Annotated in this window: 53 protein-coding genes and 1 tRNA gene (2 of these 54 cut by a window edge); 21 read left to right on the top strand and 33 right to left on the bottom strand. The window is 70.8% G+C overall.

What is annotated here, in order from left to right; translation table 11 throughout:
• Together ACZ3I4_RS03970 and ACZ3I4_RS03965 are read right to left on the bottom strand one after the other, a co-directional pair.
• Positions 1–1,559, bottom strand: the 5' portion of a protein-coding gene (locus ACZ3I4_RS03970; RefSeq protein ID WP_465380317.1) for an acetoacetate--CoA ligase. Its footprint begins 376 nt before the window's first position; only the first 1,559 of its 1,935 coding nucleotides appear in the window; the start codon lies at positions 1,557–1,559; its stop codon lies beyond the left edge, outside the window.
• 16 nt (positions 1,560–1,575) lie between these two features.
• Positions 1,576–2,076 (bottom strand): acyl-CoA thioesterase, encoded by a 501-nt coding sequence (locus ACZ3I4_RS03965; protein WP_465380316.1) that lies wholly within the window; start codon positions 2,074–2,076, stop codon positions 1,576–1,578.
• 84 nt (positions 2,077–2,160) lie between these two features.
• On the opposite strand from ACZ3I4_RS03965, the gene ACZ3I4_RS03960 reads away from it, so the two are divergent.
• Both ACZ3I4_RS03960 and lexA read left to right on the top strand, forming a co-directional pair.
• Positions 2,161–6,021, top strand: a complete 3,861-nt coding sequence (locus ACZ3I4_RS03960) for a hypothetical protein (RefSeq protein ID WP_465380315.1) — start codon at positions 2,161–2,163, stop codon at positions 6,019–6,021.
• A 90-nt stretch (positions 6,022–6,111) separates the two neighbouring features.
• Positions 6,112–6,720 carry a transcriptional repressor LexA gene (gene lexA, locus ACZ3I4_RS03955; RefSeq protein ID WP_465380314.1) on the top strand — a complete coding sequence of 203 codons (609 nt, stop codon included), beginning with the start codon at positions 6,112–6,114 and terminating at the stop codon, positions 6,718–6,720.
• Between the two features lie 211 nt (positions 6,721–6,931).
• On the opposite strand, the gene ACZ3I4_RS03950 is transcribed toward lexA, so the two are convergent.
• The 6 genes from ACZ3I4_RS03950 to ACZ3I4_RS03925 form a co-directional block, all read right to left on the bottom strand.
• Positions 6,932–7,315 (bottom strand): hypothetical protein, encoded by a 384-nt coding sequence (locus ACZ3I4_RS03950; protein WP_465380313.1) that lies wholly within the window; start codon positions 7,313–7,315, stop codon positions 6,932–6,934.
• A gap of 344 nt (positions 7,316–7,659) precedes the next feature.
• A complete protein-coding gene (locus ACZ3I4_RS03945; protein ID WP_465380312.1) occupies positions 7,660–8,334 on the bottom strand; it encodes a hypothetical protein in 675 nt (224 codons plus the stop codon).
• Positions 8,331–9,146, bottom strand: coding sequence for an ATP-binding cassette domain-containing protein (locus ACZ3I4_RS03940; protein WP_465380311.1), 816 nt, complete (start codon positions 9,144–9,146; stop codon positions 8,331–8,333). The genes ACZ3I4_RS03945 and ACZ3I4_RS03940 overlap by 4 nt, the downstream gene beginning before the upstream one ends.
• Positions 9,139–9,468: a PadR family transcriptional regulator gene (locus ACZ3I4_RS03935; protein WP_465380310.1), complete on the bottom strand. Its 330-nt coding sequence runs from the start codon at positions 9,466–9,468 to the stop codon at positions 9,139–9,141. Before ACZ3I4_RS03935 ends, ACZ3I4_RS03940 begins: the two co-directional genes overlap by 8 nt.
• Positions 9,469–9,551: 83 nt before the next feature.
• Positions 9,552–10,109 (bottom strand): Uma2 family endonuclease, encoded by a 558-nt coding sequence (locus ACZ3I4_RS03930; RefSeq protein ID WP_465380309.1) that lies wholly within the window; start codon positions 10,107–10,109, stop codon positions 9,552–9,554.
• An 84-nt stretch (positions 10,110–10,193) separates the two neighbouring features.
• Entirely contained in the window at positions 10,194–11,348 is a 1,155-nt protein-coding gene (locus ACZ3I4_RS03925) for an acyl-CoA dehydrogenase family protein (RefSeq protein WP_465380308.1), read from the bottom strand.
• Positions 11,349–11,439: 91 nt separating this feature from the next.
• Here ACZ3I4_RS03925 and ACZ3I4_RS03920 point away from each other — a divergent pair, with 91 nt between their 5' ends.
• The 3 genes from ACZ3I4_RS03920 to ACZ3I4_RS03910 all read left to right on the top strand — a co-directional run bounded on the left by ACZ3I4_RS03920 (position 11,440) and on the right by ACZ3I4_RS03910 (position 18,677).
• Positions 11,440–12,798, top strand: coding sequence for a UDP-glucose dehydrogenase family protein (locus tag ACZ3I4_RS03920; protein ID WP_465380307.1), 1,359 nt, complete (start codon positions 11,440–11,442; stop codon positions 12,796–12,798).
• Positions 12,799–12,917: 119 nt separating this feature from the next.
• Positions 12,918–18,059, top strand: a complete 5,142-nt coding sequence (locus tag ACZ3I4_RS03915; RefSeq protein ID WP_465380306.1) for an SCO7613 C-terminal domain-containing membrane protein — start codon at positions 12,918–12,920, stop codon at positions 18,057–18,059.
• 3 nt (positions 18,060–18,062) lie between these two features.
• Complete coding sequence (locus tag ACZ3I4_RS03910; protein ID WP_465380305.1) at positions 18,063–18,677, top strand: histidine phosphatase family protein; 615 nt, start codon at positions 18,063–18,065, stop codon at positions 18,675–18,677.
• Here the strand turns inward: ACZ3I4_RS03910 and ACZ3I4_RS03905 are convergent.
• The 7 genes from ACZ3I4_RS03905 to ACZ3I4_RS03875 form a co-directional block, all read right to left on the bottom strand.
• The gene (locus ACZ3I4_RS03905) at positions 18,674–19,147 is read right to left on the bottom strand and encodes a GNAT family N-acetyltransferase (protein ID WP_465380304.1); all 474 of its coding nucleotides are present in this window, start codon (positions 19,145–19,147) and stop codon (positions 18,674–18,676) included. The two genes, ACZ3I4_RS03910 and ACZ3I4_RS03905, sit on opposite strands and share 4 nt — an antisense overlap.
• Before the next feature lie 104 nt (positions 19,148–19,251).
• On the bottom strand, positions 19,252–19,593 hold the full coding sequence (locus ACZ3I4_RS03900; protein ID WP_465380303.1) for a SitI3 family protein: 342 nt from the start codon (positions 19,591–19,593) through the stop codon (positions 19,252–19,254).
• Between the two features lie 25 nt (positions 19,594–19,618).
• Complete coding sequence (locus tag ACZ3I4_RS03895) at positions 19,619–20,146, bottom strand: CdiA C-terminal domain-containing protein (protein WP_465380302.1); 528 nt, start codon at positions 20,144–20,146, stop codon at positions 19,619–19,621.
• 164 nt (positions 20,147–20,310) lie between these two features.
• The gene (locus tag ACZ3I4_RS03890) at positions 20,311–20,733 is read right to left on the bottom strand and encodes a glutaredoxin domain-containing protein (protein WP_465380301.1); all 423 of its coding nucleotides are present in this window, start codon (positions 20,731–20,733) and stop codon (positions 20,311–20,313) included.
• A gap of 9 nt (positions 20,734–20,742) precedes the next feature.
• Positions 20,743–21,240, bottom strand: coding sequence for a 5-(carboxyamino)imidazole ribonucleotide mutase (gene purE / locus ACZ3I4_RS03885; RefSeq protein WP_465380300.1), 498 nt, complete (start codon positions 21,238–21,240; stop codon positions 20,743–20,745).
• Entirely contained in the window at positions 21,241–22,383 is a 1,143-nt protein-coding gene (locus ACZ3I4_RS03880) for a 5-(carboxyamino)imidazole ribonucleotide synthase (RefSeq protein WP_465380299.1), read from the bottom strand.
• A 28-nt stretch (positions 22,384–22,411) separates the two neighbouring features.
• Positions 22,412–24,397: a thioredoxin domain-containing protein gene (locus ACZ3I4_RS03875; protein ID WP_465380298.1), complete on the bottom strand. Its 1,986-nt coding sequence runs from the start codon at positions 24,395–24,397 to the stop codon at positions 22,412–22,414.
• A 105-nt stretch (positions 24,398–24,502) separates the two neighbouring features.
• Here ACZ3I4_RS03875 and ACZ3I4_RS03870 point away from each other — a divergent pair, with 105 nt between their 5' ends.
• Positions 24,503–25,687, top strand: a complete 1,185-nt coding sequence (locus tag ACZ3I4_RS03870; protein WP_465380297.1) for a TolB family protein — start codon at positions 24,503–24,505, stop codon at positions 25,685–25,687.
• On the opposite strand, the gene ACZ3I4_RS03865 is transcribed toward ACZ3I4_RS03870, so the two are convergent.
• The 3 genes from ACZ3I4_RS03865 to mca all read right to left on the bottom strand — a co-directional run bounded on the left by ACZ3I4_RS03865 (position 25,688) and on the right by mca (position 29,775).
• The gene (locus ACZ3I4_RS03865; protein ID WP_465380296.1) at positions 25,688–28,231 is read right to left on the bottom strand and encodes an EAL domain-containing protein; all 2,544 of its coding nucleotides are present in this window, start codon (positions 28,229–28,231) and stop codon (positions 25,688–25,690) included. It abuts the gene before it with no gap.
• 249 nt (positions 28,232–28,480) lie between these two features.
• Entirely contained in the window at positions 28,481–28,834 is a 354-nt protein-coding gene (locus ACZ3I4_RS03860; RefSeq protein ID WP_465380295.1) for a hypothetical protein, read from the bottom strand.
• 59 nt (positions 28,835–28,893) lie between these two features.
• Positions 28,894–29,775 carry a mycothiol conjugate amidase Mca gene (mca, locus tag ACZ3I4_RS03855; protein WP_465380294.1) on the bottom strand — a complete coding sequence of 294 codons (882 nt, stop codon included), beginning with the start codon at positions 29,773–29,775 and terminating at the stop codon, positions 28,894–28,896.
• 111 nt (positions 29,776–29,886) lie between these two features.
• Here mca and ACZ3I4_RS03850 point away from each other — a divergent pair, with 111 nt between their 5' ends.
• Complete coding sequence (locus tag ACZ3I4_RS03850) at positions 29,887–30,306, top strand: DUF4307 domain-containing protein (RefSeq protein ID WP_465380293.1); 420 nt, start codon at positions 29,887–29,889, stop codon at positions 30,304–30,306.
• Positions 30,307–30,468: 162 nt separating this feature from the next.
• Entirely contained in the window at positions 30,469–30,963 is a 495-nt protein-coding gene (greA, locus tag ACZ3I4_RS03845) for a transcription elongation factor GreA (protein WP_465380292.1), read from the top strand.
• A gap of 54 nt (positions 30,964–31,017) precedes the next feature.
• On the opposite strand, the gene ilvA is transcribed toward greA, so the two are convergent.
• From ilvA to ACZ3I4_RS03830, 3 genes are read right to left on the bottom strand one after another with little or no spacing between them, the layout of a single operon-like run.
• Positions 31,018–32,265 carry a threonine ammonia-lyase gene (gene ilvA / locus ACZ3I4_RS03840; RefSeq protein ID WP_465380291.1) on the bottom strand — a complete coding sequence of 416 codons (1,248 nt, stop codon included), beginning with the start codon at positions 32,263–32,265 and terminating at the stop codon, positions 31,018–31,020.
• A gap of 48 nt (positions 32,266–32,313) precedes the next feature.
• Positions 32,314–33,672 (bottom strand): amidase, encoded by a 1,359-nt coding sequence (locus ACZ3I4_RS03835; RefSeq protein WP_465380290.1) that lies wholly within the window; start codon positions 33,670–33,672, stop codon positions 32,314–32,316.
• Between the two features lie 15 nt (positions 33,673–33,687).
• Positions 33,688–34,839: a cystathionine gamma-synthase gene (locus ACZ3I4_RS03830; RefSeq protein ID WP_465380289.1), complete on the bottom strand. Its 1,152-nt coding sequence runs from the start codon at positions 34,837–34,839 to the stop codon at positions 33,688–33,690.
• 24 nt (positions 34,840–34,863) lie between these two features.
• Here ACZ3I4_RS03830 and ACZ3I4_RS03825 point away from each other — a divergent pair, with 24 nt between their 5' ends.
• From ACZ3I4_RS03825 to ACZ3I4_RS03815, 3 genes are all read left to right on the top strand, one after another.
• On the top strand, positions 34,864–35,277 hold the full coding sequence (locus ACZ3I4_RS03825) for an HIT family protein (RefSeq protein ID WP_465380288.1): 414 nt from the start codon (positions 34,864–34,866) through the stop codon (positions 35,275–35,277).
• Positions 35,278–35,324: 47 nt separating this feature from the next.
• The gene (gene msrA / locus ACZ3I4_RS03820) at positions 35,325–35,984 is read left to right on the top strand and encodes a peptide-methionine (S)-S-oxide reductase MsrA (RefSeq protein WP_465380459.1); all 660 of its coding nucleotides are present in this window, start codon (positions 35,325–35,327) and stop codon (positions 35,982–35,984) included.
• A 125-nt stretch (positions 35,985–36,109) separates the two neighbouring features.
• Positions 36,110–36,439 carry a hypothetical protein gene (locus ACZ3I4_RS03815; RefSeq protein ID WP_465380287.1) on the top strand — a complete coding sequence of 110 codons (330 nt, stop codon included), beginning with the start codon at positions 36,110–36,112 and terminating at the stop codon, positions 36,437–36,439.
• On the opposite strand, the gene ACZ3I4_RS03810 is transcribed toward ACZ3I4_RS03815, so the two are convergent.
• Entirely contained in the window at positions 36,436–36,609 is a 174-nt protein-coding gene (locus ACZ3I4_RS03810; RefSeq protein WP_465380286.1) for a hypothetical protein, read from the bottom strand. The two genes, ACZ3I4_RS03815 and ACZ3I4_RS03810, sit on opposite strands and share 4 nt — an antisense overlap.
• A gap of 118 nt (positions 36,610–36,727) precedes the next feature.
• Between ACZ3I4_RS03810 and ACZ3I4_RS03805 the strand changes: the two genes are divergently transcribed.
• The 4 genes from ACZ3I4_RS03805 (at position 36,728) to ACZ3I4_RS03790 (ending at position 40,900) form a co-directional block, all read left to right on the top strand.
• The gene (locus tag ACZ3I4_RS03805; RefSeq protein ID WP_465380285.1) at positions 36,728–38,140 is read left to right on the top strand and encodes a CYTH and CHAD domain-containing protein; all 1,413 of its coding nucleotides are present in this window, start codon (positions 36,728–36,730) and stop codon (positions 38,138–38,140) included.
• Positions 38,141–38,195: 55 nt separating this feature from the next.
• Positions 38,196–39,173, top strand: coding sequence for a polyphosphate kinase 2 (ppk2, locus tag ACZ3I4_RS03800; protein WP_465380284.1), 978 nt, complete (start codon positions 38,196–38,198; stop codon positions 39,171–39,173).
• 306 nt (positions 39,174–39,479) lie between these two features.
• Complete coding sequence (locus tag ACZ3I4_RS03795; RefSeq protein ID WP_465380283.1) at positions 39,480–40,391, top strand: ribonuclease Z; 912 nt, start codon at positions 39,480–39,482, stop codon at positions 40,389–40,391.
• Complete coding sequence (locus ACZ3I4_RS03790) at positions 40,391–40,900, top strand: GNAT family N-acetyltransferase (protein ID WP_465380282.1); 510 nt, start codon at positions 40,391–40,393, stop codon at positions 40,898–40,900. Before ACZ3I4_RS03795 ends, ACZ3I4_RS03790 begins: the two co-directional genes overlap by 1 nt.
• A gap of 316 nt (positions 40,901–41,216) precedes the next feature.
• Here ACZ3I4_RS03790 and ACZ3I4_RS03785 read toward each other — a convergent pair whose 3' ends face one another.
• Entirely contained in the window at positions 41,217–41,513 is a 297-nt protein-coding gene (locus ACZ3I4_RS03785) for a hypothetical protein (RefSeq protein WP_465380281.1), read from the bottom strand.
• Between the two features lie 226 nt (positions 41,514–41,739).
• On the opposite strand from ACZ3I4_RS03785, the gene ACZ3I4_RS03780 reads away from it, so the two are divergent.
• Together ACZ3I4_RS03780 and ACZ3I4_RS03775 are read left to right on the top strand one after the other, a co-directional pair.
• Positions 41,740–42,684, top strand: coding sequence for a S1C family serine protease (locus ACZ3I4_RS03780; RefSeq protein ID WP_465380280.1), 945 nt, complete (start codon positions 41,740–41,742; stop codon positions 42,682–42,684).
• A 38-nt stretch (positions 42,685–42,722) separates the two neighbouring features.
• A complete protein-coding gene (locus tag ACZ3I4_RS03775) occupies positions 42,723–43,028 on the top strand; it encodes a DUF1330 domain-containing protein (RefSeq protein ID WP_465380279.1) in 306 nt (101 codons plus the stop codon).
• 134 nt (positions 43,029–43,162) lie between these two features.
• On the opposite strand, the gene ACZ3I4_RS03770 is transcribed toward ACZ3I4_RS03775, so the two are convergent.
• The gene (locus tag ACZ3I4_RS03770; protein ID WP_465380278.1) at positions 43,163–45,346 is read right to left on the bottom strand and encodes a TPM domain-containing protein; all 2,184 of its coding nucleotides are present in this window, start codon (positions 45,344–45,346) and stop codon (positions 43,163–43,165) included.
• Between the two features lie 36 nt (positions 45,347–45,382).
• Positions 45,383–45,964 (bottom strand): dihydrofolate reductase family protein, encoded by a 582-nt coding sequence (locus ACZ3I4_RS03765; RefSeq protein ID WP_465380277.1) that lies wholly within the window; start codon positions 45,962–45,964, stop codon positions 45,383–45,385.
• Between the two features lie 46 nt (positions 45,965–46,010).
• On the opposite strand from ACZ3I4_RS03765, the gene ACZ3I4_RS03760 reads away from it, so the two are divergent.
• A complete protein-coding gene (locus ACZ3I4_RS03760; protein ID WP_465380276.1) occupies positions 46,011–46,571 on the top strand; it encodes a TetR/AcrR family transcriptional regulator in 561 nt (186 codons plus the stop codon).
• A gap of 94 nt (positions 46,572–46,665) precedes the next feature.
• Here the strand turns inward: ACZ3I4_RS03760 and ACZ3I4_RS03755 are convergent, their stop codons facing one another.
• Complete coding sequence (locus ACZ3I4_RS03755) at positions 46,666–48,024, bottom strand: cystathionine beta-synthase (protein WP_465380275.1); 1,359 nt, start codon at positions 48,022–48,024, stop codon at positions 46,666–46,668.
• Positions 48,025–48,028: 4 nt separating this feature from the next.
• Positions 48,029–48,373, bottom strand: a complete 345-nt coding sequence (locus ACZ3I4_RS03750; RefSeq protein ID WP_465380274.1) for a YkvA family protein — start codon at positions 48,371–48,373, stop codon at positions 48,029–48,031.
• Between the two features lie 131 nt (positions 48,374–48,504).
• On the opposite strand from ACZ3I4_RS03750, the gene ACZ3I4_RS03745 reads away from it, so the two are divergent.
• The 3 genes from ACZ3I4_RS03745 (at position 48,505) to ACZ3I4_RS03735 (ending at position 51,740) form a co-directional block, all read left to right on the top strand.
• Positions 48,505–49,578 (top strand): SGNH/GDSL hydrolase family protein, encoded by a 1,074-nt coding sequence (locus ACZ3I4_RS03745; RefSeq protein ID WP_465380273.1) that lies wholly within the window; start codon positions 48,505–48,507, stop codon positions 49,576–49,578.
• An 18-nt stretch (positions 49,579–49,596) separates the two neighbouring features.
• Complete coding sequence (locus ACZ3I4_RS03740; RefSeq protein WP_465380272.1) at positions 49,597–50,388, top strand: SGNH/GDSL hydrolase family protein; 792 nt, start codon at positions 49,597–49,599, stop codon at positions 50,386–50,388.
• Between the two features lie 107 nt (positions 50,389–50,495).
• The gene (locus ACZ3I4_RS03735) at positions 50,496–51,740 is read left to right on the top strand and encodes an acetyl-CoA C-acetyltransferase (RefSeq protein WP_465380271.1); all 1,245 of its coding nucleotides are present in this window, start codon (positions 50,496–50,498) and stop codon (positions 51,738–51,740) included.
• Positions 51,741–51,802: 62 nt separating this feature from the next.
• On the opposite strand, the gene ACZ3I4_RS03730 is transcribed toward ACZ3I4_RS03735, so the two are convergent.
• From ACZ3I4_RS03730 to ACZ3I4_RS03705, 6 genes are all read right to left on the bottom strand, one after another.
• On the bottom strand, positions 51,803–52,099 hold the full coding sequence (locus ACZ3I4_RS03730) for a hypothetical protein (RefSeq protein WP_465380270.1): 297 nt from the start codon (positions 52,097–52,099) through the stop codon (positions 51,803–51,805).
• A gap of 87 nt (positions 52,100–52,186) precedes the next feature.
• Entirely contained in the window at positions 52,187–53,014 is an 828-nt protein-coding gene (locus ACZ3I4_RS03725) for a Bax inhibitor-1/YccA family protein (protein WP_465380269.1), read from the bottom strand.
• Between the two features lie 130 nt (positions 53,015–53,144).
• A tRNA-Leu gene (locus ACZ3I4_RS03720) sits at positions 53,145–53,228 on the bottom strand.
• 75 nt (positions 53,229–53,303) lie between these two features.
• Entirely contained in the window at positions 53,304–54,662 is a 1,359-nt protein-coding gene (locus tag ACZ3I4_RS03715) for an NAD(P)/FAD-dependent oxidoreductase (RefSeq protein WP_465380268.1), read from the bottom strand.
• A 100-nt stretch (positions 54,663–54,762) separates the two neighbouring features.
• Positions 54,763–55,326 (bottom strand): hypothetical protein, encoded by a 564-nt coding sequence (locus tag ACZ3I4_RS03710; RefSeq protein ID WP_465380267.1) that lies wholly within the window; start codon positions 55,324–55,326, stop codon positions 54,763–54,765.
• Positions 55,326–55,752: the end of a DUF58 domain-containing protein gene (locus ACZ3I4_RS03705; RefSeq protein ID WP_465380458.1), read on the bottom strand. 890 nt of this gene lie beyond the right edge of the window; only the last 427 of its 1,317 coding nucleotides appear in the window; its start codon lies beyond the right edge, outside the window; it ends in the stop codon at positions 55,326–55,328. Before ACZ3I4_RS03705 ends, ACZ3I4_RS03710 begins: the two co-directional genes overlap by 1 nt.

The following is a 55,752-nucleotide window of genomic DNA, read 5'->3' as shown; positions in this document are numbered from 1 at the left end:
CCCAGCCGGACGCCGCCGCGGTTGAGAGTGGCATCGGAGCGCCCGGTGATCACGCAGGAGCCGTCGGCGCCGATGGTGATCCAGTCGCCGTGCCGCCAGACGCCCGGGAAATAGTCGAAATAGGCCTCCCGGTAGCGCTGGCCGTCCGGGTCGTTCCAGAAGCCGACCGGCATGCTCGGCATCGGGGCCGTGATCACCAGTTCACCGAGCTCGTCGATCACCGGCCGGCCGCCGGGGTCGTACGCCTCGACGCTCGCTCCCAGCGCCCGGCAGGCGATCTTGCCCTCGACCACCGGCAGCAGCGGGACGGAACCCACGAAACCGGTGCAGACGTCGGTGCCGCCGGACAGCGACTGGAGCTGCAAGCGACTGCCCACCGCCTCGTAGACCCAGTCGAAACCCTCGGGCGGCAGCGGCGCGCCGGTCGAGCCGATGCCCTTGAGCCGCCGCTTCTGCGGGGTGAGCCCGGCCTTGCGGCAGGCCATCAGGAACGGCGCCGAGGTGCCGAAATACGTGATGCCGGCCTCGTCGACCAGATCCCACAGCACCGACATGTCCGGGAAGCCGGGATTGCCGTCGAACAGCACGATCGCCGCGCCCACGGCCGGCCCGCTGACCAGGAAGTTCCACATCATCCAGCCGGTCGTGGTGAACCAGAAGAAGCGGTCACCCGGGCCGAGGTCGTGGTGCAGGGCCAGCATCTTGAGGTGCTCGAGCAGGATGCCGCCGTGCCCGTGGACGATCGGTTTCGGCAGTCCCGTGGTGCCCGAGCTGTAGAGCACGTAGAGGGGATGGTCGAAGGCGAGTTCCTCGTACGCCATGGGCTCGTCGCCCTGGAGGTCACCGAACGTGTCTTTGGCCGCGTCGAGGTAACCGATGGTCACCACGTGCTCGAGCGACGGAAGGGCGGCCCGGATGGCTTCGACCTCGCCGGTGCGGTCGATCGGCTTGTCGCCGTAGCGGTAGCCGTCGACCGCGACCAGGATCTTGGGCTCGATCTGTTGCCAGCGGTCGATCACACTGCGTACGCCGAACTCGGGGGCGCACGAGGAGAAGATCGCGCCGAGGCTGGCGGTGGCGAGCATCAGGACGTACGTCTCGGGGATGTTGGGGGCGTACGCGGCAACCCGGTCGCCTTTCCGGACTCCCCTGGCCCGCAAGCCCGCCCGTACGGTCCGGACCTTGTCCCGCAATTCGCTTTTCGTGAGCTTGATGGCGTCGCGCGTCTGCGAATAGGCCAGAACGACCGGGTCGTCCTCGGCCAGCCCGGGCATGCGCAGGACGTGCTCGGCGTAGTTCAGCGTCGCACCGGGGAACCACTTCGCGCCCGGCATCCCGGTGTCGGGCAACACTCCCGAGGGCGGGGCGTGCGAAATCACCTCGAAGTAGTCCCAGATCGACTGCCAGAACGCCGGAAGATCATCGACGGACCACTGCCACAGGGCCGCGTAGTCGGCGAACACCAGGCCGCGCTCGCGCTGCAGCCACGACATGAAATGCCCGATCCGGGTTGTCTCGCGAACATCGGCCGGCGGCTGCCACAACACTGCGCCCGTCATGCGATCACCTTAACGTTCATTCAGTCTCTCGTGCCTTCTGGATGGCGGTCCGCCGGGCCAGGCGGTGCTCCCTCCGGATCAGAGCCTCGCGGAACCGGCGCTCGTCGTCCACGTTCTCGGGCAACACCGGAGGCACGTTTCTTGGGTGGCCGGCCACATCCACGGCCACGAACACCAGATATGCCGTCGCCACGGTGAGCGGCTCGTTGGCCACCACGTCCCAGCGCTCGGCGGCCAGCTTGACGCCGACCTCCATCGAGCTGGTGCCCGTCCAATTCACTTGCGCGTACGCGTGGACGAGATCGCCGACCCGCACCGGCTCCAGAAACACGATCTCGTCGATCGCGGCCGTGACCGCCGTGCCGCCGCTGTGCCGGGCCGCCGCCGCGCCGGCCACGTCATCGACGAACTTCATCAGCACGCCGCCGTGCACGGTGCCGTACAGGTTGACGTCGACCGCGGTCATGATGCGGCTCAGCGTGACCCTGGAATGGCTGGTGGGACGGCCCTCATTCATGCGGCGTAGGTTACGGCGTCCTTCCGTGCGGTTGCCCCTCGACGGTACGGTTCGTCGGGCAGCCAGTGTTCGGGGAGAGAAAGCGTGCGCCACTTCAGGTCGATCTTGTATGCCCTCGTACTGGCACCGGCGGTGTGGGTTCTCGCCGGGGTCGGTTTCACCCACGACCTGACCACCCGCGGACGCGACGACTTCGCGGTCGAATCGGCCACCGGGCTGCTGCTCCTGCTGCTCGCCGGGGCGGCGTACGGAATCCTGCTCCTCGCCCCCATCTCACCGGCCGGGCCACTGGCGGGCGGGCTGATCTATCTGGGCATTTCGGTCTGGGCTCTGGTGTCGCCGGGCGGCTATGCCGGGGCGTGGCCGACCGAGGTGGCCCAGGAGGGCTTCGACGTCAGCCGGCCCGGCTACGGCCTGGCGGCGATGCTGGCGGTGCCGCTCATGTGCACTGCCTTGAGCGCGCGCCGCTGGAACCGCTACGAGCCGGTGGTTCTGCCGCTGATCGGGACGGTGGGGCGGGCTCGGGTTGTTGCTTCGCCGCCCTCGGCTCCGGGAATGTTGCCTGCCTATACGCCGGCGGGCGACTCCGACCCGACCACGGTGATGCGCCTGCCGGTCATGGGCGGCGGCGATTCGACGACGGCTGTCATCGGTTCGCCCGCGGGCCAGCTGCCCGGTTCCGTTCCTGCCCCTGGTTCCGGGCCTGTTCCTGCCGCGGCTTCCGGTTTCGCCTCTGCGTCAGGTCTCGCCTCGGCCTCGGGTCCTGCGTCGGCCTCCGGTCTTACGTCCGACTCCGGTCTTACGTCCGACTCCGGTCTTGCGTCTGCTTCGGGTCTCGCGCCTGCTCCCGGTTCGGCGTCCGCCTCCGTGTTGACGTCTGCTGATGACTCGCCCACGGTTGGCAGCGTCACGTCCGCGCCCGCCGATCCCGATGCGACTTCGGTGCTGCCTTCGTACGAAGCCACTGCAACGGATACGCCGGTGCAGTCAGCCGCCGCGGACGAAGAGGCGGCTGACCACATACGGATTTCTGTCGATTCCGACTCCACCCCTGTGTCGTCCTCCGACTCCACCCCTATGTCGTCCTCCAGCAAGACCCGTCCGGCGGCTTCCGACTCCACCCCTGTGCCGTCCTCCAGCAAAACCGGTCCGGCGGCTTCCGACTCCACCTTTGCGTCGGCCTCCAGCGAAACCGGTCCGGCGACGTCCGCTTCGGCACCGGCTTCGGCTTCGGCCACGACGGAGTCACCGATGTCTGCGCTCGCCGGCCCGCTGCGCGAGGTAGCGGCGGTGGCTCCGGAAGACGAGGCCACCATTGCCTGGTCGACGCTCCGGGACGAGCGCCGCACAACAGTGATCGTCTCCTCCGACGAGGCGGCCACGGTGGCAGCCCTCTGCGACGGCCAAGCCTCGACTAGACGAGCCACCGTTACGCCGCCGCCCGCGGAGCCCGAAACCGCGCTCGCCGAGTCGCCGACTTCCACCGCCGATGGACAGCAGGTCCCAGCAGCAACGACCGAAGACGACTCCCCCACGTCCGAGGGTGCCGCTGGTGCCACCGTCCAGCGGGCCAGTTCCACCCAGGTCGCGGACGAGGCTGAGGCGACCCCCGCGGACGAGCCGACAACCGTCCCGTCGGCCATCGACATTCCGGCGGAAGCCGAAAAGGCGCAAATCACCGAGGTCCGAAACACCGACACGGTACCGGACGATCCGACCGCCGACATCGCAAGCGGCACGGACAAAACCACCGACATCGCAGCCGGCACAGACCAAGCGACCGGCCTTGAAACGATCGCCGACAGCGCGAGCGGCAGCGACGAAGCGACGGCCGGTCTGGCGACGACCGCTGACATTGCAGCCGGCACGCAGGAAACGGCCGGTGGCGAGGCGACCGGCGACCTTGCGAGCAGCACGGACGAAGCTTCGGACAGCTCGGTAGCGATCGCCTATAAAACAGCCGACTCAGATGCGACCGCGGGCATTGCAAGCGGCACGGATGAAGCTGCACCCCGCCTCGACACGACCGCCGACATCACAACCGGCACAGACGAAGCAACCGGCCTCCACGCAACCGCCGACAATGCAAACGGCGCCGACGAAGCTGCGAACGGCTCGGTGACGACAGCCGACATCAACGCCGACACGGACGAAGCAGCCGACTCCGACGCGACCTCCGACGTTTGGGGCAGCGAGAACGACGAAGCCACGACCGTCTTGTCACCGATTGGTCGCCCGGCGAATGAGGAATTCACGGCTAGCTTCCCAGTCGCCGAGGTGGGGCATCCCGGGGTCGCTGAAGCGCACGACGGGGCAACGGCCGGCGACCTCGCGGGCGAGAGCAATGAGACGACGGCCGGCTTCCAGGCCGTTGCCGATGTTCGGACGGCAACCGATGTTTCCGCCGGTCATCTGGCAGCCGACACGGACGAAGCTGCGGACGGCCTCGACGCTCGGGGCGACGAGGATGACGAAGCCACGACCGTACTGTCACCGGTTGGCCGCCCGGCCGAAGAAGACGCGATGGACGGCGACCGAGCCGTACCGGTCGAGGTCCTGGAATCGGGAATCGCGGACATCTCGACAGTGGACGATGTCTCGGAGGACAACGGCGACGAGACGGCCGCTGGAATCCGGCCGGTTGACGGCGTTGCGTTGGCGGAGGCGACTGATGCCTCCAGCGTCGACGTCAAGGCCGGTTCTGAGCGAGCGATTGACAGTGGTTCCGGCAGCGAGAACGACGTAGCGGTCGACGCGGATGCGACTGTTTCCGCGAAGGTAGATGCGGTTCGGCCGGAGGCGGACGGCGAAGACGTTCGGGCCGGGGAATCTAATGCTGAACGGCACCTCGACGCGGCGACCGATGACGTCGTGGCAGCGAAAAGCGGCGGGGACGGCGCCTATGTGTATGTGACGGGTAAGGCCAAGCCGGCCCCCCACTCGCGGGCTGTTCCGCCGGACTTCGAGGAGACTCGGTCGTTCGAGGCTCCCGATCCGGAGCGGACCCGGGCCATCAATCTGGGTGAGCTCACCACGAAGCTTCAGGTGACGCCCGCGGCGGGGGAAGAGCAACCGGGGAACGTCAATGAGCCGGTCAAGGCGCGCGCGTCGGTGGCGGCGCCGGATCCTGATCTGAGCGGGACCGAGATCACCCGGTCGCTGAGTGCGCCCGATCCGGATCGGACGCACACGATTCGGGTGGCGGGCCCGGAGAATGCGCGGCCGGTCAGCGCGTCGGATTCCGAGACGACTCACGCCATCACCGTCATCACGTCGGAGGATGCTCAGACCGCATCCGGTATCGACGACGGCGAGATCACCCGGTCGCTCAGTGCGCCGGACCCGGATCGTACGCAGACAATCAAGGCGCTTGCGGAGAACACGCGGTCGCTGGAAACGGTTCACCGGGACAGCGACGAGGTGGGCCACGAGCTCGACCCGGACCGTACGGAAGCAATCGTGAATTTGGCACCAGGTGAAGGGCTGCGACTGATGCCGCCCGTCGCGCCGGCGGAGATTGCCTGGCATCCGGGGCTCGCGCACGACGGTCGCGCGGGCGACACCGGTGACGCCGGCGGGGACGAGACGCAGGTCATCAGGCTCGATCCGGACCGTACGCAGATCATCCGGCCCGGATCGGTGGAGCCGCCCGGCGAACGCACCGAGTTCATTCGGCTGCCGAGTGCGGGTCCGAGCGGCGCGATTCCCGACCCGATACCGACGGTTACCAATCCGGCGGTTGCTGCGGTCGAGCTGGCGCCGGTTTCGGTCGTCGAGGCCGAGCAGCCCAATTTCGCCGAGGATCCGACGAGCCGGATCGTTCCGTCGGACGGGAACGGGCGCGACGCGGAGAAGCGTGAGATGACCGTGATGAACATGGAGCGGCCGCCGGAGGACGACCCGGAGATTCCGCAGCAGCGCCAGCCGAGTTCCTCCGAGAGCTGACGACCCGTGACGCAGCGCTATCTGGGAAAGTTACGGGTTGTCACTCGATCGAGTCGTACAGATGATCGAAGAATGTAGTATCATCACCGCATGTCCACGGACGACGTGCCTCTGAGCAAGCGGCAACGGCAGATCCTTTCGATGATCCGAGAGTGGATCGACCAGCACGGTTATCCCCCGACCATCCGAGAGATCGGCGCCGCTGTCGGGCTCGACTCGCCGTCGTCGGTGGCCCATCAGCTCAAGGTGCTCGACGATCGCGGCTTCATCCGGCGTGGCGCTCGGGGTTCGCGCGCGATCGACGTGCGCACTCCCGGCGAGCAGGCCAATGTGCCCGTCCCGGTGATCGGCACGATTGCGGCCGGCGCGCCGATCCTGGCCGACGAAAACGTGGACGAGGAACTCAACCTGCCGCTGAGCCTGGTCGGCCACGGCACGTTGTTCGCCCTCAAGGTCAAGGGCGACTCGATGATCGACGCCGCAATCTGCGACGGCGACACGGTGGTCGTCCGCCAGCAGCAGGTGGCCGACAACGGTGACATCGTGGCCGCCATGATCGACGGCGAGGCCACGGTCAAGGTCCTGCGGCGCAACGGCCGACACATCGAACTGGTCCCCCGAAACCCGGCCTACGACGTCATCCCCGGCGACAACGCCACCATCCTCGGCCGCGTTGTGACCGTCCTGCGACGGCTCTGACTTCATTCCCGAGCAAGACCCGCCCCGGCCAAGACATGACCGGCCGGCGGGGCACGACGCGCAAGTCCGAGCTCGATCAGGAAAGAGCTCGGACCGCATCGGTGGAGATGCGGCCCGAGCCCCGGGGTGGTTCAGTGCCGCCGGGGCGAGAGCGTGGACGGAACCCTCGCGCCTGCGACCTCGGCGGGCCGGACTACACGGCCCGGGTCAATCAGCGGTGGCCGCGCGGGCCGTGACCGCCGTGGCCGCGGCCGTGACCCCACGGGCCGTGGCCGTGGCCGCCGCCGCGGAAGTCGCGCTCGACCTCGAGGGCCCACAGGCCACGCTTGAAGCCGAAGCGGACGCGGTCACAGTCGTAGTCGTCCCAGCGGTTGGTGATCTCGCCGATCCGGCCGGCCCGCTCGCAGGCGCGCAGCGTGCGGAAGTAGCCGACGACGCGGTCGCGGCCCCAGCCCTTCTCGGCCTTGGTGGTGGTCGACGGCTTGGCGGCCGGCGCCGTGGTGCTGTCGGCGGCCATCGCGGGACCGGCGGCCATGGTGGCCCCGGCCACCAGACCCATCGCCATCATCGTGAACGTGCGGGTTGCCTTGTTCATCTCAACCTCCAAGTTGGCTACTGCCTTCTGCCACAGATCGTGGCATATGGGACTCATCGGTCTTGAACAGGCGAATACGTACTTTCGGACGATCTTGGCTGACCGTTTGTGTGGGCCGTCACACTAGGCGCGAAACGGCAGCGCTCGGCATCTCGCGTCTGGGCCGGCGAAGAGCTTCGGCACCCGTGGGGCGACGCGCAACGACGGGCGGGCTCGGGTCCTCAAAGGACAGGACACGCCGCCGCCCGCAGGGCATGTCGTTGTCGGTGCGGCGCGGGGACTTCGCGGCACGCACCCCGGTGAGTGACGCGCCGTCGGATGCGACCTTGGGCAGCAGCCGGAACTCAGGGTTCGGGATAGCGGACCAGGCGCAGGCGCCAGTGGAAGATGGCCAGGGTGGCCAGGACGCAGATCAGCCACGTGATGCCGGCGTGCGTCAGGCCGCGCCAGACCAGGTCGATGGGGCCGCCGTCGACCGCGTAGTTGCCGACCTCGCGCGCCGACCAGAAGGGCATCAGCTTGGCGATCAGGCCGGTGGGGTCGGCCAGCATCTGGACCGAGCTGATGCTCAGCAGGGCCAGTGCGCCATCCAATTCGCGAGGCAGCACGGCCCCGATCAGGCTTCCGACCGGGGCCGCTACGACCGCGGACAGCAGCATCATGAGGCCGGCGGCCCAGAGGTGCGGAAGGTTCTGGTCGGCGGCGACCAACGTCCAGTAGCCGAGCGCGAGCAGGATGCCGGCGGCGGTCATGGCCAGCAAGCGGCCCGCGATGATGCCGGTCACCGAGGCGCCGGTCAGGCGCAGGCGCGGGTCGACGCCGCGGGAGGCGTTCACCACGAAGAGGGTCAGGGTTGAGATCGCCCACCCGATGCCCAGGGTCAGCGCGCGGGTGGACTGGCCGGAGAGGTCGCGCCGGACCAGGTAGAACCAGAACGGCAGGGTGATCACGAGCAGGAGCGCGGCGCGGCGCCGGGTCACTTCGAGGGCCGACAGGCGGGCCACGACCAGGGTTGTCATGCGGTTGCTCCCAGGTCGAGGACGTGGTCGACGTTCTGCAGGTCGTGCAGCAGGTGAGTGACGACCACGACTGCCCGTCCGGCGTCGCGCCACGCCAGGACCTGCTGCCAGAAGTCCACATAGGTGCCCTGGTCGAAGCCCTGGTAGGGCTCGTCGAGCAGCAACAGGTCGGGCGCGTGCAGCTCGCCGAGGACGAGGTTGAGTTTCTGGCGGGTGCCGCCGGACATCCGCTGGGCCGGCTGCTTCCGGTTCGGCCGCCAGGCGAGGCGGGTGGCCAGGTGCACGCCGGTGGACCGGGCCCGTCCGGGCACCATGCCGGCCGCCGCTCCGAACAGCGTGAAGTGTTCCTCGGCGGTCAGCCATCCCGCGGTTCCGCCGTCCTGCGGCACGAACCCGACCCGCCGCGTGCGTTTGACAGTTCCGCCGCTGGGCCGGGTCAGCCCGGCGCAGATGCGCAGCAGGGTCGACTTGCCGCAGCCGTTGGCGCCGACGATCGCGGCGACTTCTCCCCCGCGTACGGTCAAATTGACGCCTTGGAAAACCGTCTGGCGCCGGTACCGCTTGGCCACCCCGTCCAGGCTCAACATGACCGGTCCGGGGGCATATCGCGTACGGGATGGGACCGCGGCCGCCGTGTTGAGCTCGGCCACCAGGTGCCGGGCGTAGAGGTGGGCCGGCCCGAAGACGTCGGCGGGCGGGGCCGCACTCTCGGCCGCCTGCTGGGTGGTCTCGTCGGCGAGGCGGCGGGCGCGGGCCGGTTGCAGGCCGAGGCGCAGCAGTTCGGCCTCGAAGGTCGTGGGCCAGTCACTCATGCGGCACTCCGCTGAGCAGGCTGTCGACGCCGTCGCGGAACGTTCGCCAGTCGCCGGCCTGACCGGCGAGCACGTCCAGGCCGGCCTCGGTGATCGCGTAGTACTTGCGGCGCGGGCCGGTCTCCGACGGCCCCCAGCTGGGGACGGCCAGGCCCTGTTCCTCGAGGCGGAGCAGGGCCGGATAGAGCGTGCCACCGGGCACGTCGGCGACTCCGGCCGCGGCGAGGCGCTGAGACAGACCGTAGCCGTAGTCGGCGCGTTCCCGCAGCATCGCGAGCAGGCACAGGTCGAGGAAGCCGTGCAGCCACGGCCGAGGCGTCATGGCTAGTCAGGCTAACTGGTTAGTAGGCAGTCTGACTAGCTTTCCAAGGACTGCGTATGGGCCGAATGGGACCCGGCCGTTCGTCAGTTGCCGAGGTGCTCGGCCGGGCCGGTTCGCAGGAGCCAGGCCAGCGGCATCTTCGCCGCCACCTCGTAGCTGTTGTCCGAGCCGAGGAGATGCATGGCCACTGTCTGCGCCGGATCACTGTCGACGATCCAATAGCGTGGGATGCCGGCCGCGGCGTATTCCTGAACCTTGATGGCCTTGTCCACCGGCGCCGATCCGGGCGAGACGATCTCGACGACGAGCAGGAGATCACTGAGGTCGGCCCAGACGCTGCTGGGTACGGCTCGTGCCCACAGCGTCAGATCGGGAATCCGTCCGCCGATGCCGCCCGCCCCAGGAATCCGCAGACCCACCGCCTGCAGGATCTGTTCGGGCGCCCACCCCGCCATCGCCAACCAGACGTGCAGGCGGCTGGCGATCGCCGCGTGCTCGGTGCCTGGTGGCGGCATGACGAACAAGGCTCCTTCGGGACTCAGCTCGTAACGGTGGCCGTGCTGATCGGCAGCATTCATCGCCGCCAGGTCGTCCAGCGTGACGACGGGCGGGAAGTTCCTGCCGATGACCTCGGCGCTCATGCCGCTCATCCTAAGCCGAGGAACGCCCCGGCCAGCTCGGCCGAGGCGTTCCTGTGGATAACTGCAAACCCTGTGGATAACGGGTCAGTCCTTGAGGAGCTGGCGGGCCATGACGACGCGCTGGACCTGGTTGGTGCCCTCGTAGATCTGGGTGATTTTGGCGTCGCGCATCATGCGCTCGACCGGGTAGTCGCGGGTGTAGCCGTAGCCGCCCAGCAGCTGGACCGCGTCGGTGGTGATTTCCATGGCGGCGTCGGAGGCGAAGCACTTGGCGGCCGCGCCGAAGTAGGTCAGGTCGGCGTCGCCGCGCTCGCTCTTGCCGGCGGCCACGTAGGTCAGCTGGCGGGCGGCCTCGAGCTTCATGCCCATGTCGGCCAGCATGAACTGCACGCCCTGGAAGTCGGCCACCGGCTTGCCGAACTGCTTGCGCTCCTTCACGTAGTTCTTCGCGAAGTCGAGCGCGCCCTGGGCGATGCCGAGGGCCTGGGCGGCGATGGTCACGCGGGTGTGGTCGAGGGTCTTCATCGCGGTCGCGAAGCCGGTGCCCTCCTCGCCGATCATGCGGTCGGCCGGGATGCGTACGTTGTCGAAGTAGACCTCGCGGGTGGGTGAGCCCTTGATGCCCAGCTTCTTTTCGGGCGCGCCGAAGCTGACACCCTCGTCCGACTTCTCCACGACGAAGGCCGAGATGCCCTTCGAGCGCTTCGACGGGTCGGTGACCGCGAAGACCGTGTAGTACTCGGACACGCCGGCGTTGGTGATCCACCGCTTCACGCCGTTGAGGACGTAGAAGTCGCCGTCGCGTACGGCCCGGGTGGTCATCGACGCCGCGTCCGAGCCGGCCTCGGGCTCGGAGAGGCAGTAGGAGAACATCGCCTCGCCCGAGGCCACCTTGGGCAGATAGCGCTGCTTGAGGTCTTCCGACGCGGCGATCAGGAGCGGCATCGTGCCCAGCTTGTTGACCGCGGGGATCAGCGACGACGACCCGCAGGCCCGCGCCACCTCCTCGATCACGATCGCCGTGGCCAGGGCGTCCGCGCCGGCCCCGCCGTATTCGGCCGGGATGTGCGGGGCGTGGAAGTCACTCGCGCGCAGGGCATCGTACGAGGCCTTGGGGAACTCGCCGGTCTCGTCGGCCTCGGCCGCGTTCGGCGCCACCCGCGCGTCACACACCTCGCGCACCGCGGCACGGATGGTCTCGTGGTCCTCCGGCAGCTGGTAGACGTCGAACTCGCTCATGGCCAAGGCCCCTTCGATCGAAGCTGTGTGCCGCTATGTTACTGGCGCGTAGCGTACGCCCACCAGAGGCGGCTTCGTTAGGCAAGACGTGATGCGCATGTCATTCCTGGGCACCGGCTATCTCGGCGCCACCTATGCGGCCTGTTTCGCCGAGCTCGGGTACGAGGTCCTCGGCTACGACGTCGACGAGGCGAAGATATCCAAGCTGGCCGCCGGGCAGGCCCCGTTCCACGAGCCCGGCCTCGACGATCTGCTGCGCCGCAACCTGGCCGCGGGCCGGCTGCGCTTCGTCACCTCGATGGCCGAGGTGGCCGAGTTCGCCGACGTGCACTTCATCTGCGTGGGGACCCCGCAGCGCCCGGACGGGATGGGCGCGGACTTGACCTATGTCGAAAGCGTTGTAACCACGCTGGCGCCGCTGCTGACGCGTCGCGCGCTGATCGTCGGCAAGTCGACCGTTCCGGTGGGCACCGCCGCCTGGGTGGAGCAGCTCGTGGCCAGGCACGCCGACCCCGGCCTGGGTGTCGAAGTCGCCTGGTCACCCGAGTTCCTGCAGGAAGGACACGCCGTCGAGGACGTGCTGCGCCCCAGCCGGATCGTCGCCGGGGTGCGCTCGGAGTGGGCCCGCGACCGGCTGCACGCCGCCCACAAGGGCGTGTTCGACCTGGCCGCGACCGAGGACCGGGACGTGCCCGCGGTCATCACCGACTTCGCGACCGCCGAGCTGGTCAAGGTGGCCGCGAACGCGTTCCTGGCCACCAAGATCAGCTTTATCAACGCGATGGCCGAGGTCTGCGAGGTGGCCGGGGCCGACGTGACGCTGCTGGCCCGGGCGATCGGCTACGACCCGCGGATCGGCCACCGCTTCCTGCAGGCCGGGCTGGGCTTCGGCGGCGGCTGCCTGCCCAAGGACATCCGCGCGTTCCAGGCCCGCGCGCAGGAGCTGGGCGCGGGCGAGGCCCTGCGCTTCCTGCACGAGGTCGATCTGATCAACACGCGGCGGCGGGCCCGGGCGCTCACGCTGGCCGCGGAGTTGCTCGGCCGGGAGGTCGGTCCGGCCGGCCCGGACCTTTCCGGCACCCGGGTCGCGGTGCTGGGCGCGACGTTCAAGCCCAATTCCGACGACGTACGGGATGCTCCCAGCCTGGCTGTCGCGGCCGCGCTGGCCAACGCCGGCGCCGAGGTCCGGGTGTACGACCCGCAGGGCATGCCGAACGCCTATGCCGCCCAGCCCGCTCTCGCGTACGCGGAAACTCTGTCTGTCGCCGTGACGGACGTCTCCCTCGTGATCGTGGCGGCCGAGTGGGCCGAGTTCCGCAACGCCGACCCCGCTCTGCTCGGGGAGCTGGTCGCCGAGCGCCGGGTCATCGACGGGCGGAACTGCCTGGACCCGGCCCAATGGGCCCACGCGGGCTGGACCTATCGGGGCATGGGACGGCCGCCCGCCTGAGGGCCGATGTCGCCGTCTGCGCGTTTTCTATAGATGTCGACCGCCGTGAGCCTGTTCTAATGAATGTCGTACCGGCATGCTTCAGTTGGACGGGTGCCCGGGCAGGTCGAGGAGGTTCCGTGGCGCAGGCTGGACAGCCCGACGGCTACGACGATGAGCTGGCCCGCATCGAAGCCTCGATCGCGGATCTCAAGATCCGTGACATGGCCGCGGCCAAGGAGCGCACGCAGATCGCCGCCAAGATCCAGGCGGCCCAGTTCCAGCGTGACATTCTGTCCCACGCCAACCAGCAGAAAAAGGCCGCCAAGACCGGCAAGTCCCGGCGCGTACGCCGCCGCGGGCCGGAGGAGTTCCCGCCGCCGCCCCCGCCGACCGGTGCCCCCGACGACGAACCCCCACCGCCCCCGCGTACGGCCCGCGCGTCCGGCCCGCGTCCCGACTGGGCGCCGCCCGGCTCGCCGCACACCGGTCCGCCCGGGGTCGCCACCGACGGCGTGACCATGCTGGTCGACGACCCGCCGCCGACCGAGCGGGTCGCCCCGCCGCCGCGCCGCTCGGCCGGGTTCACGGGCGCCGAGCACCACCCGCCCGAGGCGTCCTCGCAGTCTGTGCAAAATATTCTTCTCGCCCTGGGCGCGCTGCTCATCGGCGTGGCCGCGGTGGTCTTCGCCGGTGTGGCGGTCAGCAACCCGTTCGCCCGGGCCTTCATCCTCGCCCTGTGCACCGCGATCGCCCTCGCCGTCGCCCCCGGCATCGCCAAGCGCGGCCTGAGCTCGACCGGTGAGACGGTCGCCTGGGTCGGTTTCATCCTGCTGCCGCTGACCCTGTTCGCCCTGCACGGCAGCTCGATGACCGGCGGCGCGCGGGTGCCCGTCCCGCTCTATCTGGGCATCACGTTCGCCCTCACGGCCGTCGCCGCCTTCGCGTACGCGGGGTTCACCCGGCTCGCCGCGCCCCGATACGCCACCGTCGTGGCCGTCCAGCCGGTGCCGCTGTTGCTGGCCGACCCGATGATCCAGAGCCCGGCCGGGTGGGGCATGGCCCTGACCGTGGTCGCCGTGCTCGACCTGCTGCTGCTGACCACGGTGATCCGCAAGGGCCGGCTGCTGCCGCGCTGGCCGTGGGGCCGCCCGGGGCCGGCCGACCGGCGGGCTCAGGATCCGGCGCCGCTGACCGAGGACCCGCCGGAGCGCCCCGAGTCCGCGCGCGAGGAACCCGATCTGATCATCGCGGGCCTGGCCGGCTCGCGCCGCCGCAACTGGCTGCGCTCGCGGATCTTCCCGGGCCCGCGCCCGGGTGACGCGCCGCCCGCCGGTTCGGTGCCGCTGGCCCCGCCCGCCACCCCGCCGTCGGCCGACTGGCTGCGCGAGCTGACGTTCGCCCTGCTCTGCGTGGCCAGCGCGGGCGCCCTGCTCTATTCGTCGGTGGCGCTGCTGCAGGCCCAGGTGCTGCCGGACGCGCTGCGCTCCGGCCTGGTGCTGGTGCTGGCCGCGCTCACCGGCGCCGCGGCGGCCTATCTGCTCGACAACCAGGTCGCCCGCAACATCGCCGGCGGTGTGCTGGCGCTGGCCGTGATCGGCGCGACCGCCCGCATCGCCGACGTGGTCTCGCCGCACTGGACGCTGGCCGTCGCGGCGGCCGCCATCGCGGTCACCGGCGCCGTGGTCACGATGATCCCGGCCGAGGTGCGCCGCGGTCCGCAGATCGCCTCGGCGTTCGCGCTCGGGATCATCGGCCTGATCCTGGTGGTCGACTGCCTGCGGGCCGCGCTGGCGCCGCTGCAGGCCGCCCGCCCGGTCTGGCAGGCCGAGACGGCCGGTTATGCGCAGCGCATGTCCGAGGCCGCGGGCGATCTGGGCTGGCTGCTGGCCTTCAGCGCGCTGCTGGTCACCATCGCCGCCGCCCTGGCCCTGCCCCCGGCCGTGCGGCACGAGGGCGCGGTCGCCGGCATCGCCCTCACCGCCCTGGCCCTGCCCGCCTCGCTCGGCCTGAACTGGTCGGAGGCGCCGTGGCCGCTGGTCATCGCCTCCGTCGGCCTGGGCGCGGCCGGGCTGGCCGCGACCACCCGGCGGATCGCGATCGTGCACGTCGCCGCGGCCGGGGTGGTGGGCCTGTTCGGGGCCGGGGCCGCCCTGGGCGCGGCCTGGCTGACCGCGGCCGTGCTGACCGCGCTGGCCGGCGCGGGCGTGATGATCGCCGTGGCCGCTCGCCAGATCCCGATCCGGCTCTACGCCTGGCTGGTCGGCGACTGGGCGTCCGGCGCGGCCGCGCTGGCCCTGCCCGGCGCCGTGGTCAGCGCCGCCCTGGCCGTCGCCGACCGCGGTGACGGCCCGCCCCCGACCGAGGCGGTCACGGTTCCGGCCCTGGCCGTCGGCTTCCTGGCCGTGGCGGCCACGCTCAGCTACGCCGCCGTGTTCCAGGTGGCCCGGCGCGACATCAGCCTCCCGCTGACCGTGGGCACCGGCCTGGGCGCGATCTCCCTGGCCCTGGCCGCCCTGCTGGCACCGGGCGCGAGCGCGCCCGACGTCTGGGTCGGCGCTCTCCTGCTGGTCGCGGCAGGTCTGCTGTTCTTCTCCAAGTCGATCGACAACGGCCGCCGCAGCGACCGGCTGCTCGACGGGCCCGACATCGCCGCCGCGGCCGCCACCGTGGCGATCTGCGGCGCGCTGGCCCGGGTCTTCGCGCTCGCCTTCCCCCAGGCCCCGCTGGCCGTGGCCGGGGTGGTCGTGCTGATCGTGGCGCTCGGCGTGGCCCTGCTCCCCGAGGACTGGGCGCGCGGCCCCAACCGCGGGCTCGCCGTGGCCGGCGTGGTGGTCGGCGCGATCGCGGGCTATCTGGCGCTGGCCGGGGCCGTCCGCATGCTGTCCGTCCCGGCCGAGCTCTGGGACGCCGACCTGACCAATGTCCCTAGCCCCGGCCCGGGCGCCTGGCAGGCCCCGTTCGCCCTGGTCGCGATCGCGATCGCCGCCGCCCTGGCCGCGCCCCGCCCGTGGTCGCACCTGTTCTCCGCGATCGCCGGGGCGCTGGCCGCGATCGGCGCCCCGTTCGCCCTCGGCCTGCCCTGGTGGTCGCCGCTGCTGATCGGCGGGGCGGTCGGCGTGGCGTACGCGATGGCTGCCGTCGCCACCGTCGACCCGATCGCCGCCCTGTGCCGTGCCGGGGCCGCCGCCGTGGTGCTGCTGCACGCCGTCGTCGCGTCGCTCGCCCGGCCCTGGTCGACCGCCCTGGCGCTGCTGGTGGTCGTGCTGGTCGGCGCGCTCACCGCCGTCATGGCCCGCACCCGGGTCGCCGTCATCGAGGATCCACCGCCGGGCACACCGCTGCCCCCGCCGGGCCGGTTCTGGTCGCCGTCCACGATCTCCGAGGCCGACCTGGCCCGCGACGACACCGGCATGCCCCGCCACCGGGCCCAGATCGGCGGCGCCGCCACCGGGGCGATCATGCTGGCGCTGCCCGGCGTCCTGGCGTCGGTCGCCGCCGACCAGTCGCACAGCGCGCTGATCGTGCTCACCGCCGCGCTCGCCGGGTCCAGCCTCAGCCTGGCCATGCTCGCGCTGGCCGGCCGGTACATTCCGCAGTTCCTGCCGTGGGCCACGGTCGGCCTGGTGCTCGGGGCGACGATCACCGCCTTCGCCTCGATCCCGACCCCGCACCCCACGGCCCTCTACGCGGCGGCCGCGGCCCTGCTCGGAGTCATGGCCGAACTGCTGCGCGGCTCGATCCCCGCGCCCGGTCTCACGCTGGCCCGCGAGGGCGCGTTCTCGGCCGGCAGCTACCGCGCCAGCCGCTGGACGTCGGCCCGCCCGCTCGGGCTGACCGGCCGCTGGCTGGTCGACCCGGCCACCAGCGCGATCGTGCTGGCCCTGGTGCCGACCATCCTGGCCATCTTCTCGATCGCCCCCGCGCTGCGGGCGGCCCTGCTCGACCCGCTGGGCCAGGTCCAGCACATCTGGGACGGCCCGATCCCGGCGCTGTCCGCGCCCTCGTCGGGTTACGTCGACGGCACCAGCGTCCTGGCCATCGTGCTGCTCACCGGGGCGGCCGCGCTCGCCGCCATCGGCTTCGGCGGCCGAGCGTCCGAGGCCGTACCGGTGATCATGCCGGGCGTGGCCATCACCATCCTGATCACCCCGATCGCCCTGCACGCGGAGTACCCGACGGCCACCTCCGCGGCCCTCGTGGTCTTCACGATCGCGATGCTCGGCCTGGCGCTCACCCCGCCCCCGGCCGGCCGGCGTTCCTCGCTGCTGGGCACGGTCCGCACGATCGTCTTCGTGATCGGCCTGCTCGCCGGCAACGCGGGCCTGGCCGGCAGCCTCGCCCAGCAACGTCTCACGCTGCTCACGCTGGGCTGCGCGATCTTCGTGGGCCTGGCCGCCGCGCTGGCCGGTCGCAGCCGCTTCGCCCGTGTCCTGGGCTGGATCTTCGCCGCCGTGATGGGCCAGTTCTTCGTGCTCACCGCCGCGATCGCGGCCGGGGTGGAGCGCCCGTGGGCCGCGTTCGGCGTGCTGGCCGTCGGCGCCGCCCTGCTGATCCTCGAGGCCACCGTGCCCCGGCTCGGCCTCCCGCAGTACCGCACCGAGGCCACGACGATCGAGTGGAGCGGTTACGCGTCCGCGCTGATCGCCGGGGTCATGGCCTTCGACTCCCCGGCCCACCTGGCCGCCATGCTGGCCGCGTGGGGCGCCGTGCTCGGTCTGGCCGCCGCCCGCGTCGGACGGCCGCCCAACCAGCGCCGGGCCCTGTTCTGGACGGCGGTCGGCTTCGAAGTCGTCGGCTGGTGGCTGTTCATCGCGCTGGCCGACGTGGCGCTCCCCGAGGCCTACACGCTGCCCTTCGCCGCCCTGGCGCTGCTGGTCGGCGTGGTCGAGTCCCGCGACCGCCCCGAGCTGAGCAGCTGGGTGGCGTACGGCCCGGCCCTGCTGGCGGCGTTCGTCCCGACGATCGGCATCGTGCTGGCCGGCGACGGCGGCGAACTACGCGAGGTGCTGCTCCTGCTGGCCGCGGTGGCGACGCTGATCGTCGGTTCCCGCACCCGTCAGCAAGCCCCGGTCGTCGTGGGCGCCCTGGCCACCATCCTCGCCGCCATCCACTTCGCGATGACGCTGGTCGGCCCGTGGCTGGTGCTCGTGCCGCTGGGCGTCATCCTGCTGTGGGTCGGCGCCAGCAACGAGAACCGCCGCCGCACCCGCGAGTGGGCCCGGTGGTTCAGCGACCGGGCGTCCCGGCCGGGTGCGCCGACGGGCCGGGGACGGCCATAGGGCATGCGCACGCTTCACGTTGTCACCCATCCCGAGGCCACCCACCACGTCGACGACCTGGTCGGAGGCTGGTTCGACTCCGACCTCACGCCCCGCGGCCTCGACCAGGCAGCCAAGATCGCCGACGTGCTGGCGACCCGCGCGCCCGGGGCCGAGGTCTACTCGTCCGACCTGCTGCGCACGCGCCGCACCGCCGAGGTCGTCGCCGGCCGGCTCGGCACCGAGGTGATCCTCGACGATGGTCTGCGCGAGAAGTCGTACGGGGAAGCCGGGGGTCGCCCCCAGTCGTGGCTGGATGCCCGTTTCGTGCCGCCGCCGCGCAACGGTGAACGCATGCGTCACGACGAAGGCGTGCCCGGTGCCGAGACCAAACACGACCTGGCCGTACGCGTCTACGCCGCGATGGACCGCGTCGGAAAATCGGAGGCGGCCCACCAGGTGATCGTGACCCACGGCATGGCGGCGACGTTCGTGCTGGCCGCCTGGATCGAGATGCCACTGGAAGCCGCGGGCCGGGTGGCGTTCCGCTTCTCGGCGGGCGGCATCACGACCCTGCACGAGGACGACTACTTCCACAACCACGCCGTCGTCAGCCTCAACGACACCGGTCACCTTTAGATAAGGCTCTTCTCCATGACCCGGGTCGGTCGGCCCTTGCCGAGGTCGGGACGCAGGTCGATCTGGTGGTAGCCGAGCGCCCGCCAGAAGATGTGGGCCGGCTCGTTGTTCTCCAGCACCCCCAGCCGGAGCGAGGCGGCGCCGCCGGACCGGTACCGCTCCTCGATCGCGAGCACGATGGCCCGGCCATGCCCGCGGCGGCCGAGGCGGCCGTCCACGATCAGCAGGCCGATCCACGGATGACCGTCGATGGGATGCTCATCCAGCAGCTGGGCGAAGCCCACCACGTGGCCGTCGTCGTCCCGGGCCACAACCGTGTCCTCGCGCAGCATCACCTCGACCTCGGCCCGCGAAAGGGTGCCCAGCTCGAGGTCGCCGCTGGTGCGCCAGTAGTCCGGCTGCGAGCAGCAGATCTCGTACAGGCTCTGCAGCTCTGCTCCGGCCAGGGTGGCCTCGCTCAGACTGATCACCCTGGCACTGTAGGTCAGCGCTTCCTCAGCGCGAACACACCCCAGCCCAGATATCGCTGCCGATATCGGACACAGTTCAGGGCTCAGGCCGCCGGACGAACGATTTACCTGATCGCCTGATCAGCGCCCTCGTAGTGCTCCCACCACTTCTCCCGCCGATGCTTGGTGATCGTGCCGGCCAGCCGGGTCAGCAACAGCACGTCGCCATTGAGGACGAACGCGGCGTCCTCCGGGCCTGTCTCGAGAACTCGGCGGACCACGCTGAGCATGTTCGTCACCTGCCAGCCGACGTCCTTGGCCCACTTGTCCATGCGAAAGCTGACCGACGTGTACGGCCTCGGCTCCCATTCCCAGGAGCCGTCGTCCGAGTCCACCTCGATGTAGCGACTGGCACCCGAACGAATCGTGACAACGAACCCGTACTCGTCGTCGAGCGCAGCAGTCAAGAGTGGCGCCGTTCCGACCGGCCGCTCATCCAGGACGGGAATTGATGACCACCCGCTGCACCTGAAGCACGTCGATTTTCTCGTCTCGCACGTAGCTCCAGATTCCGTAGGGCGTCTTATCGGCCTTGGTCGGCGAGTAACAGTCGAACACCTTGCCTTCGAGCAGATAATCCGGGTTCTTGTTCGGATCCCCCCGATCGCCGGTCGCCCGTCGCGCCTCGGCGACCTCCTCGTCCGAAGGGTTCTGCTTGATACGCCACCCCTCGGCGGCGAGAACCGCGGCGCCCGAGTTCTCCATCTCGATCCCCCGCCGGGTCGACTCATCGGGCTTTCCTTTGACCACGGTCCGGGCCCCCGCCGGGACACTCCCTGGCGTGCCGCTCCGGCGGGTGACCGTATCGCCGGCCCGACCGCTCTGCCCTTGGGCGGCCACTCTGATCTGGGCTTCTCGAATAGATTCGGGATCGCCGCCACCCCACGGTGGTCTGGACGGGCCGTCGCCGCCGGGACCGTCGGGTGGGTCGTCGCTTCCGCCGCGGGGTCGCTTCGCCATGGCGCCTCTATCGGGCGCGCCGGCCGGGCATGGCTCTCACGCCGCCTCCCTCACGCTGGTCCGCTTGCCCCATTGAATTCGACAAAGGCAAATGTGACTCAGTCGTCCGGGGTGTGGGCGCCGTGGCTCAGTTGTGTCGGCGCGGACGAACGGGATACGAGCTTTCAGGGCAGGGTTTTGACCAGCTGGGCGGTGGGGTTCACATAGGACTTTCCGACTGTGACGACCGTCGGCACTGTTTCGTTGCCTTCGGCGACTGCCCGTACGGAAGCGGCGGCCTCGGGGTCGCTCCAGATGTCGACCCAGTGGTAGCGGCCGGCCTCACGCGCCAGGGACGTGCGCAGGCGCAGGCAGTACGGGCAACCGGGCCGCCAATAGATGATCGGCCGGCCGTCGGCGGCCTGGGCCGCGCGCGCGGCGGCGTCGGTGACCGAGTGCGGGAACGCGGGCGGGGAGAGCAGGACGGCCAGAACGACGAAGGCGGCCAGAAACAGCAGGCCGGCCAGCACGGAACCGCCGGACAGCAGCAGAGCGGCACCGACCACCCCGCCCACGAGCAGGAAGATTGACGGACGCCATCGCCTCATGCGGCGAGGCTACCCGAGCAGGCGTTCCCGCAGCGCGGCGTCCTTCTCGGCGACCAGCGTCTCGAGGCCGGCCTGGAAGTTGGCCATCTTGGTGCGCAGCACCGGGTCGGACGCGCCGAGGATGCGTACGGCGAGCAGGCCCGCGTTGCGTGCGCCGCCGATCGACACGGTGGCCACCGGCACGCCGGCCGGCATCTGGACGATCGAGAGCAGCGAGTCCATGCCGTCGAGGTGTTTGAGCGGCACCGGCACGCCGATCACCGGCAGCGGGGTCAGCGCGGCCACCATGCCAGGCAGGTGGGCCGCCCCGCCGGCGCCCGCGATGATCACCTGGAGGCCGCGGTCGGCCGCGCCTTCGGCGTAGGAGACCATTTTTCGCACCGTACGGTGGGCGGAGACCACGCCGACCTCGAAGGGCACCTCGAATTCGGCCAGCGCGACGGCGGCGGCCTCCATCGTGGGCCAGTCGGAGTCGCTGCCCATGATGATCCCGACGAGCGGCGCCATTTACCGGCCTTCCTGAAGCCATTGGGCGGCCCGGGCCGCGCGGGCCCGCACCGAGGTCATGTCGTCACCGAGCACGGTCACGTGCCCGATCTTGCGGCCGGGCCGCACGAGCTTGCCGTACAGGTGCACGCGGGCGCCCGGGTCCTCGGCGAACAGGTGGTGCAGGCGTTCGTCGATCGACATGCCGCCCGGCTCGCCGCCCAGCACGTTGGCCATCACGACCGCGGGCGCGGTGAGCGCGGTCTCGCCCATCGGGTAGTCGAGGACGGCGCGCAGGTGCTGCTCGAACTGCGACGTCCGGGCGCCCTCGATCGTCCAGTGGCCGGAGTTGTGCGGCCGCATCGCCAGCTCGTTGACGACGATGCCGCTGTCGGTCTCGAACAGCTCGACGGCGAGCAGACCGACCACTCCGAGCGCGTTGGCCAGGTCGATCGCGAGCTGCTGGGCCTCGATCGCCCGGCTTTCGGACAGGCCCGGCGCGGGCGCGAGCACCTCGACGCAGATGCCGTCCTTCTGCACGGTCTCCACCACCGGATAGGCCGCCACCTGCCCGAACGGCGAGCGGGCGACCAGGGCGGCCAGCTCGCGGCGCAGCGGCACCTTCTCCTCGACGATCAGCGGCGTGCCGGTTGCCACCAAATCGGACGCCTCGTCGGGCGCGCCGAGCATCCACACACCGCGACCGTCGTAACCGCCCCGGGTCGCCTTGGCCACCACCGGCCAGCGCCCGCCCGCGAAGTCCGTGATGTCCGATAAAGACGAGACGTGCGCCCATCGCGGCACCGGCGCGCCCAAAGAAGCCAGCCGCGTCCGCATCATGCCCTTGTCCTGCGCGAAGACGAGCGCCGCGGAGCCGGGGAAGATCTTGACGCCCTCGGCCTCGAGCGCCTCGATGTGCGAGGTCGGCACATGCTCATGATCGAAGGTGACGGCCTCGCAGCCCTTGGCGAACTCGCGCAGGGCGGCCAGGTCGGTGTGGGAGCCGATGCGCACATCGGCGGCGACCAGGGCGGCGCTGTCGTCGGGCGAGACGCTCAGCACGCGCAGTGACTGGCCGAGGGAGATAGCGGCCTGGTGGGTCATCCGGGCCAGCTGGCCTCCGCCCACCATGCCGACTACGGGCAGACCGGTTCGGGTATCCATCGCCCGACCAGCCTAACCAAGCCCCAGCTCAGGTCAGGCGGGTGGTCAGCTCCTCCGCAGTGGTCACCGGGCGGTCACAGACAAACCCCCGGCACACGTACGCCGTGGGAACGCCACCCTGCAGCGGCCGGTCGGCCAGAAGTGGCACGCCGGGCCGGTCGGGCTCGCCCGCGACGATCACCGTTCCGGGGGGCGCGTGCCGGTGGGCCGCGGCCAGCAGCGGGCCCTCCTGCCCGGCCGGGGCCGCGATGGCGATCTCGTACGGGCCGGTCAGCGCCGCCTCGGCCACGGTCGCCGCGTACCCCGCGTACCGGGGGTGAGTGCCGATCACCGGGCCGACGGTGGCCAGGGCCGCGTCGGCCGCCTCGCGATAGCTGGGCTCGCCGCTCAGGGCCGCGTACGCGACCAGCGCCGCGCAGACCGAGGACAGCCCGGACGGCGTGGCGTTGTCGGTCGGGTCGGCGGGCCGGGTGACCAGGCGCTCGGCGTCGTCGGCGGTGTCGTAGAACCCGCCGTCGCCGGTCGGGAAGTGTTCCAGCGCCGCGTCGAGCAGCCCGCGGGCCCGGTCGAGCCAGACGGCGTCGGCGGTGAGCTGGTGGACGGCCAGGAACGCCTCGGCCACGCAGCCGTAGTCCTCCAGCACACCGGCCGGCTCCCCCACCACGCCGTCGCGCGAGACCCGGCGCAGGCGGCCGCCGACGATGTGCCGGGTCGCCAGCACCTCGGCGATCTGCACCGCCGCGTCCCCGGACGAGCCGGTCAGGATGGCGTATTCGGCCAGCGCGGTCACGGCCAGGCCGTTCCACGAGGCCACGACCTTGTCGTCCCGGGCCGGCTGCGGGCGGGCGGCCCGGGCGTCGAGCAGGCGGGTGCGTACGCCGGACCAGCGGGCGACCAGCTCGGGGTCGGCGGCGTCGATGTCGCGGGCCAGCACGAGCACGCTGCTGCCGTGCTCGAACGTGCCTTCGTCGGTGACCCGGAAAAGGTCGGCCGCCCAGGTGCCGTCGTCCTCGCCGAGCACCTCGACCAGCTGGGCCGGCGTCCAGGCGTACGTGAGACCTTCGACCCCGGCCGCGTCGGCGTCGAGGGCCGAGGCCAGCCCGCCGGCCGGAGTGCCCAGGTCGCGCAGCATGAACTCGGCCGTCTCGTCGGCGATCCGGCGGGTGAACGGGTCCCCGGTGAGGCGCCAGAGCTGGGTGTACGCCCGCAGCAGCACCGCGTTGTCGTAGAGCATCTTCTCGAAGTGCGGCACCGTCCAGGTGGCGTCGACCGAGTAGCGCGCGAACCCGCCGGCCAGCTGGTCGTAGATCCCGCCGCGGCCCATCCGCTCGGCCGCGAAGCGTACGGCCTCGAGCGCCTCTTCCGAGCCGGTGCGCTGGTGGTGCCGGAGCAGGAACAGCATCGCCATGTGCGGCGGGAACTTGGGCGCCCCGCCGAAGCCCCCGTTCGTCGTGTCCTGCTCCTTGAGCAGCCCGGCGGCCGCCGCGGCCAGCAGCTCGGGCGACACCGGCGCCTTGGGCCCGCCGACCAGCTGCGACCCGCCGATCGCCTTGACCACGTTGGCGCCCTGCTCGATCACCTGCTGGCGCTGGTCGTGCCAGGCCGTCGTGACCGAGGCGAGCAGGTTGGCGAAGTTCGGCTTCGGGAAGTAGGTGCCGCAGAAGAACGGCTCGCCCTCGGGGGTGGCGAAGACGGTCATGGGCCAGCCGCCCTGCCCGGTCATCGCCTGGGTCGCGGTCATGTAGACGGCGTCGACGTCGGGGCGTTCCTCCCGGTCGACCTTGATCGACACGAAGCCCTCGTTCATCAGCTTGGCGATCCGCTCGTCCTCGAAGGACTCGTGCGCCATGACGTGACACCAGTGGCAGGCCGCGTAGCCGACCGAGATGAGCACCGGCACGTCGCGGCGTCTGGCTTCGGCGAAGGCTTCGTCGGACCACTGCCACCAGTCGACCGGGTTGTCGGCGTGCTGGAGCAGGTAGGGCGAGGTCGCGCCGGCGAGACGGTTGGCCATGCCTCCAGCCTCTCACTGACGGCCGCGTGCGGCTCGCGGCAGGCCGATGTTGACCAGCAGATCTATTGACTTCGATGCCATGCTGAGCGGATGCAGCTTCTGACGATGACACTGATCCTGGCGGTCGGCGCGGCCGGTTCGCCGCCGGTCCGGGTGGCCGAGGGCTTCTCCGGGGTGATCAGCACGAACGGGCGGTTCGTGGCGTTCACGGCGGACAGCGACGCGTACGTGAAAGACCTGCGCACCGGCCGGGTCACGCTGGTCAGTGTCACGCCGGCGGGCGCCGCGGGCAGCGGGGTGAGCTACGACCCCGATCTGAGCGCCGACGGGCGGTACGTCTCGTTCAGCTCGGAGGCGGCCGACCTGGTGCCCGGCGACACGAACGGGATCACCGACGTGTTCGTGCGCGATCTGCACGCCGGCCGGACCGTCCGCGTCAGCGTGACCGGCTCGGGCGGGCAGGCCGAGGGCGAGCCGGGTGAGCAGAGCTTCGACGCGGAGATCTCCGACGACGGGCGCCGGGTGGTGTTCGCCTCCTCCGCGGGCGGCCTGTCACCCGTGCACGGCGACGTGTTCGTGCACGATCTGCGGGCCGGCACCACGGCCCGGGTCTCGGTGGCGGCCACGCCGGGCGGAACCGGAGGCGGTCGCGGACCGGCGATCAGCACCGACGGCCGGTACGTGGGATTCCTGTCGGACGCGGCCGACCTGGTGCCGCCGGACACCAACGGCGAGGGTGACGTCTTCGTCCGTGATCTGCGCGCGGGCACGACGAGCCGGGTCAACGTGTCGTCGAGCGGCGCTCAGGCACGAGGTGGCATCTGCTGTCTCGACGAGGTAACGATCAGCGCGACCGGGCGGTACGTCGCCTTCACCTCGTACGCCGGCAACCTGGTGCCCGCCGACACGTCGGGGCTGGACGTCTTCGTCCGTGACCGGGTCGCGGGCACGACGAGCCGGGCCGGCCTGACCGCCGGCGGCGGCGAGCTGAACGATGACGCCCAGCAACCTTCGATCAGCGCCGACGGCCGGTATGTCGCGTTCGCCAGCCGGGCTACGAACGCGGTGCCCGGCGACACCAACGACGCCTCGGACGTGTTCGTTCGCGATCGCCGAGCCGGCACGACGACCCGGGTCAGCGTCGCGTCGGCGGGCGCGCAGGGCAACGGCGACAGCGCGTACCCGTCGCTGCGCCCGGACGGCCGCGCGGTGGTGTTCGGCTCGTACGCGTCGAACCTCGTGGCCGGCGACACGAACAACGCCTCGGACGTGTTCCTGAGCCGCCGCTGATCAGACGGCGTCGTCGGCGCGCAGGGGGCGGATGTTGGCCGGGGCCGCCTCGGCCAGCTGGGTCAGGGCCTGCACGATCCGGTCGGCCGGCATCGGCTTGCAGAAGTGGTAGCCCTGCGCCGACGGGCAGTTGAGCGCGATGAGGGCCGCCCGCTGCTCGGTGGTTTCCACACCCTCGGCCACCACCCGTACGCCCAGGCGGGCGCCCAGCTCGACCGCGCCCCGGACCACCGCCTCGGCCGCCGTGGACTCGATCATGTCGTCGACGAAGGACCGGTCGATCTTGATTTCGTCGACCGGGGCGCGGGTGACTATCGACAGCGACGAGTATCCGGTTCCGAAGTCGTCCAGCGACAGCTGGATGCCGTTGTCGCGCAGCTCGGCCAGCACCTCGTCGACGATCCGCTCCTCGCTGACCGCCACCGACTCGGTGATCTCGAGGACCAGGCGGGAGGCGGGCGCGCGGTGCCGGCGCAGGGCCTCGGCGACCAGGGCCGGGAAGCCGGGGTCGAGCAGGCTGCGGGCCGAGACGTTGACCGAGACCGGCAGGTCGACGCCGACCGCGTGCCAGCTTCCGGCGGCCTGCAGAGCCAGGTCGAGCACCCGGGCGGTGAACGCCGTGTGCAGCTCGGCCGAATGCTCGACGGCCGGGATGAACTCGGTCGGCGACAGCTGGCCGCGGCGCGGGTGCTTCCAGCGGACGAGCGCTTCGACGCCGGTCGGCGCGGCCGTGACCAGGTCGACCGCGGGCTGCAGGTTGAGCAGGATCTGGTCGTCGGCGGCCAGCGCGTCCTGCAGTTCGGCCAGCAGGGCCAGCCCGTCGGTGGTGACCGCGTCCTGCCCGGCGTCGAAGACCGAGACCGACACCTGCTGACGCTTGGCCTGACGCAGTGCCAGGGACGCGCGGCGCACCATCTCGCCCAGGTCGACGCGCCCGGCGGGCCCGGCCGTGACACCCACCGCCACCTCGACGGCCAGGCGTACGCCGGACACCTCCATCGGCCGGATCAGGTGCTCGACGAGGTCGCGGGCGCGGCGCAGGGCGGTCGGGATCGGGGAGGGCTGCGCGGCCGCCGTGCCGGTGTCGGCCAGCGTCGTGACGGTCGGGATGAACAGGGCGAACTCGTCGTCGCCGGTGCGGGCGACCAGCTCGTCGGCCCGGGCCAGCTCGGTGAGTCGCTCGGCCACCGTACGCAGCACCTCGTCGCCGTGCCGGTGACCGAGGGTGCCGTTGACCTCGCGGAAGTCGTTGATGTCGAGCAGCAGCAGCGCGACCGGGCGGCGCCGGTCGAACGAGCGCAGCAGCCGGTCGCCCTCACTCAGCAGCGTGCTTCGATTGAGCAAACCGGTCAGCCTGTCCTGGGAGAGATCTCGGGCGATCCGTTCCTCGAGCTCGGCCACCCGGCCCCGGGTCGCCGCGTCGTGCAGCGCACCGGCCAGGGCGTCACCGAAGGCGGAGATGGCGGCCTCGTCGCGCGGCACCGGGAGCGTCGGGTCGGAGAGCCAGACGGTGAGCTCGCCGACCGCGTCACCGGCGACGGCCATCGACCGGGTGATCGCCGGACCGGGCAGACCGGCGACCGCGTTGTCCTGTCCCGGGCCGTCCTCGGCGTAGCGGCGTTCGCCGTCGCGCCCGCGCACCTCGATCTCGACCCGGCGGGCCCCGAACACGTCGAGCGCGGCGCCCAGCCCGGCCCGGACGACCTCGGCCTCGGTGCCGGCCGGCAGGGTCGCGGTGGCCGCCGAGAACGCCTCCCACATGCGGCGTTCCTCTTCGGCCCGCAGGTGGAACCGGTAGGTGCGCTGCAGGAGCCAGAGCGCGGGAGCGAATGCGAGCAGCCAGAGCGGACCGCCGACCAGCGCGTGCACGGCCCCCAGACCGACCACCACGTTGCCGACGAACATCGGGACCTTCGCGTACGAGGCCCGGACGACGATCTGCCGGGCGGGCGCGTCACGGTGCAGCGTGAGGGTCAGCGTGGCCAGCCCGAACGTGATGACCAGATAGGTCAGTGCGCCCGCGACCAGCCCGATCGACGTGCGGGTGCTCAGCACCGGCGCGTCCCCGGCGACCAGGCGGGCCACCAGCGCGGCGCCGGCCGAGCCGAGGCTCAGCGAGGCGGCCAGGTGCGTCATCTCGGCCAGGTTGCGATGCGAGTCCCACCAGGACAGCAGCGCCCAGGCGGCGAGCGCGCCGACGAGCGTGGCGGCGGGCAGCCAGCCGGGCGGCGCCACCACGAACCCGATGATGAAGGCGGCCTCGCCCCAGCTGACGGAGACGAACCCGCGGCCGAGGCGGAAGCGCAACCGGGCCAGTTGCCCGGCCGCGACGAGCGCCACGGCGAGCGCGACACCGGCGACGGGCGTGAGTGGACGGTCGGCCGGAAGCCCGGCGGGCAGCAGCACCCCGAGAACGGCGATCAGGAGGGCCGAACCGGCGACCACGGCGGTCAGCGCGCGGACCCCTCGGGACCGGCCGGCCAGGCCCGCCGTGTCGCTCCAGGAACGACGGACGCGCCCATTGGTTACGGGCGGGGCGCTCATGCGAAACACCGCTTGAACAGCGGCACTGGCGGATGCACGTGCATCTGCAGTGGAGAAAAACGCGGGCGGGGAATGGTCATTTTCGGCGCCCCCTTCCGCGCAGGGATCGGGGGCGGCGAAGCCCCCGGCGGAAGGCTAAATCAATACCGATGAACGCACTAGGGCTTGACGCACGACGCGTATCACCCTTACGTCAGACCAATACGGTGTGTGCTGTCGCCCGGAACGACGACACCGCCTGCGACGAGGTCAAACGCGACGGTTGTCGCCGTCTGCGGAGTCGCCGTCACGGTGAGTAGTAACGCCCGTGACCTCGTCCTCCGCACCGGCGGCGGGTGTCACCGATCGATCCGCGTCAACGTCGTGAGTGGCCTCGGCGCCGCCGGAACGCTCGAGATCCGCATTCAGCCGAGCAATCTCGGCCTCACGCTGCGTCTGCTTCGCGTCAGGAAAACTGTCGGGAAGCCGACGCAAGCGCTTGTTCATGTTGCGGATCAGCAGAACAGTCGCTATGGACATGAGCACGATGACGAACAGCCCCATCGGGCCGGCCAGGCCGCCCGACCGGGTGTCGCCGAAATTGTTGACCGCGAAAAGGTCCATGACCTCAGAGTACTGACCTGCGGTCGGCTCCGGGACGGGCGGGCGGAGGCCGGCGAAGGTCAGTGCGCTTCGACCGACTCGCGGATGCCGGCGAAGAGGTCGGACTCGGGCACCGGGCTGTCGACCAGCGAGCGGGCCAGCTCGAAGTCCTCGGTCGGCCACACCTTCTGCTGGAGCTCGAGCGGGATCTTGAACCAGAAGCCGTCGGGGTCGACCTGGGTGGCGTGGGCGCGCAGGGCGTCGTCGCGGGTCTCGAAGAACTCGCCGCACTCGACGCGCGTGGTGATCTTGTCGCCGCGGTCGTCGCGGTCGGACCACTTCTCGAGCCACTCCGCGTACGGCGACTCCAGCCCGGCGGCCAGCATGCCCTCGTGGAGCGCGAGCATGCGCGCCCGGGTCCAGCCGGAGTTGTAGTAGAGCTTCCGCGGCTGCCACGGCTCGCCCAGCTCGGGATAGCGCTCGGGGTCGCCGGCCGCGTCGAAGGCCGCCACCGAGATCTTGTGGCACATGATGTGGTCGGGGTGGGGATAGCCACCGTTCTCGTCATAGGTGGTCATGACGTGCGGGCGGAACTCGCGGATCAGCTTGATCAGCGGGATCGCCGCGGTCTCCGGGTCCTGCAGACCGAAACAGCCCTCGGGCAGCGGCGGCAGCGGGTCGCCCTCGGGCAGGCCCGAGTCGACGAAGCCGAGCCACGACTGCTCGACGCCGAGGATCTCGCGCGCCCGGTCCATCTCGGCGCGCCGGATGGCGGAGATGTTCTCCAGCACATCGGGGCGGTCCATCTTGGGGTTGAGGATGCTGCCGCGCTCGCCCCCGGTGCAGGTCGCGACCATCACCCGGACGCCCTCGGCAACGTAGCGCGCCATGGTCGCGGCGCCCTTGCTGGACTCGTCGTCAGGGTGCGCGTGCACTGCCATGAGACGCAACTGCTCGGCCACTGAAGTCTCCTCGGACCTGACCCGCGACGAACGGGCCGGTGTCGACTGCGAAGATGGACCCTGCCATTCTTGCGGATCCCCCCGACAAGAAACGCACGAGAGGGTGCCCAGGTGAGCGAGACGCGCACCACAGAACCGGTCTTTCCGCCGGGGCGATACGGCAAGCGCCGCTCCGGCCGGCGCCGGTCCGTGCTGCCGATTGTGGTGCTCGTGGTGGTCGTGGCCGCCTCGCTCGTGCTCTCCGTCCGGCTTTTCCAGCAGTACGGGCAGACCGACTACGACCCGCAGATCGTCGGCTGGGACGAACCGTCGGCGACCGTGATGACCATCCAGTTCAAGGTGCGGGTGCCGGCCGGTGGGGGCGCCGAGTGCATTCTGCGGGCCCGCGACTACAACGGGTTCGAAGTCGGACAGCGTACGGTGGTGGTCCGGGCCGACGGTGACGCGACGGTCATCGACGCCAAGGAGACGGTGCCCACCACGGCCCGAGCCAGCGTCGGCGATGTTCTGAAGTGCCGCGAGGCCGCGTAAATCGCGTGCCCGCCCGCATCTGAATAGTGCAACATCGTACAAAACTGGCGGCATGCATACCGCTGGTAAGCTAAGTAATTCGCTCCGTTCAGCATCCCCGCCAGTGGTGCTGGGCGCTTTTCCTTTTTGTCTCGTGCCCCCGTTCCAGCAAGGAGATCGACCGTGACCAGTTCCGAGGCGCCCAAGACCTGGCTATCTCAGGACGCTTACGACCGGCTGCAGGCCGAGCTCGATGAGCTGATCGCCGGTCGCCCCGCCATCGCGGCCGAGATCAACGCGCGTCGCGAGGAGGGTGACCTCCGCGAGAACGGTGGCTACCACGCCGCCCGTGAGGAGCAGAGCCGCCAGGAAGGCCGGATCCTCTACCTAAAGGAGTTCCTGCGCAACGCCGAGGTCGGCGAGGCCCAGACGGCCAACGAGGTCACTCCCGGGTCGGTCGTGACGATCTACTTCGACGACGACCAGAGCGACACCGAGACGTTCCTGCTCGGCTCGCGCGAGATCGCCTCCACCACCGACCTCACTGTCTACAGCCCCGAGTCGGCTCTCGGCACCGCCATCCTCGGCGCGGGCGAGGGTCAGACCGTCACCTACACGGCGCCCAGCGGCTCCGACATCAAGGTGACCGTGGTGAAGTTCGGCCCGTTCGAGGGCTGACCCGCACATCTTCGAGAGCCCGCGACCGCCGAGGTCGCGGGCTCTTCGCGCACCTCAGGGCGTGGTGTCGGCCAGCAGCGACACCCGGTATCCCGAGTCCCGCAACGTGCTGATCAGCGCGGCCGAGTGGTCAGGCCCCCGGGTCTCGACCGAGAGCGCCACCTCGGCCTCACCGAAACTCAGCCGCGGGCTCTGCCGCGAATGCGCCACGTCGACCACGTTGGCCCGCTGCCCGGCGATCTCGCCCAGCAGCCGCGCCAGCTCGCCCGGCCGGTCGGTGCAGCGCACCGCGAGCCGCAGGAACCGGCCGGCCGAGGCCAGCCCGTGCTCGATCACGCGCAGCAGCAGCATCGGGTCGATGTTGCCGCCGGAGAGGATGGCCACCACCGGTCCGTCCGCCGGCGGGACGTACGCGCCGGTCAGCAGCGCCGCCACGGCCGCTCCCCCGGCCGGCTCGACCACCATCTTGTGCCGCTCGAGCAGCACCAGAAGAGCGGCCGACAGATCCTCGTCGGTGACCGTGACGATCTCGTCGACCAGCTTGCTGACGTGCGCGAACGGCAGGTCGCCGGGCCGCAGCACGGCGATGCCGTCGGCGATCGTGACACCCCGCTCGAGCTTGGTCGGCGCGCCCGCGGCCAGCGAGGGCGGATACGCCGCCACGCCCGCCGCCTGCACCCCGACGACCCGGATGTCGGGCCGCAGCGCCTTGGCCGCGACCGCCACACCCGAGATCAGCCCGCCGCCGCCGACCGCGGTGACGATCGTGGCCGCGTCCGGGCACTGCTCGAGGATCTCCAGCGCCACCGTGCCCTGCCCGGCGATCACGTCGGGATGGTCGAACGGGTGGATCAGCACGGCGCCGGTCTGCTCGGCGAAGACGTGCGCGGCCTCGAGCGAGTCGTCGACGCTCGTGCCGGCGTACTCGATGGCCGCCCCGTACCCCCGGGTGGCGGTGACCTTGGGCAGCGGCGCCCCCTCGGGCATGAACACGGTGGCCCGGGTGCCCAGCATCTCGGCCGCCAGAGCCACGCCCTGCGCGTGGTTGCCGGCGCTGGCCGCGACCACCCCGCGAGCCCGCTCGGCCTCGGAGAGCCGGGCGATCCGGGTGTACGCGCCACGCACCTTGTACGAGCCGGCGCGCTGCTGGTTCTCGCACTTGAGCCAGGCCGGGGTGCCGGTGATCTCAGTGAGCGGGCGCGACGGGATCAGCGGGGTCGTCTTGACCACGTCGCCCAGCAACTCGCGCGCGGCCCGGATGTCGGCCAGCCCGAGCAGCTCAAGCGGATAGGGGGTGTCCATGCCCTGAATACTGCCTCGAAGGCCTCCGCCGCAGCTGAGGAGGGGCCCTCACCCGAACGCGTGCCGCTGCCAGGGGTTGAGGACCTCGAACTGGCCCGCGACGGCCAGCAGCAGCGCCTCGGAGTCGGGCGGGCCGACGAACTGGACGGCGAGCGGCAGGCCGTCGGGGCGGGTGCTGATCGGCACGACGATCGCCGGGAGGCCCGCGACGTTCCACGGCGCGGCGAACGGGGCGTACCGCATGCTCACCGACATGTTGTGCCGCCACGAGCCGGACGCGTACCCGTCGGCGAGCGGCGGCGCCGCGGCCAGGGCCGGGGTGAGCAGCAGGTCGAGCGAGTTGTCGGCGAAGAACCGGATGCACGACTCGCGGAAGGCGTCCCGCTGCGACTGGCGGACCAGGCCGCTGCGCAGCGCCCACTTGCCCAGACGGATGTGCTGCCGGGTGCGCGGCTGCAGGTCGGCCAGCCGGTAGGCCTCGGCCTCGCGGTAGGCCGACGCGAACCAGGTGGCCAGCGTGCCCAGACCGAGGGTGGGCGGATAGGACGGGTGGGCGGTGATCGTGTCGTGCCCGGCCTGCACCAGCAGCTTGGATGCGGTGGTCACGGCCGACATGTTGGGCTCGTCGGCCCGTACGCCGGGAAGGGGTGACCGGGTCGAGACGCCGACCCGCAGCCGGGTCGGCTCGACCAGCTTGATCGGATCGCGGCCGGCCAGCACCGAGAAGCCCAGGGCGGCGTCCGACACCGTGGTGGTGAGCACGCCGTTCTCGACGAGATCGAACCAGTTGGTGACGCCCATCTCGGCCGGGACCACACCGCGGCCGGGCTTGAGGCCGACCAGCCCGCAGCAGGCGGCCGGGATGCGGATCGAGCCGAGGCCGTCGTTGCACTGGGCGATCGGCACCAGGCCGGAGGCGACCGCGGCGGCCGCGCCCCCGGAGGAGCCACCCGGCGTACGGTCGCGGTCCCAGGGGTTGCGGGTCGGCGAGTCGGACTCGTCGGTGACCGCCCACAGGCCCATCTCGGGCATGCGGGTCACCCCGACCACGACCGCCCCGGCGCCGCGCAGACGCCGGACCACCTCATGGTCCTCCTCGGCGATCCCGGTGCGCGCGGCCGCCGAGCCGTTCCAGGTCGGCAGGCCCGCGACCGGGGTGTTCTCCTTCACCGCCACCGGCACACCGGCCAGCGGAAGGTTCGACAGGTCGTCCTGGTCGTCGACCTTCTCGGCCTCGGTGATCGCCTCGCCCGCGCGGATCACCCGGAACGCGTCCAGCGAGGGATCGGTGATGGAGATCTGTTCCAGGTGGTCGGCGACGACCTGAGTTGCCGTGATGTCGCCGCGCCGCACGGCGCGCGAGATCTGCTTGGCGGTGGCGCCGACCCAGGTCGTCCCGTCCGTCATTGCGTGCTCCGTATGTCAGCCGAGTGCCTGCTCCAGGTCCGCGAGCAGATCGTCAACGGTTTCGATGCCGACAGACAGTCGCACGAGATCGCCGGGGACTTCAAGCGCCGAGCCCGCAGCGGACAGGTGTGTCATCTGCCCGGGGTGCTCGATCAGCGACTCGATGCCGCCCAGCGACTCGGCGAGCACGAAGAGCTTTGTCCGGTTGCAGATGTCGATGGCCTTTTCCATGCCGCCCGCCGCCCGGAACGACACCATGCCCCCGAACCGCTGCATCTGCTTGGCCGCGACCTCGTGACCCGGGTGCGAATCGAGACCCGGATAGAGAACAGAGGCGACGGCCTTGTGCTCGCTCAGGTAGCCGACGATGCGCTCGGCGTTGTCACAGTGCCTTTCCATCCGTACGCCCAAGGTCTTGATCCCCCGCAGGGTGAGCCACGCGTCGAACGGGCCGTTGACCGCGCCCATCGCGTTCTGGTGGAAGGCGAGCTGGTCACCGAGCTCGTCCGACCCCGTGACCAGGGCCCCGCCGACCACATCGGAGTGACCGCCGAGATATTTGGTGGTCGAGTGCACGATCACGTCGGCCCCCAGGGCCAGCGGCTGCTGCAGGTAGGGCGAGGCGAACGTGTTGTCCACCACCAGCAGCGCGTCGTACTCGTGGGCCAGCCCGGCCAGCGCGGCGATGTCGGCGACGTTGAGCAGCGGGTTGGTCGGCGTCTCGGCCCAGATCATCTTGGTCGCGCCGGGCCGGAACGCCGCGCGCACCTGGTCCAGGTCGTCCAGCGGCACCGCGGTCCACGACAGGCCCCAGTTCTCGGCCACCTTGGCAAAAAGCCGATAGGTGCCCCCGTACGCGTCCCCGGGAATCACCACGTGGTCACCGGGACGGCAGACGGCGCGGAGCAGCGTGTCCTCGGCGGCCAGACCGCTCGCGAAGGCCAGACCGCGGCGGCCGCCCTCGATCGCGGCCAGGCACTCCTGCAGCGCGTCGCGGGTGGGGTTGCCCGAGCGGCTGTACTCGTAGCCGAGCCGGGGCGCGCCGACGGCGTCCTGGGCGTACGTGCTCGTCTGATAGATCGGGGGCACGACCGCGCCGGTCCGGGGGTCCGGATCCTGGCCGGCGTGGATGGCGAGGGTGTCGAACCCATAGTCGTTAGCCGTCATGGTGCGCAAGGCTAGTCTCGCCACGTGGCATCGTGTGTGTTCTGCGACATCGTGGCGGGGTCGGTGCCCGCCTTCAAGGTCATCGACTCGCCCGACGGGGTGGGCTTCCTCGATGTGCGGCCGGTATTCAAGGGACATGTGCTGGTCGTGCCGCGCGAGCACGTGGTGACCCTGCCCGACCTGCCCCCGACCGATCTGCCCGGTTTCTTCGGCCTGGTCCAGAAGGTCGCCGCCGCGGTACCCGAGGCGCTCGGAGCCCAGGGCACCTTCGTGGCCAACAACAACATCGTCTCCCAGTCAGTGGCGCACCTGCACTTCCACGTGGTGCCGCGAACCAAGGGCGACGGACTGCGCGGTTTCTTCTGGCCCCGGCACAAGTACGCGAGTGACGAGGAAGCCGCCGGGTACGCCGCGTCCATCGCCGCGAAACTCGGGTAAGGATCGAACAGCGCCCGGTGTTACGTCACCGGATGAAGGGAGTGACCGTGTTCCTGCGGCACAAGAAGCTCGAGCTGATTACCCCCGACCAGGCCCTGCCGGGCCGCCTCCTGGAGATGCCGGTCGCCGCCGAGCACACCGTTCTCGGCACCCCGCTGAAGGGCCCATGGCCGGCCGGCCTGGAGGTCGCGGTGTTCGGGATGGGCTGTTTCTGGGGCGCCGAGCGGATCTTCTGGCAGTTGCCGGGCGTCTACTCGACCTCCGTCGGCTACGCCGGTGGTTTCACCAGGAACCCGACGTACGAGGAGACCTGCTCGGGTTCGACCGGCCACACCGAGGTGGTCCAGGTCGTCTACGACCCCAGCAAGATTCAGTACGAGGACCTGCTCAAGGCCTTCTGGGAGAACCACAACCCGACCCAGGGCATGCGCCAGGGCAACGACGTCGGCACCCAGTACCGTTCCGCGATCTACACCACCACGGACGCCCAGGCCACAATCGCCGAGGCCTCGCTGGAGGCCTTCCAGCCGATCGTCACGGCGGCGGGCCACGGCCCGATCACCACAGAGATCCGCCCGCTCGGCGAGTACTACTTCGCCGAGGACTATCACCAGCAGTACTTGTCGGACTCCAAGAACCCGTACGGCTACTGCAACCACGGCCCGAACGGCATGACCTGCCCGGTCGGGGTCGCGCGTACGGCCTGATCAGGCGCTGGACAGCCCCGGCAACTGCCGGGGCTGGTTTTCATGCCTGGGAGTGGAAAAGATCGACATGTCCCGACATGTTCCGCACACTGGAGATCGACAGCGGTACAGCGGGAGGTGTGACCGTGCCCATCTTTTACAACGACGAGGAACGTCAGGCCTGGAACCTCGCGGAGTCGCTCGCCGAGCAGGGCGAGGAGTCGATGCGGGAGGCCGAGGAGGCGCTCGAGACCTGGAAGACCGGTAAAGAGATGAACCGGTTGCGCTGCATTCGCAAGGGCATCAGCGAGTCGGACGCGGAGATCCGGTGGTCGGCGTCGACCAACGCGAAGAACGCGATCACCAACAATGGCTTCTACGTCGGGCTGGCGACCATGTATTTCGGCGCGGCCGCGGCCAACTATTCGCGGGCGCTCTATCTGCGCAGTCTGGGCGGCCGGCCGATGGCGGCCTAAGCGCCGTCCTCTTCGCCGGTCTGGGTCTGTGCGGACTGCGACTGTGGCCGGGCGGCCTGCTGGTCGGGGGCCGCCGCGGCGGGAGCGGCCAGCGCCAGGCCCAGCACGGCGCCGGCGCTGATCAAACCGAGGCCGGCCAGCGAAACGGGTCGGCGGTCGGACTTGTCCATGCGTACCTCCATCGCTTCACGGACCCCCACGGTGCCAGCCGTTTCTGTGAACCCGCTGTACGGAACCTGCCAATGAGTTGGCGTGTATCACCGTCACTGATTCGGGCACTATGAACCGATGGAGATCGCCGGCGAGACAGAACGTAAGTACGACGTGCCTGCCGAGTTTGAGCTGCCGAATCTCGCCGGGAAAGCGGGGATCAGCAGTGCCGGAGACGCCGAGACGCACGACCTCGACGCCACCTACTTCGACACCGACGACCTTGTCCTGATGAAAAACCGCCGGACGCTGCGGCGGCGGAGCGGCGGCGGGGATGCCGGGTGGCATCTCAAGACGCCGGGCGACGGCGGCAGCCGCACCGAGCACCGGCTACCCCTCGACGGCGACTCGGTCCCGGCCGAGCTGGCCGGCCTGGTCCGTTCGATCATCCGGCGCCGGCCGCTCGAGCCGATCGCCCGGCTGCGCACCCACCGGGTCGAGACCCCGCTACGCGACGCCGACGGCCGCACGCTCGCTCTGGTCGCACAAGATCAGGTGATCGCCGAGCGGGACGGGCACGAGCAGCGCTGGCAGGAGATCGAGGTCGAGCTGGTCGACGGCGGCCCCAAGGTGCTCGCGGCCGTCGAAAAGGTGCTGCTCAGCGCCGGTGCCACGCCCGCCGCCGGCCCCTCCAAGGTCGCGCGCGCGTTCGGCAACCAGCCCACGGCGACGACCCCGCCCCCGAGCAGCAACCCCGTTCTCCGGTACGTCCGGGAGCAGCACGACGCCATCACCGGGTTCGACCCGGGCGTACGCCTGGTTGATCCGGACGCCGTGCACAAGATGCGCGTCGGCACGCGTCGCCTGCGCAGCACCCTGAAGACGTTCAAGCGCTCGTTCCCCGGGGCGGCCGATCTGCACGACGAGCTGAAGTGGCTGGCCGACCTGCTCGGTCAGGTGCGCGACGGCCAGGTGCAGGAGGGCAAGCTGCTGGCCGGGCTGGACGAGGCCGGCGAGCAGTTCGTCCCGGTGGCCGCCCGCATCCGCGAGCACCTCGACAAGCAGGTCGCCGAGGGCCGCGCCGCGCTGGCCGAGGCCCTCGAGAGTGAGCGTTACCTGACGCTGCTCGACCGCATCGACGAGCTGGCCCGGCAGGAGAAGGTCGAGAAGGACCCGATCAAGCGGGCGCACAAGAGCCTGGCCAAGGCCGACGCGCTGCTCGACGAGGCGCTGGCCCACGGCGAGGATCACGAGCTGCACGACGCGCGCAAGGCGTACAAGCGGGCCCGCTACGCCGTCGAGGTGTTCGAGCCGCAGGCCGGCAAGCCCGCGAAGCAGCTGGTCAAGGTGCTGACCGAGCTGCAGGACGTGCTCGGCGCGCACCAGGATTCGGTGGTTGCCCGCGAACTGCTCCACGAGATCGGCCCGGACAGCTTCTGGTTCGGCGTCCTGTGGGCCCGGCAGGAGCAGGTGGGCAAACAGACGTACGCGGAACTGCCCGTGGTCGTCGAGAACTCGCGGCAGGACAAACTGCGTAAGTGGCTCGGCTGATTGTTCACCCGGCGGCTCGTTGAGTTGTCACCCTTTACGGGTATGTAGTCATGTCATGCAGTCGGAGGCGGAAGAGTACGCACAGCAGAACGGCCACATCAACGACACGGACTCGACGACGGAGCCCTATTCGGGACCGGTCGCCGAGCTGGGTGGTTACCGGGTCGCGGACGACGATGACGACGATCCCGTGCTGCTCAATGCCGACGGCACCCCGGTCGACACCTGGCGCGAGGATTACCCGTACGACGAGCGGATGCCCCGCCAGGAGTACGACCACCACAAGCGGCTGCTCCAGATCGAGTTGCTGAAGTTGCAGAACTGGTGCAAGAGCAGCGGCGAGCGAATGGTGATCCTCTTCGAGGGGCGCGACGCGGCCGGCAAGGGCGGCACGATCAAGCGCTTCATGGAGCATCTGAACCCGCGCGGCTCCAAGGTCGTGGCGCTCGAGAAGCCGAGCGAGCGCGAGAGCACGCAGTGGTATTTCCAGCGCTACATCAGCCATCTGCCCGCTGCCGGCGAGATCGTGCTGTTCGACCGGTCCTGGTACAACCGGGCCGGCGTCGAGCGGGTGATGGGCTACTGCACCCGGCAGGAATACCTCGAGTTCATGCGGCAGGCTCCCGAGCTCGAGCGCATGCTCGTCCGCTCCGGGATCCACCTGGTCAAGTTCTGGTTCTCGGTGACCCAGGGCGAGCAGCGCACCCGCTTCGCGATCCGCCAGGTCGATCCCGTACGCCAGTGGAAGCTCTCCCCCAACGACCTCGCGTCGCTCGACAAGTGGGGCGACTACACCGAGGCCAAGGAGGCGATGTTCTTCTACACCGACACGGCCGACGCGCCGTGGACCGTCGTGAAGAGCAACGACAAGAAGCGGGCCCGGCTCGAGGCGATGCGGCACGTGCTCAACCGCTTCGATTACGACAAGAAGGACACCGGGGTCGTCGGCACGCCCGACCCGCTGATCGTCGGGCCGGCCGCACTCGCGGTCGAGGGCACCGAGATGTCGCCCCGCGTATTCCCTCGGCTGTAGTGATGTAAAAAGCCTTGGCGGCAACGCCTTTCCCTGGATAACGTGGCCGTACACGTGAAGGGAGGTGGTCCGAAGTTGTATAGCAACGGGACTCGTGAGGTGGCTGTCCGCTAGCCGCTGTCCTCGACAGCTTCGTAGTACAACGTCGAGACCGTGTGGCAGCGGTGCGGCGAATTCAAGATAGCCACCCGACCCCCAGGGATCCGGCCTAGTCCGACCGGACCACGCGTGCGCTCGCACGGGTGGAAGTCCCTGGGGGTCGCTTTGTTTCTGCTTGTCTCAGCAAGTCCAGCGGGGGTCTGTCCGGTGCGCGAGTTGGTGCTGCTCGGCACGGCGAGCCAGGTGCCGACCCGGCTCCGTAACCACAACGGCTACCTGCTGCGCTGGGACGACGAGGTGATCCTGTTCGACCCGGGCGAGGGCACCCAGCGCCAGATGCTGATGGCCGGTCTCGCGGTCACCCCGATCAAGCGCATCTGCATCACCCATTTCCACGGCGATCACAGCCTCGGCCTGCCCGGCATCCTGCAGCGCATCTCGCTCGACAAGGTGCCGCACCCGGTGACGGTCCACTATCCGGCGGCCGGCCAGGAGTTCTACGACCGGCTGCGGCACGCCACCAGCTACTGGGACAACGCCGAGATCATCGCGTCCCCGGTTTCCGGCGCCCGCTTCGTCGCCGAGACCCCGGCGGGGCGCCTCACCGCGCTGCCACTCCGGCATTCCCTTCCCGCGTACGGGTATCGCCTGGACGAGCCGAGCCGGCGCCGGATGGTTCCCGCGCTGCTGGCCGCGCACGGCATCGCCGGGCCCGCAGTCGGCGAGCTGCAGCGGGCGGGCCGGATCGGCGACGTGACGCTCGATCAGGTCAGCGTCGAGAGGCCCGGGCAGAGCTTCGCCTTCATCATGGACACCGGGCTGTGCGACAGCGTTTACGAGCTGGCCGCCGGTGTCGACCTGCTGGTCATCGAGTCGACCTTCCTGACCGAGGACGCCGTCATGGCGGCCCAGGTCGGGCATCTGACGGCGGCGCAGGCCGGTTCGGTGGCACGCGAGGCGGGCGTACGGACGCTGGTTCTGACGCATTTCTCGCAGCGCTATCCGGACGCGTCGCGGTTCCTGGAGGAGGCGCGGGCCGGCTTCGACGGCGAGATCGTGGTCGCGTCGGACCTCGGCCGGGTGCCCGTGCCCCCGCGGCGGGAGGCTACGGTCGCCTGATGAGCGTCTCCCTGCGTACGGCGAAAGAATCTGATCTTGTCGCGGTGGGAGCCGTGCACCAGCGCTCACGGGTGGCCGCCTACGCCGGCATTCTCTCCGAATCGACGCTGGCCCTGCGCACGGCCGAGGCCTTCGGCGAGTGGTGGACGGAACGGTATCGCTGGGAGCGCGACACCCATCGGATGACGGTGGCCGACGACTCGGGCGCCGTGGTCGGATTTTCCTACGTCGGGCCCTCGGAGACACCCGATGCGGCCGAGCTGTACGCCATTCACGTGCTGCCGTCGGTCATCGGCACCGGGGTGGGGCGGCTGCTCATGGAGGACGCGCTGGTGTCGCTCGCCTCGGTGGGCGGGTCGCGGGCCGTGCTCTGGGTGCTGGAGGACAACGAGCGGGCGCGGCGCTTCTACGAGGCGGGCGGGTGGGTGCCGGACGGTGCGACGCGCTTCGAGCCGGTGAACGGCGAGCCGGTGCAGCAGCTCCGGTACACGCGGCCGCTCGGTCGTTGATCCTCACCGCGAACGGGGTTGCGAGTGGCTGGGCGGGAGCGCGAGACCGGTGTGGAACGGGGGAACCTGTGGTCCCGCGCTCCCGCCAACCGTCCCGCCCGAACCGGGGTCGCGTCTGGCCGGAGACGCTGGACCGACGGAGGCGTGCCGGTCCTGACCAGGTTCAAGGGCGGGTCTTGCGGCGGGAGATCGCGACGCTGGCGGGGCGCAGCGGACTCACCGCCGGACGACGTCATCCCGGGCCGGGTAGCCATGGCCTGCCGGGGGAGGTCAAGCTGACGGGCGACGTCGGAGGCTCGATGCAGTTGTCTGGTTCTCAGTCGAAATTGCCGCGGTTGGCCGGGCGCCGATGGTCGTCGCGGCCGGCGCGCAGCCCGGGCACGGCCCGGATGCTGTTCAGGTCATGACGGACGGTCCACGCCTCCCGCCAGGGGCGGCGGGACGCGGCGTCGGCCCGTTCGGCGAGCCGGCGCGGTGAGCACGGCCAGCGCCATCCACACCAGACACAGCTTCCGTCGGCGTCCGGCTCGGCATGCCGCCCGAGCATCTGCTGGGCGTCCTCCCACAACAGGCGGTCCACAATGTCGGTCGGCATCGACTCGGCGATGACCATTCCCTTACCCCTCCGTCGGCATTTCGGGTGTCGGTCGGGTCGTCATACGTCCGTCACGACCCATACAACCGCGCAGGACCATCCGCCGATCGGACTTTCTGTGCGATTAGCGCGACCCACAGTGACTGGTTTTCGCAACACCTGAGTTCGTACGCCCGGGCCGCCTGTTCGCCGTGGGCGGACGCCGGCCGGGCATCGACGCCGGTCGGGGCGTGTTGAAGCACTCATGGATACCGAACACACGGGTGTCGATTCCGGGGCACTCGATGCCTACAGCCGTGTGGTGACCGGCGTCGCCACCAAACTGCTTCCGTCGGTCGCGGCCCTCTCCGTGCGCACCCCGCGCGGGCAGGGCGCCGGCTCGGCGGTCACCTTCACCGACGACGGTCTGCTTCTCACCAACGCACACGTGGTGGCCGGGGCGAACGGCGGAACAGCCGACTTCGCCGACGGCACCGAGACCCGCTTCGACGTCGTCGGGGCGGACGCGCTCTCCGACCTGGCCGTCGTGCGGGTGCACATTCCCGGGGCGCCGGCCGCCCCGCTCGGCAACGCCGACAACCTCAAGATCGGCCAGCTGGTCGTGGCCGTGGGCAACCCGATGGGCCTGGCCGGCTCGGTCACGGCCGGCGTCGTCTCCGGTCTGGGCCGTTCCCTTCCGGCCCGCGACGGCCGGCGCATACGCATCATCGACAGCGTCATCCAGACCGACGCGGCGCTGAACCCGGGCAACTCCGGCGGCGCCCTGGCCGACTCGGCGGGCACGGTGGTCGGCATCAACACGGCGGTGGCCGGCTACGGCCTCGGCCTGGCCGTCCCGATCAACTCCACCACCCGCTCGATCATCGGCGATCTGGCCGCCAACGGCCGCGTCCGCCGGGCGTGGCTCGGGGTGGCCGGGGTCCCCGCTCCCCTGCCGCCCGCGCTGGCCGAGCGGCTCGGGCAGAAGCTCGGGCTGCGGGTGGTCGAGGTCGTCCCCGGCAGCCCCGCCGGCAACGCCGGGATCTTCCTGGGCGACGTGCTCATCACGGCCGGCGGCCAGTCCACGCAGAACGTCCAGGCGTTGCAGCGCCTCATGCTCGGCCCCGCCATCGGCAACCACCTGCCGATCACGTTGCTGCGCAAGAACGCGCTGGTCGACGTCGTCACCGTCCCGGCCGAACTCGACTGACCCCGCCTCGCCGGCCGGCCGGTGGGATACTTCCCCACATGATCGACGCCGGCGGGGCGGACCGCCTCCTGCTCGTGGCCATAGTGGACATGTCCGCCACCGACCCCGGCCGCGGCCGGCAGTACGAGGACGCCGTCCTGGCCCTGCTCCCCCGCCACGGCGGTTCGGTCGAACAGCGGCTGCACAGCACGGACGCCCACTCCGAGGTCCACCTGATCCGCTTCGAGTCCCGGGCGGGCTACGAGGCGTTCATGGCCGACCCCGACCGCCTGTCCTTGCGAGCCGCCCTGGCCGAGGCCGCCCCGACCACCCGGGTGATCGAGGTAATCGACCCCCAGGCCTGACGCTCCGAGTCCGTCCTGTCGCCGGGCCGACCGGTTACGCCGGCCGACGTCGCTCCGAGGCGACGGTTGCACGGGATGACCCGCCACCGCCTCCGGACCTGCGGCGTCCGACGTCGTGCGCGGAAGACGGCTGGTCAGAAACGTCCGCCGCCGCCACGACGTCCGCCGCCGCCTCCGGAGGTGCGGCGTCCTCGTGATCCGCTGCCGCCGAAGCCGCCGCCGCTGAATCCACCTGAGCTTCCGCCGTACGACCGTCCGCCGCCGGACAGGATTCCGCCCAGCACCGCCCCGGCGAACGCGCCCGCGTCGAAGCCGCCCGCCGCCGGTCCGCCGCCCCAACCGGACCCGCCGCCACCCCAGCGCTGCACGTCGAGGCGGGCCGCCTGGCCGGCGTTGGCCGCGAGCTGCCGCGCCCGGCGGGCCTCGGCCAGGGCGGTCGCCGGATCGGTGCCGGCCAGGCTTTCGGCCGCCGCCAGATGCCGCAGCGCCTCGGAGAGCGTCGCCCGCGCCCCGGAGTCGACCGCCCCGCGGCGAGTGGTGATGAAGTCGTTCGTCGTTGCCACCTCGGCCCGCGCCACCGGCAGTTCCTGGGCGAGCAGACCGCGGTCGTGGGCCAGCCGCTCGGCCGCGTCGCGGGCCTCGGCCAGTGCGGCATCCAGGGCCGCGTCGGCCGTCTGCAGCTTGGCCACGGCGTCGATCGGGTCCGGCCGCGACACGGCCAAAGACGTCGCCGCCTCGGCCAGGGCCTGCTCTCCACCCGAGATGGCCGCCGCCAGCCCGGCCGGGGCCGGCCCACCCGCGTTGAGGGCCGCCCGGCCGGCGGCGATCTCCCCGGTGATCTCGGCGATCAGCGCCTCGGCCGCGACCCGCGCGGCCGGCAGGTCCTCAGCGGCCCGCCGCACCGCGGCCACCAGCTGTTCCGCCTGATCCACCGCCTGCTCGGCGGCCCGGACGGCCAGCGCCGCCTCGGCCCGATCCCCACCCGGCACGTCGGCCGACCCACCCCCGGTGGCCGCCGCCACGCCCGCGCCACCGCCCGCCGCGCCACCGCCTGCCGCGCCACCGCCTGCGCTCACCGTGCCGCCCCCCGCAGCCGTCACTCCACCAGCGGTCGCTGCGCCACTACCCGCGCCCGCTGCGCCATCCGGGGTCGCTGCGCCATCCGGGGTCGCTGCGCCATCCGGGGTCGCTGCGCCCGTCAGCGCTGAGCGGGCCTCGGCCAGGGCGGAGGCCGCGAAGGACAGCCGCTCGCGAGCCTGGTCCACGTTGGTCGCGATGGCGGTGACCGCGCCCCCGGAGTACGAGGTCAGGATCTGTTGCGCGATGGCCTCGACCGCCGGGAGGGACTGCTCGATCGCCGTCCGGCGCCGGTCGATCTCGTCGGCGGCCTCGGCTGCCCGGCCCTCGAGGTCGCGCAACCGGTCGAAGGCCTCGGACTCGGCGTCCAACCGGGCGTCGGCGGCCCGGCAGAGCTCGATGATCCGGGTGAGCGTCTCGCGACGACGGGCCTCGTCGGGGACCGGCTCCTCGTCGAGCGTCATGCGCAGCCGGAAAGCCTCGGCCACGTCCTGCCGCGAAGCCTGCAGCGCCGCCTGGAACGGCGCGGTCGCCTCGTCGCCGTACTGGGCGGCGGCCAGTCCCAGCTCACGCTCGCCGGCCCGGAGGTCGTCGTCGAGCTCGATGAGCAGCGCGTTGGCCTGGTTGGTCAGTTCCTCCAGGCTCGGCCCGGCCGGGGGCGGCGGCGCCGCGCTCGGGGTGGCGGTCCGGCGCTTCCTCCGCAGCCACCACCACGCGAGGGCGACGATCAGAACCAGGATGACGACGAGCCACACCCAGCCGAAGCCGGACGGACTGGCCGCGTCGGCGTACCCGCGGGCGCCGGCGATGACCGCACCCGACCAGTCGCTCCGGCTCAGGGCGGGCTCGATGTCCTTGGCGGCGACGTCGGCGAGTTCGCTGTCGGTGAGGCGCGAGTCTTCGGGAAACGAGTAGGCGTAGGCCCGGTCGCCGACCGCGACCGCCAGCAGCGCGTCCTGGCTGCCGAGGTCGCTGAGCCGCGCCGTCTCGTCGGTCCAGTCCTGCGCCGGTGTGCCGTCGAACGAGTCGACCATGACCACGAACAGCTGCAGCCCGGTCTTGTCCTGCAGGTCGCCGAGCGCCGCATCGACCGCGCCCCGGTTGCCGAGCACGCCGGCCTCATCGGTCACCTGGGTGGCGAGCCGTTCGGGCGCCTGGGCGACGGCGGGCCCCACCGGCAGCACAGCGGCGGCCACGGCCAGCAGCGGGAGGACGACAAGACGACGCAGCTTCGATGTCACCAGCCCAACCTAGGCCCAACGCCCGGCCACGGCCTCTCAACCCGGGCGGCTCACCGGCCGATAGGTGAGGACGACCACGCCGCTTTCCAGCGGAAGGGCCGACTCCAGCGTGAAACGGGCCGGGTCGAACCCCCGGCGCACCAGCGGAATCCCTTGGCCGGCGATGACCGGGTTGAGCTTGATGACCAGTTCGTCGATCTCGGACAGGAGCTGGCCGGCCAGGTCGCCGCCTCCGCAGAGCCAGATGTCCAGGCCGTCCTCCTGCTTCAGCTTGCGGACGAACTCCACCGGGTCGCCGTCGACGATCTGCGGGTCGCTGCCGGGCGGCAGGGAGCGGCTGAAGACGTACTGCTTCAGATGGGCGTACGGGCTCGAAAGGCCGGCCCGCAGACCCGGTTCGAGCGTGCCCCGGCCCATCGCGACCGTGTCGAAGGCGCGGTTGGGCGTGCCGTCGGGGATGCCGAGCGGGGCGCGGAGATGCGTCGGCAACGTCTCCGGATAGCGGGACCGGATGAACTCCAGGAGGTCCGGCTCGAACGGGAAGAACTCGAACGTCCCGTCCGGTCCGGCGATGAAGCCGTCGATCGTCGACGCGATGTAGTAGACGAGCTTTCGCATCGCTTCAAACTACTACAGCTGTCGTGGTTGGTGCTAACCTCGAGGTGTGGTCAGCAATCCCCAGCGCCGTGACCTGCTCGCCGACGCGGGGCTCCGGGTGCTCGCCCGGGCCGGGGCGCGCGGGCTCACCCACCGCGCCGTCGATCAGGAGGCCGGGGTGCCGGTCGGCACCGCCTCCAACTACTTCCGCACCCGTGACGCGCTGTTCGGCGGGCTGGCCGAGCGGATCTTCGCGCGCATGGCACCGTCGCCCGACGACCTCACGAGGCTCGAGCAGCGCGGCGGCCTGGCCGACTATCTGCGCGACATCGTGCGCCGCACCACGCGCGAACCCGACCTGATGCGAGCCCTGTTCGAGCTGCGGCTCGAGGGCGCGCGCCGGCCGGGCCTCGGCCGGTTGCTCACGACGACGCTGCATCGCGGGTACACCGAAGACGTCGAGTTTCACGCTTCGACGGGGCTACCGGGCGGCGCGTTCGAGGTCGCGCTGCTGCACTACGCGCTCGACGGGCTGCTTTTCGACCTGCTCAGCACGTCGATCGACGCCGGCCCGGAAACCGACGAAGTGATCGAGGCGTTCGCGGCCCGCCTGAGCAAGCCCGCCTGAGCAAGCCCGCCTGAGCAAGCCCGGCGGGGCGGAACAGGGCGGAACAGATGAGGGCCGGCACAGCCGAAGCTGCACCGGCCCCAAAAGCCGACAATCAGGAAAGGTGAGCGAGCAGATCCTGGCGGGTCAGCACCCCGGCCGGCTTGCCGTCGACCAGCACCATCGCGGCGTCGGCCTTTTCGAGCAGGGCCACCGCCTCGCTCACCGGCTGGCCTCCGCCGATCATGGGCAGCGGGTCGCCCATGTGCCGTTCTATCGTGTCGTGCAGATGGGCCTGGCCGGTGAACAGCGCGTCCAGCAGGGCCTTCTCCGCGATCGAGCCGGCCACCTCGCCGGTCACCACCGGCGGCTCGGCCTTGAGCACGGGCAGCTGGGAAACCCCGTACTCGCGCATGTAGTCGATCGCGTCGCGCACCGTCTCGGTCGGGTGTACGTGGATCAGCGGCGGCATCGCGCCGTCCTTGCCCTCCAGCGCGTCGGCCACCGTGGGGGCGCCGTCGACCGACCGGAGGAAGCCGTAGCGGGCCATCCAGTCGTCGTTGAAGATCTTGGACAGGTAGCCCCGGCCGCCGTCTGGCAGCAGGACCACGATGACGTCGTCGGCCGAGGCGCGGCGGGCCACGTCGAGCGCGGCCACCACGGCCATGCCGCACGAGCCGCCGACCAGCAGGCCCTCCTCGCGGGCGAGCCGGCGGGTCATCTCGAACGAGTCGGAGTCGGAGACCTCGATGATCTCGTCGGCGATGCCCCGGTCGTACGTGGTGGGCCAGAAGTCTTCGCCCACGCCCTCGACCAGGTAGGGCCGCCCGGAACCGCCGGAGTAGACCGAGCCCTCCGGGTCGGCGCCGATCACGCGTACGGGACCCTGCTCTTTCAGATAGCGGCCGACCCCGGTGATCGTGCCGCCGGTGCCGACGCCCGTGACGAAGTGGGTGATCCGTCCCTCGGTCTGTTTCCACAGCTCGGGGCCGGTCTCCTCGTAGTGGGAGCGCGGGTTGGCGGCGTTGCTGTACTGGTCGGGCTTCCACGCGCCGGGCACCTCGCGGGCCAGGCGGTCGGAGACGTTGTAGTAGGAGCGCGGGTCCTCGGGGGCGACCGCCGTGGGGCAGACGACCACATCGGCCCCGTACGCCTTGAGAACGTTGCGCTTGTCCTCGCTGACCTTGTCGGGGCAGACGAAGATGCACTTGTAGCCGCGTTGCTGAGCCACCAGGGCCAGCCCCACACCGGTGTTGCCGCTGGTGGGCTCGACAATCGTGCCGCCGGGCTTCAGCAGACCGTCCCGTTCGGCGTCGAGCACCATCCGCATGGCGATCCGGTCCTTGACCGAACCGCCGGGATTGAAGTATTCGACCTTGGCCAGCACGGTGGCGGAGATGCCCTCGGTGACCTTGTTCAGCTTGACCAGGGGGGTGTCCCCGATGATGTCGACGACGTTGTCGTAGTAGCGCACGGCCTTAGGGTACGACTATCCGGCCCCGCTCCTGTTCCCACTCCAGGAAGCGCTGTGTCTCGGCGAGCACCGAGCCGGCCAGCCAGGCCACCATCACGGCATCGTCGGCCAGACCCACGACCAGCAAAAACATCTCGGGGATGACGTCGATGGGCGAGAGCACGTACGCCGTGGCGGCGGCCATCATCGCCACGCGGAGCCCGCCGTCGTACTCGCCTCGCACGGTGGCTTTCATCATGCGCGGAAGGGCCGCGATGCGGGTGGACAGGGACGGGCCGCCACGGGCCCCGGACATGAGCGCCTTGGCCAGCGCGGTGAACGCCGCCGTCCGTTTCAGCGTCTTCGCCATTCTGTTCTCCCTCCAGTCACTCCAGCATGACTTGAGCGCGCCATGATTGCCTCTCGCCGCCGCGCGATAGCCTCGAATTCACGACTCTTTTCTGATCATCGAGGCCGTTTCGAGCGACAGCGAGGGAGCCTGTGAGCACCAAACAGATCACCGCGGAGGATCGGCGCCGGCTCAAAGTGGCCGGTCAGGTCCTCGGTGGCGTGACGGGCGCCCTGGCCACGGTGACCGCCCTGTCGGCGGGCCTGCTGCTGCGGCAGGCCGCGGACGCTCGCCGGATCATCCCGATGGCCGAGGCCCCACCCCCGCGGGGCGACGGCCTCTACGGCGGGAAGTTCGGCGGCAAGGCCATCAACATGGTCATTCTGGGCGATTCCACCGCGGCCGGGTACGGCGTGCACCGTCCCCGCGAGACGCCGGGCGCGCTGCTGGCCACCGGGGTGTCGCGCCGGCTGCGCCGCCCCGTACGGCTGCACCGGCTGGCCGTGGTCGGGTCGATGTCGTCCGGCCTGCCCTATCAGGTCGACGCGGCCCTGGAGTACGACCCGGACGTGGCGGTGATCCTGATCGGCGGCAACGACGTCACGCACATCTCCGACCGGGCTTCCGCCGTACGTCACCTGGGCGACGCCGTCCGGCGGCTGCGCGACGTGGGCTGCAAGGTGGTCGTCGGCACCTGCCCCGACATCGGCGCGATCCAGCCGATCAAGCGGCCGCTGCGCTATCTGGCCCGCAAGTGGAGCCGCGATCTGGCCGCCGCGCAGACGGTCGCCGTGGTCGAGGCGGGCGGCCGCACGGTGTCGATCGGCGGCCTGCTCGGGCCCATGTTCGAGGCCGACCCGGCCCGCATGTTCGGCTCGGACCGCTTCCACCCGTCCGCCGAGGGCTACGCCCGGGCCGCGGCCGTGGTGATGCCGACCCTGATGGCGGTTCTCGGCGAGGACGATCGCACGGTTCTTCCCCCCGCCGAGGGGGTACGCAACCTGGAACGGGCCGCGCAGGAAGCGGTCCAGTCTCCGGGCACGGAGGTCAGCGCGGCCGGCCGATGGGCCGTGTTGCGCCGGCACCCGTGGTTCGGCGAGCCCCGTTCCTGGTTCGGTCACCGGCCGGCAGCGTCGCCGGCCCCGGGGGCCGACACCGTTCCCAGCGGCCGCTCGGCATCGAGCGCCGTAGGGTGGACCCCAGAGGATCAAGAGCATGCAACGTGACGCAGGGAGGCGAGTGGGATGGCGGGGGTGAACGCACGAATCGGCAAGGCGGCCGCCACGAGTCTGCTCGCCGGCGCGGTCGGTGGAGCGGCGCTGCTGGTCGGCGAGGTGCTGGCCGCGAAGGCCCGCCGGTACGCCAAGCCGACCATGGGCCTGGCCCTGCGCACGTCGATGGGCCCGGCCTCGGCGCCACCGCTGCGGCTGGTGCTGCTGGGTGACTCGGCCGCGATCGGCGTGGGTGTCGAGTGGCTGAGCGAGACCGTGGGCGGCCACCTGGCCCGACTGCTGGCCGAGGGCAGCGGCGAGACCGGCGAGCGGCACGTGCTGCTCTCCAGCGTGGGCGTGGCCGGTTCGCGCTCGTCCGACCTGGGCACCCAGGTGGCGCGGGCGCTGCTGGGCGACCGGCCCGACGTGGCTGTGGTGCTGATCGGCGCGCACGACGCGACCAGCCTGCGCAGCCCCGAGGAGTCGGCGGCCCAGCTGGGCACGGCGGTGCGCCGGCTGCGCGAAGCGGGCGTACGCGTGGTGGTCGGCACCTGCCCCGACCTGGGCGCGCTGCGGGCGATCGCGCCGCCGCTGCGACAGGTGGCCGCGGTGCTGGGCCGCCGGATGGCCAAGGCGCAGACCAAGGCGGTGACGGCCGCGGGCGGAGCCGTGGTCGACCTGGCCGACAAGACCGGCGCGGTGTTCCGGGCCGACGCGGGCACGCTCTGCTACGACGGCTTCCACCCCTCGGCCGACGGCTATCGGGTGTGGGCGCACGCCCTCTATCCCGCGGTCGTCAAGGCGGCGATGACCCCGGCCGGCTGACTGCACCACATCGCCGCCCGGGGCAATGACGGATAAGTAGTCGAACATGCCACCTGTGTGACGAATTTCTACTACCGGCTAAGTTACCCGCGAGTTAAATTGGGCGCATGCCGGAAGCTGTCATCGTCGCCACCGCTCGATCCCCCATCGGCCGTGCAGCCAAGGGATCCATGAGGGACCTGCGTCCCGACGACCTCGCCACCACCATCATCGACGCGGCCCTGGCCAAGGTGCCCCAGCTCGACCGGACCCTGATCGAGGACCTTTACCTCGGTTGCGGGCTGCCCGGCGGCGAGCAGGGGTTCAACATGGCCCGAGTGGTCGCCACCCAGCTCGGGCTGGACGGCCTGCCCGGCGCGACGGTCACCCGTTACTGCTCGTCCTCGCTGCAGACCACCCGCATGGCGTTCCACGCGATCAAGGCGGGCGAGGGTGACATCTTCCTCTCGGCCGGCGTCGAGACCGTCTCCCGGTACGCCCGGGGCAGCTCCGACGGCCTTCCCTCGGCGCTGCAGGCCCAGGTCGGCGGCGGCTGGGAGAACCCGAAGTTCACCGAGGCCCAGGCCCGCACGGCCCAGTACGCCGAGGGCGGCCGGACCTGGCACGACCCGCGCGACGACGGCCAGATCCCGGACGTCTACATCCAGATGGGTCAGACCGCCGAGAACCTCGCCCAGATCAAGGGCGTGAGCCGCGAGGACATGGACGAGTTCGGCGTACGCAGCCAGAACCTCGCCGAGAAGGCCATCGCCGACGGCTTCTGGGAGCGCGAGATCACCCCGGTGACGCTGCCCGACGGCACGGTCGTCTCGCAGGACGACGGTCCCCGGGCCGGCGTCACGCTGGAGGCGGTTTCGCAGCTCAAGCCGGTCTTCCGCCCCGACGGCCGGGTGACCGCGGGCAACTGCTGCCCGTTGAACGACGGCGCCGCGGCCGTGGTGATCATGAGTGACACCAAGGCGCGCGAGCTGGGCATCACCCCGCTGGCCCGGATCATCTCGACCGGCGTGACCGCGCTCAGCCCCGAGATCATGGGTCTGGGTCCGGTCGAGGCGTCGAAGCAGGCGCTCAAGCGGGCCGGCATGACCATCGGCGACGTCGACCTGGTCGAGATCAACGAGGCGTTCGCGGCCCAGGTCATCCCGTCGTACCGGGAACTGGGCATCCCGATCGAGAAGCTGAACGTCAACGGCGGCGCGATCGCGGTGGGCCACCCGTTCGGCATGACCGGCGCCCGCCTCACCGGCACCCTGCTCAACGCCCTGGACTGGCACGACAAGAGCATCGGCCTGGAGACGATGTGCGTCGGCGGCGGTCAGGGCATGGCGTTGGTGCTCGAGCGCCTGAGCTGACGCTCCGAGCCCCCGGATTACCGCCGGGTCCGGTCTGCCACGAGCGGCCGGGCTCGGCGGATTTATTTGTTGAGGGCGGCGCGCAGTTCGTCGACGGCCTCGGCCGCCTCCACCAGCACGGCTTGCGAACCCGAGCCGAGCAGGTCGTCGGCCAGCACCCGCACCTGGTCGGGCAGGATCATGTCGTGCTCGCGCGGCACCTCGCGGCGGGCCCGGCCCTCGGCGTCGGCCCCGAGGTCGGCCAGCAACTGCGCGAGAGCGTACGTCCGGGCGGCGCGGTCGTCCTGATTCCAGCGCGGCTGCTCCCACACACGGATCTGGTTGAGCAGCCGGTCGATCGACGTCGCGAAGTCGGTCATGCGATCCCCCCGGTCATGAGATCACCCTAAAGACAAACGCCCGGGCCACCGTACGGCGGTCCGGGCGTCCCTTGTCTTGCGGCGGTGCTAGTCGTCCCCGCCCTGCAGGAAGCTCAGCAGACGCAGGATCTCGATGTAGAGCCAGACCAGGCTGACCAGGATGCCGAACGCGGCGACCCAGGAGTAACGCGCCGGCAGGCCCATCCGGACGCCCTCTTCGACCTCGTTGAAGCTGAGGATGAAGCTGAGGGCGGCCACCACGATGCAGACGATGCTGAAGATGTAGCCCAGCGGGCCGTTGTCACGCAGGCCGGTGCTGAAGCCGAACAGGCTCAGCACGATGTTGATCAGCATGACGGCGAACAGGCCGCCCATCACGATGATCATGCCGCGCTGGAACTTCGGCGTCGCCCGGATGACCTTGGCCTTGTAAAGGAAGGCCGTCAGGAAGAAGACGCCGAAGGTGGCGATCACCGCCTGCAGGACGACGCCCTGATAGCCGGCGATCACCGAGAAGACCTTGGACGCCATGCCGACGAAGACACCCTCGACGACCGCGTAGCCGACGATGAGCGCCGGGTTGGCCATGCGCATGAACGAGATGACGAGACCGAGGACCAGGCCGATGACGGCCGCACCGATCCACGCGGCGCCGGTCATCGAGTCGGGAATCACGTTCCACGCCACGACGGCGGAGACGCCGGTGATGCCGAGCAGGGTGACCGTCTTGACGACGACGTCGTCGACCGTCATGGGCCGGACGGCGGGCGGAGCGGCGGGGTAATCCGACGCGCCGGGATACGGCTGACCGTAACCCGGGGCGGCACCGGCGGGGCCGTAGGCCCCGTACCCGGCCGTACGCTCCCGCTCGGCCGCCTGGCCGAGGCGCGAGAGCACCGGGTTGGAAGTCTTCACTGTGTCCAGCCTCCCTCATGAGGTTGAGGCACGTTTGACGTGCCGTTCCAGCGTACGGGAGCCGACTGATCAGGAAAGCCTCGGAATGCTGTGAACAGGCTGAATGTAAAGCCGTCAAAGCAGGCTCAGGTGCCCGGGGCGGGTCTCGAACCCGCACGCCTTCGTGAGGCAGCCGCTTTTAAGGCGGCCGTGTCTGCCGTTCCACCACCCGGGCGGGCCCAGGGCGTCACCGTGAGCGGCGACACCCTAGGACACCGTATACGTCCGAGCTTCAGTTCTGGAGACCGCCTCAGCGGGATCCGGCGTCCACCTTCGGACGCTCGGCCGGGCGCTGCACCGGCGGGGTCACCTCGGTGAACTCCTCGCGCGGCGAGTGCAGCTGCCCCAGCGCCACCGTCTCACGCTTGAACAGCATGGCCAGCGTCCAGTCGGCGACCACCCGGGCCTTGCGGTGGAACGACGGGATGTGGCTCACGTGATAGGTGCGGTGCATGAACCAGGCCGGCCAGCCCTTGACCTTGATGCCGTAGACGTGCGCGACACCCTTGCCGAGGCCGAGACCGGCGACGCTGCCGATGTACTTGTGCTTGTACTCCTTCGGCTCGCCGCCGAGGATGACCTGCCGGATGTTGTCGGCCAGCACCCGGGCCTGCCGGACGGCGTGCTGGGCGCTCGGCGAGCACCAGCCGCCGGGGTTGGTCAGGTCGGGCACCTGGGCGCTGTCGCCCGCGCTCCACGCGCCCTCGAGCACGTTGCCGTCGCTGTCGGCCACCTGCAGCGTGGGCAGGCAGTTGACGTGGCCCTTGGGGCCGCGGGGCAGGTCGGTGTGCTCGAGCATCGGCGACGGCTTCACGCCGGCCGTCCAGACCAGGGTCTCGGCGCGGAACTTGTCGCCGTCGGAGAGCACGATCTCGCCGTCGACGCACGAGTTGAGGAAGGTGTCGAGGCGCAGGGACACGCCCCGCTTGGCCAGCTCGCGGGCCGCGTACGCCCCCATCTTGGGGCCGACCTCGGGCAGGATCCGGTTGGTCGCCTCGACCAGGACGAACTTGAGCTCGTTCTTGTCGAGCTCGGGGTAGTACTTCAGGGCGTCCCGGACGACGTCCTCCATCTCGGCCAGCGCCTCGATGCCGGCGAACCCGCCGCCGACGAAGACGAACGTCAGCGCGGCCCGGCGGACCTCGGGGTCGGGCGTGACGGCCGCGACGTCGAGCTGGTCGAGGATGTGGTTACGCAGATAAGTGGCCTCACCGATGGTCTTGAGGCCGATGCCGCGCTCGCTCAGGCCGGGGATCGGCAGCGTACGCGAGACGGAGCCCGGCGCCACGATGATGTGGTCGTAGCTCAACTCGGTGGCCGGGCCCTCGATGGGCTGGATGGTCACCGTCTTGCGTGCGTGCTCCACCTTGGTGACCTCACCGGCCACCACGCGACACTTCTTGAGCTCGCGGCGGAGCGGCACGACGCTGTGCCGCGGGGAGATGTTGCCGGCCGCCGCCTCGGGGAGGAACGGCTGGTACGTCATGTGCGGCTGCGGGTCGATGACCACGATCTCGGCCCGGCGCCGGCTGAGCTTCTTCGACAGGCGCAGGGCGGCGTATAGACCGACGTGCCCTGCACCGACGACGACGATGCGCTGCGGATTCACGTGAGCCATTCTCGCGCGCCGGAGGGTCCGCGCGCCTCCTGGTGTGACGCAAGACAAAGCCATTTGTCAAGTGCTGTGACACACATATTGCGGGCAGATTTCACGCCCTATGCACAAGGCGTGATATGAGCAGTGTGGCAGTGGCGGCGCCGACCAGACCGACCACCGTGGCCACCAGGAAGGGGCCGCCCGCGAGCTCGGCCGCGAGCCCCAGGGCGAACACGGTGAGCAGGGCCGAAACGACGACCACAGCCAGCGCGCGGACCAGCCAGAGGCCGACCACATCGAAGTTCACGATCGAGTCGTACGGGAGCACGGCCGCCAACGCCGTGAGCGAATGACCCAGATAGAGCGCCGCGGCGATGGTCAGCACCCGCCAGAGCGACACCTCGGAGTCGTAGAAGGCGGTGTCGGCCAGCCAGCCCCCGATCACCACCAGGGCCGAGAAGGTCGCGCCCCGGCCGCGCGGCGCAAACGCGGGATAGAGGGCGATCACCGCCAGGGGCAGGAAGTACTGCGTGCCGACCAGGCCGGCCGGCCAGGCCACCGACATGGCGACCAGACCGCACACGCCGATGGCGCAGCGCACCAGGAAAGGCAGCACGGTGGCGCGGGAGAACGCGCGCCGGGCCCCGGTCAGCCGCCTCGTGATCATCGCGAACATCAGCGCCCCCGGGGTGCCGAAGCGAGCCGTGACACGTCGCGCAGGACCAGGTCGAGGCTGCCCGCGCCGGCCCACTCGACGACCGGGACGCCGTGCTCGCGCAGCCGGCCCAGCACGTTCTCGCGCTCCAGGCGCCACAGCCGGTTGGCCAGCGGCGTCCACGGGCTGCGCACGTCGGGGGCGGCCTCGGCGGGCAGGGTGTCGACGGCGACCACGAACCGGCCGGACTGGGCCAGCGAGGCCAGCATGTCGGCCGACCGGGGGTCGATCAGCGGGGTGAGCACCACGACCAGCGCGTCCGACGACACGTGGTGCGCGCCGAAGTCGCCCTCCTGCTCCATCGGGTCGGGCCGCACGTCGAGCAGCCACTCCAGCACGATCAGATATTGCCGGCGGCCGGTGGCCGGGCGCAGGCGGCGGGCCGCG

It is taken from the genome of Actinoplanes sp. NPDC021490, assembly GCF_055562135.1.
The sequence above is the reverse complement of the archived record's forward strand: the minus strand, read 5'-3'. Positions and strand labels throughout refer to the sequence as shown.

Excerpts from the sequence above, each read along its gene's own strand:
- ACZ3I4_RS03965 (WP_465380316.1), bottom strand. The coding sequence starts at position 2,076 with ATGAATGAGGGCCGTCCCACCAGCCATTCCAGGGTCACGCTGAGCCGC.
- lexA (WP_465380314.1), top strand. The coding sequence starts at position 6,112 with ATGTCCACGGACGACGTGCCTCTGAGCAAGCGGCAACGGCAGATCCTT.
- ACZ3I4_RS03950 (WP_465380313.1), bottom strand. The coding sequence starts at position 7,315 with ATGAACAAGGCAACCCGCACGTTCACGATGATGGCGATGGGTCTGGTG.
- ACZ3I4_RS03945 (WP_465380312.1), bottom strand. The coding sequence starts at position 8,334 with ATGACAACCCTGGTCGTGGCCCGCCTGTCGGCCCTCGAAGTGACCCGG.
- ACZ3I4_RS03940 (WP_465380311.1), bottom strand. The coding sequence starts at position 9,146 with ATGAGTGACTGGCCCACGACCTTCGAGGCCGAACTGCTGCGCCTCGGC.
- ACZ3I4_RS03935 (WP_465380310.1), bottom strand. The coding sequence starts at position 9,468 with ATGACGCCTCGGCCGTGGCTGCACGGCTTCCTCGACCTGTGCCTGCTC.
- ACZ3I4_RS03930 (WP_465380309.1), bottom strand. The coding sequence starts at position 10,109 with ATGAGCGCCGAGGTCATCGGCAGGAACTTCCCGCCCGTCGTCACGCTG.
- ACZ3I4_RS03925 (WP_465380308.1), bottom strand. The coding sequence starts at position 11,348 with ATGAGCGAGTTCGACGTCTACCAGCTGCCGGAGGACCACGAGACCATC.
- ACZ3I4_RS03920 (WP_465380307.1), top strand. The coding sequence starts at position 11,440 with ATGCGCATGTCATTCCTGGGCACCGGCTATCTCGGCGCCACCTATGCG.
- ACZ3I4_RS03910 (WP_465380305.1), top strand. The coding sequence starts at position 18,063 with ATGCGCACGCTTCACGTTGTCACCCATCCCGAGGCCACCCACCACGTC.
- ACZ3I4_RS03895 (WP_465380302.1), bottom strand. The coding sequence starts at position 20,146 with ATGGCGAAGCGACCCCGCGGCGGAAGCGACGACCCACCCGACGGTCCC.
- ACZ3I4_RS03890 (WP_465380301.1), bottom strand. The coding sequence starts at position 20,733 with ATGAGGCGATGGCGTCCGTCAATCTTCCTGCTCGTGGGCGGGGTGGTC.
- purE (WP_465380300.1), bottom strand. The coding sequence starts at position 21,240 with ATGGCGCCGCTCGTCGGGATCATCATGGGCAGCGACTCCGACTGGCCC.
- ACZ3I4_RS03880 (WP_465380299.1), bottom strand. The coding sequence starts at position 22,383 with ATGGATACCCGAACCGGTCTGCCCGTAGTCGGCATGGTGGGCGGAGGC.
- ACZ3I4_RS03875 (WP_465380298.1), bottom strand. The coding sequence starts at position 24,397 with ATGGCCAACCGTCTCGCCGGCGCGACCTCGCCCTACCTGCTCCAGCAC.
- ACZ3I4_RS03870 (WP_465380297.1), top strand. The coding sequence starts at position 24,503 with ATGACACTGATCCTGGCGGTCGGCGCGGCCGGTTCGCCGCCGGTCCGG.
- ACZ3I4_RS03865 (WP_465380296.1), bottom strand. The coding sequence starts at position 28,231 with ATGAGCGCCCCGCCCGTAACCAATGGGCGCGTCCGTCGTTCCTGGAGC.
- ACZ3I4_RS03860 (WP_465380295.1), bottom strand. The coding sequence starts at position 28,834 with ATGGACCTTTTCGCGGTCAACAATTTCGGCGACACCCGGTCGGGCGGC.
- ilvA (WP_465380291.1), bottom strand. The coding sequence starts at position 32,265 with ATGGACACCCCCTATCCGCTTGAGCTGCTCGGGCTGGCCGACATCCGG.
- ACZ3I4_RS03835 (WP_465380290.1), bottom strand. The coding sequence starts at position 33,672 with ATGACGGACGGGACGACCTGGGTCGGCGCCACCGCCAAGCAGATCTCG.
- ACZ3I4_RS03830 (WP_465380289.1), bottom strand. The coding sequence starts at position 34,839 with ATGACGGCTAACGACTATGGGTTCGACACCCTCGCCATCCACGCCGGC.
- ACZ3I4_RS03810 (WP_465380286.1), bottom strand. The coding sequence starts at position 36,609 with ATGGACAAGTCCGACCGCCGACCCGTTTCGCTGGCCGGCCTCGGTTTG.
- ACZ3I4_RS03805 (WP_465380285.1), top strand. The coding sequence starts at position 36,728 with ATGGAGATCGCCGGCGAGACAGAACGTAAGTACGACGTGCCTGCCGAG.
- ppk2 (WP_465380284.1), top strand. The coding sequence starts at position 38,196 with ATGCAGTCGGAGGCGGAAGAGTACGCACAGCAGAACGGCCACATCAAC.
- ACZ3I4_RS03790 (WP_465380282.1), top strand. The coding sequence starts at position 40,391 with ATGAGCGTCTCCCTGCGTACGGCGAAAGAATCTGATCTTGTCGCGGTG.
- ACZ3I4_RS03785 (WP_465380281.1), bottom strand. The coding sequence starts at position 41,513 with ATGGTCATCGCCGAGTCGATGCCGACCGACATTGTGGACCGCCTGTTG.
- ACZ3I4_RS03780 (WP_465380280.1), top strand. The coding sequence starts at position 41,740 with ATGGATACCGAACACACGGGTGTCGATTCCGGGGCACTCGATGCCTAC.
- ACZ3I4_RS03775 (WP_465380279.1), top strand. The coding sequence starts at position 42,723 with ATGATCGACGCCGGCGGGGCGGACCGCCTCCTGCTCGTGGCCATAGTG.
- ACZ3I4_RS03765 (WP_465380277.1), bottom strand. The coding sequence starts at position 45,964 with ATGCGAAAGCTCGTCTACTACATCGCGTCGACGATCGACGGCTTCATC.
- ACZ3I4_RS03750 (WP_465380274.1), bottom strand. The coding sequence starts at position 48,373 with ATGGCGAAGACGCTGAAACGGACGGCGGCGTTCACCGCGCTGGCCAAG.
- ACZ3I4_RS03740 (WP_465380272.1), top strand. The coding sequence starts at position 49,597 with ATGGCGGGGGTGAACGCACGAATCGGCAAGGCGGCCGCCACGAGTCTG.
- ACZ3I4_RS03735 (WP_465380271.1), top strand. The coding sequence starts at position 50,496 with ATGCCGGAAGCTGTCATCGTCGCCACCGCTCGATCCCCCATCGGCCGT.
- ACZ3I4_RS03730 (WP_465380270.1), bottom strand. The coding sequence starts at position 52,099 with ATGACCGACTTCGCGACGTCGATCGACCGGCTGCTCAACCAGATCCGT.
- ACZ3I4_RS03710 (WP_465380267.1), bottom strand. The coding sequence starts at position 55,326 with ATGTTCGCGATGATCACGAGGCGGCTGACCGGGGCCCGGCGCGCGTTC.